The following is a 55,363-nucleotide window of genomic DNA, read 5'->3' on the forward strand; positions in this document are numbered from 1 at the left end:
GTGCGCCGCCCGAATCATTCAGCCCAATCACCGGTGCGCCGACCTTCATCGCCTGATCCATGATCTTGGCGATCTTGCGCGCGTGGGCGCCTGAAAGCGCGCCACCGAAAACGGTGAAATCCTGTGAAAAGACAAAGACCAGACGGCCATTGATCGTGCCGTGGCCGGTGACGACACCGTCGCCGGGAATGCGGTTTTCGGTCATGCCGAAATCCACACAATCATGTTCGACAAACATGTCCCATTCTTCGAAGGAGCCTTCATCGAGCAGCACATCAAGGCGTTCACGTGCGGTGAGCTTGCCTTTCTTGTGCTGATTATCAATGCGGCGCTGGCCACCGCCCATGGCAGCTTCGGCGCGCTTCGCTTCGAGTTTGGCGACAATATCCTGCATGTTGCGTCTTCCTTGCTGTGATCGGCCATTGGGCACATTTCGGGCCAATGTGCGCGTCTCGAGAATGAAATAGCATTATTCGGTACTGGAATGCCAATTATTTTTGCTGTTCTGACAGAGGTCGAGAATAGCGCGTAAACACCTGATTTCCCTAACGTCATCGCGATATATGTGAATGGGCTGGACTAAAGTCTAGAGTTGCAGGCAGCAGCACCCCCGCACGGGATCATTTCGCCACCTCAGACGTTGAGATAGTGGTGCATACTGCTACGGTCCCTGATCCGGGACAGCCAGAGTGCGTATACTTCATACCTGTCGTCACCCCTAAGCGTTTGAGCCCATGTTGAAATTCAGCCCCCGCAATCCGGAAAAAACCGGCGATGATCGCCCTGCCAGCTCCCTTTGGGGCTATGTCTGGCGGATGAGTGGCTGGCATCAGGTGGTGGTGTGCAGCCTTGCCGTCATTGTCGCAGCCCTTGGCATTGCGCCGATCGAGCTGCAGCGCCGGATTGTGGATAACGCGATTACACCGCAGGATTATGATCTTCTGATCACGTTGGCGGCGGTTTATCTTGGCCTGATTGTCGTGCATGGCGGGATTAAATATGTGCTGCGGATTTATGAAGGGTGGCTCAGTGAAAGTGCGATCCAGTATAACCGCAAGCATCTGACGCGTTTGCGCGCCCATAATCAGGCCGGCAGCGACGATGAAAGCAACGGGCGGGCGGTTTCGATCATCGGATCGGAGATCGAGAAGCTTGGCGGGTTTGTCGGCGATGGCCTGTCACAGCCGGTGGTCAATAGCGGCATGCTGATCTTTGGCCTGGGCTATATGATCAGTGTCGAGCCGATGATTGGCCTGATCGGGGTGATCGCGCTGATCCCGCAGGTGGCCCTCGTGCCGGTGATCCAGAAACGCATCAATGCCCTGATCGAAGAGCGTGTGGACAAGATGCGCGAGGTCAGCGACGAGTTGGCAGACCTTTCATCGGATAAATCCGACGACGAACAGCTCAGCCCGATCAATCGCGGCATTACCGGGCTGTTTGACAACCGCATGCAATTGTTCGTTCTGAAATTCGGCATGAAGGCGTTGATCAATCTGCTCAATGCCTTCGCGCCGCTTTGCGTGCTGTTTGTCGGTGGCTATCTGGTGATCCAGGGCCAGACATCGGTCGGTATCATTGTGGCCTTCATTTCCGGGTTTGATCGCATGTCATCGCCCATGCGCGAATTGCTGTCCTATTACCGGGTGGCCGCACAGGCCGCAGTGCAGCACAAAATGATCGCGCGCTGGATGCAGTAAGGGGATTTAGAAGGGGTGTGGCAGCCTTGATAAGCTGCCCCTACTCGGCGACAGACTTGTCTGGGGCATGCAGGGCGTTGCGGCCACACAGTTCACGGTCAATCGTGTTGCAATCATTGCAGTCACCCTCGACATAGAAGCAATAGCGGTTGCGGCCGCAATTCTTGGCACGATAAAGCGCCTTGTCAGCATCGCGATAGATGGATTCTGCGTTGCCGGTCTGATCCGTGCAGGTCGAGATGCCGATGCAGATCCCGACATGCACTTCGTTGCCATCAATGATCCGCGGGCGTGAGACTTCCTCGATAATCCGCTGGGCGGGAATGGCCGCATCGCGGACATCTTCCATCAGCGGCAGAACCACGGCGAATTCATCACCGCCAAGGCGGGCGACAACATCAGCCTCGCGGCAATTGCGCTTGATGATTTCAGCAACCTCCATCAGAAGCTTGTCGCCGACCGGGTGACCAAAGCTGTCATTGACGGCCTTGAAATAATCGAGATCCAGCAACAGAAGACCGATGTTCTTTTCGAAGCGCTTGTTGATCTGAATGATCTGGGACAGCATCGAGTTGAACTGATGACGGTTGGAGAGACCGGTCAGCTGATCGGTCTGGGCCAGACGGCGAATTTCGGCCTCGACCGTTTTGGACGGCGTGATATCGGCATGGGTGCCCGACATGCGCAGCGGCTTGCCGTCTTCGTCCCATTCAACGACCTTGCCACGATCAAGCACCCAGACCCAGCTGCCATCCTTGTGGCGCATGCGGCATTCGCACTGATAGTGATCGGTCTCGCCGTTGAAGGTGCTTTGCAGAAGCGCCCCGGATTTTTCGAAATCCTCGGGATGGCAATGGGCCATCCAGGTTTCGATGCTGACGGGGGCAAGCTCTTCGAGCGTGTAGCCGATGATTTCCGCCCAGCGTTCGTTAAAGCGGGTTTCGCCGGTCTGAATGTTCCATTCCCAGGTCCCGGCATTGGTGCCCCAGATGATCTCATTCAGGCGCTGGCGTTCCTCGCCGAGCTTGCAGTTGGCATCCTTGAGCATGGTTTCATAATGCTCACGCTCAGTAATATCGACATTGGTGGTGTGAATATATTTGCGTTCATGAAGTTCGATCACGCCGGCATGGACCTGAATCTTGCGGACATCGCCATTGCCAAGACGGTGGCGCACAACGAACGACAAGGTGCCGTGCTCGAATACTTCGGCGACATGTTTATGCAATGAAGGCGCGCCATCGACATCAAGTTCAGGAATGGTCCGCCCGACCAGACCGCCTTCGCCAAAGCCATACAGCATTTCTGCAGCATAGCTGGCATCAACGATGCGGCCATCATCCGGATCGACCAGAATATTGACGGCCGTGGTGTTGCTAAACATCTGACGATAGAGCAATTCACGCTCACGGAACGCGACTTCGGCCTGTTTGACATCATTGATATCGGCAAAGGACACAATGACGCCGTCAAGCGTTCCGCTGTCAGCGGAATGCAGGGGTTCGGCATTCACACGGATCCAAGCAAATTCGCCGTTGGGCCGATTGACGCCCAGAACCACGCCATATTCGCGTTCGCCCGTGACAAGCACCGTGCTGCCCGGCAATTCTTCGCGCGTAAGCGGCGTGCCATCTTCGCGCACAAAACCCCAGCCGTCGGGCACGATAACCTTGCCGGTCAGCTCATCTGCGCTCAGACCGAGAATCTCAAGCGCGGTATCATTGAACTCGACAGTCGCGCCAGTCGCATCATGCACAACAACGCCTTCGGCAAGGGAATCAAGCAGTCGTTTGTGCAGATTGTCGCTGGCGGCCAACACATCGCTGATACCATTTCCCGCAACCAGGCTTGGCGCGCCATCGCGTCCGGTCATGCAGCCAGATGTGATAACATCATCCGACGGGGTTGCCCGAATGACCGAGCAATCTTCAACCAGCACCCAATGACCATCCTTATGGCGCAGACGGAGCATGTTACGTCGTTTTGTGCCTTCAGGGACGGCGTCCTTTGCGGGGAAATCGAACTTCGCAACGTCTTCGGGATGCAGCAGCGGTACCCAGCCTTGTGCCGGGTCAAAATCGCCCGCGGCCAGATCATAGCCCAACAGGCCAAGCATGCCACAGCCCACGAAGTTACGCGACGGCGAATTCCTGGAAAACTCATACAGAATCGATACGGGCACCGTTTCCGGCGCCGCGTTCATTCCTGCCTGTTTGGTCAAGTTTACCGCCAAATTCATCCTGTCGCCGAAACGGCGTCCCCTGAGTGAAACCGGTCATTCTGTCCAACCCACTGCGCGTCCCGGTTGCTTTTGCGAAATGCGATATACATATTCCGCTATTTCAAAAGTTCCGCGCAGGCTCAGACCCTGACTGACCAATTTGCAATCACGATACCAAAGTATAGGCCAATATTTATACCTATTGCTGGTTGATGAAAAGCAGATTTGCGGGCTTGCCGTCAACAAATTTGGGTGGGACTTGCTAACATATTGAATTGGAATACAACCGGTTCAATCCCTTCGATAGTCGAACATGCTGCCATGCCAAAAACCCATGCAAAACGACCATAAAAAAAGGAGCAGAAACCTGCTCCTTTGGGTGGGGTCACCTTTTTGGGCCGTGATTTGCGAATCAGCCAAGCAGTTCGAGATAGCGTCCCGCAGCCAGAAGTTCTGCCCGGTGGCGATCGCGGCGTGCGATGGCCTCGTCATCCTCGCCCCATTTTTCCATGGCGTATTCTTCATCAAGCTGGGCGGCGTCAAACGCGGTCTTGGCATCAATCTGTTTGTTCATGACGGCCAGACCAATGATCACGGAGCCCGACACCGTGGTCAGGCTGTGAAGAGCGGTCAGGTAATAGTCATCAAGACTTTCGACATGATCCTGCAGACGGATCAGCGCATGATCATCCTGGGAAACCGGCATCACGCCCTCGGTCACATTCAGGGCCACACCGAGATCATTCTTGGACCAATCCAGCAGCGGCTGCCATGCCTTGGCCTGGCGTTCGATCAGATCTTCGGGGTAGGACGCGCGATAGCACAGCAGGTCTGAGCGGCCATAACCGGTCAGCTCGGCAATCACTGCATCGCGGTTCGGGCGCACCCGGTCAATCGCGGTCGCCGCCAGCTGCATAATCGGCATGGTGGATGGCTGGATCTTTTCGCCCTGCGCATCCCATTCCGAGGCAATTTCACGTGCCAGCACTTCGGACGGCAGCAGGAAATCGGCCTTGGCCGGGGTTTTCACCGCACGGCCATCCAGAAGCACGCGCCAGCCCGCCCCGCTGTCGTCAACAGCGGCATCGGCCTTTTTGTAGAAACGGTTGATTGATTGTGTAAGCATGACCGCCATATGCCCAAAAGCAGCGATTTGCGCAAGGGGTTTGCCACACAATTTGCCAGATAACGCGTGTGAAATGAGCGATTATCAAGAATTCCTGTATAATTTTTGATCAAATTGCCCCATTGACCAAATAATAAACACCACTACTCTGCTCGGTGAAGGTTACAAAACCGCGACAAAGCGGGCGCATTGGCGAGATGGCATAACCATTGCTAAGTGCGCATTGGATTTTTATCAGGTGGCTGGATTGTATCATCGATCCGCATTCAGGAGGCTTCTTTAGACATGACCACGCTTACGAACCGACTTTTGGGCGCCGCCATCGGTGCGGCAGTTGCACTGGGCGCGCATGGCGCGCTGGCTGACATGGCAATCAAATTCTCGCTCGACTGGAAATTCGAAGGTCCGGCAGCGCCGTATCTTCTGGCCAAGAAGAACGGCTATTTCGAAGATGAAGGCCTTGATGTCACCATTGACTCGGGCAACGGTTCGGTCGGTGCGATCACCCGCGTTGCCAGCGGTGCGTATGACGTATCGCTTGCCGACATCAACTCGCTGGTCGAGTTCAACGCATCCAACCCGGATCGTGCCATGAAGTCGATCTTCATGGTGTATGACCGCCCGCCGTTCGCGCTGTTCATGAAAAAAGATTCAGGCATCACCAAACCGGAAGACCTTGTGGGCAAGACCCTTGGCGCGCCGGTATTTGATGCATCGCGCAAACTGTATCCGGCATTTGCATCGGCCACCGGCCTTGATCTGGATGCTGTGACCTGGGAAAGCATGGACCCGCCGCTACGTGAGCCGATGCTGGTCCGTGGTGATGTGGATGCGATTTCCGGTCACTATTTCACCTCGATCCTGAACCTGCAGGCGCAGGGTCTTGCCAAGGATGACCTGACCGTCTTCATGTATAAAGACTTTGGCATGGACTTCTATGGCAACGGCATCCTGGCATCGCCGGACATGATGGAAAACCATCCGGAAGAGCTTAAAGGCTTCCTGCGCGGTGTGGTCAAAGGTTGGGCCGCTGCGATTGCCGATCCGGCAGCCGCCATCGAAGCACTTAAAGAAGCGGACCCGCTGATCAATCCGGACCTTGAAGAGCAGCGCCTGCAGATGGCGATTGATGAAAACGTCATCACCCCGGCAACCCTTGAAGAAGGCATGGGCCTTGTCAAAGCGGACCGTATGGCCAAGGCCATCGATCAGGTTGCCCTGGCATTCGGTTTCGAGAACAAGCCGTCTGTTGATGACATCTATACCGATGCTTTCATGCCCTCAGCTGAAGACCGCATGCTGAAGTAATCACCAATTGAGACGGGGCAGTCAGATAGTCTGGCTGCCCCGTTTTTTTCATCTGCCCGTGCAAACGGATAACGAATAAAGATACAGGGTCCGACCCCGCGGTCAGGACCAAGGCCAAGCAGGGGGAATAACTGCAGTGTCCAATAGCTTCGTCGAACTCAATGACGTCAAGCTTCGCTATAGTGAAGGCGATGATCTGGCGCTTGAAACCACCAACATGAAGATCGACAAGGGTGAGTTCATCGCCGTTGTGGGTCCGTCGGGCTGCGGCAAGTCATCCTTGCTGAAACTGGTTTCCGGCCTGATGCCGCCGTCTGCGGGCAGCGTCATTGTTGATGGCAAGGAAGTTTCCGGCCCGCTCAAGATCGTTGGCATGGCGTTTCAGAACCCGACCCTTCTGCCGTGGCGCACGACCCTTGATAACGTCCTGCTGCCGATGGAGATCGTCAAACCGCACCGCCACCGCCTGCGCAAGCATCGCGCGGAATATGAAGAGCGCGCGCGCAAGCTTTTGGCGACGGTTGGGCTTGAAGGCCATGAAAACAAATACCCCTGGGAGCTTTCCGGTGGCATGCAGCAGCGCGCATCGTTGTGCCGGTCGCTGATCCATGAGCCGGATCTTCTGATGCTTGATGAGCCGTTCGGCGCACTTGATGCCTTTACCCGCGAAGAACTGTGGGACATCTTGCAGAACCTTTGGATGATCAAGCCGTTCACGGTTATTCTGGTCACCCATGATTTGCGTGAGGCGGCCTATCTTGCCGACACCATCTATGTGATGTCCAAACGCCCGGGTAAAATCCTTGTCGAGCGTGAAAACACCCTGCCCCGTCCGCGGGACCAGGAAACGACCTTTACCCAGCCTTTCACCGATCTTGTCCACGAATTGCGCGGTCACATTCGTGACGTGCGAGAATCATAAATACCAAGGAGCAGTGATAATGATCGATAGAGATCGTGCAAGCGCTCCGTCGAGTAGGAAGCGACCCGCAGGCGATATATTGCATCGGCAAGGGTTGCTGACGCCCTTCGAAGGGGGGCTTGCGCGACCGGAACGGCGCATTCTCTCGGCCCCCGGACTGCGTCGCATTCCGCTTCCGATACCAAGCATCGCTACGCGAGCCGCTCCTAGCCGGGAACCGAGAGAATGCGTCTCTAACGTTCATTATCACTGCTCCTTGGTATGAGGCAGGAAAAGTCATGAAAAAGAAATTGAACCTTAGCAAAGCAACACCGTGGCTCAGCGCCATCGGGCTTTTCGTTCTGTGGGAACTGATTGTGCGGATTTTCAACATTCCGCCCTATGTCCTGCCGACCCCGTCTGAAAGCATCATTGTCGGCTGGCAGTTCCATGAAGCGATCTGGATGCATGCCTATCACACGCTTTATACAACACTTGCGGGCTTTGCCATTGCCGTGGTGTTTGGTGTGGTGCTTGGCGCGCTGGTCGGATCAAGCCGGGCGATCTATGACGCGGCCAATCCGCTTCTGGTCGGGTTTAACTCGGTCCCGAAAGTCGCCCTTGTCCCGGTTCTGGTCATGTGGTTTGGCATCGGCACGGTACCGGCGATAATCACCGCCTTCCTGATTTCGTTCTTCCCGATTGTGGTCAATGTTGCCACCGGCCTCGCCACGCTTGAGCCGGAGCTGCGCGATGTTTTGCGGTCCCTTGGCGCGACCCGACGTGACATCCTGATCAAGGTCGGCTTCCCACGTGCAATGCCGTATTTCTTTGCATCGCTTAAAGTCGCGATCACGCTGGCCTTTGTGGGTTCGGTCATTTCCGAAACCGTGGCGTCGAATGTCGGTGTTGGCTATCTGATGCTTTCGGCCTCGTCGAAATTCAACATGCCGCTGGTCTTTGCCGGATTGCTGGTGATCGCGGTGATGGGGATTGCGATGTATGAGATCTTTAACGTGATCGAGCGCCGCTCCACCCGATGGGCCAACCGCGGCAATCAGACCAACTGATCCCGGGCGCACCCAAAATCATTAGACAAATTGAAGGCCGGGATTTCCCCGGCCTTCTGTCGTCATACTATTCGCACTGATCAACTGAGATGTTCGTCAAAGAAGGCCATGGTACGTTCCCAGGCCAGCATGGCGTCGTCGCTGTCATAGCGGCCACCGGTCGGGTTGGCGAAGGCGTGATCCGCGTCATACCAGAAGAACTCGTAATCCGTCTTACCGGCGACACGCAGCGACTTTTCGAACCCGTCGACCATTTCCTTGTTGATGCTTTTATCCAGGGTGCCGAAATGGCCCATGATCGGCGCATTCAAGGTTGCGACCTGTTCCGGGGTTTTGTTGACATTGCCGTAATAGATCACAGCTGCATCAATATCGGTCGCAAGTGCCGTATTGAGCGACCAGCCACCGCCAAAGCACCAGCCGACCGAGCCGACCTTGCCGGTTGAATCCTTGTGATTTCGAAGAAACTCGACCGAGGACTGCAATTTGCGGGTCGCAACCACCGGATCCATCGACGACATCAGGGAACGCGCCCCATCGGGGGTCGTGGCCGGCGGTTCGCCGTAAAGATCAACCGCGAGGGCAATGTAGCCCTGCTTGGCATATTCAGCCGCCACCGCGCGAATATGGTCATTCAGCCCCCACCATTCATGGATCAGAATAACGGTCGGCGCCGGAAGCGTATGCGGCATGGCAATTTCGGCAACCATTTCATCGCCTTCGGGCGTGGTGATGGTCACTTTATCAAGCCCGTGACCCGCGGCATGGGCCAGCATCGGGTCGGCAAGAATAACGGCCAAAGGCAGGGCAGCAGCCCCTTTCAGAAACAGTCTGCGTTGTTCATCGGTCGCCTTGGGCGGCGGGCCGAGATGTTCGTGGGAGCCACATCCATCTAGCGTACACATGTTCAAGCCTCCTCTTATTCCTGATTTCGGGTTTGTCCCGTATCACCATCATTTGCGCGCGCTGGGGGTGTTGGCAAATGACATTACCGTCATCATACACCTAACTGCCGCGCTTTCACTTTGTTCAAGTTTCTGTACGGTGCCTCTTGTGACAAGGATCATAGCATCGTTTCGTCACGCAACTGCTGCTTGCGCGTCGGCACCGCACCTGTTTTAACAGGGCGCGGCAATGCAAATCACCCACACCAAGCCAGACGGAGACAACATGCGCGATATCGAAACGGTTCTGTTTGATCTTGGGGGTGTGCTTGTTGATTGGAACCCGCGCTATCTATATCGCAAGATGTTCAAGGATGATGCGGAGATGGAGCGGTTTCTGAGCGAGGTCTGCCATCCGCACTGGAATCATCTGCATGATCAGGGGATGCTGAGCTTTGCCAATTCCATCCCCGACCTTCAGCATCGCTACCCACATTACCAGGATCAGATCGCGGCATGGCAGGAACACTGGCCGGAAATGCTGGGCGGGGCGATTGAGCGCACGGTTGCGGTTCTTGATGACCTGAAAAAACGTGAAAAGGTACGCCTGTTTGCCCTGACCAACTGGTCGGCGGAAACCTGGCCGCATGCGTTGGAGCGGTTTGGGTTCCTCGATCATTTTGAAGGCATTCTGGTCTCGGGTCAGGAGAAGCTCGCCAAGCCCGATCCGCGGATTTTTGATCTGGCGATTTCGCGGTTTGAACTGGATCCGCGTGAGACCCTGTTTATCGATGACAGCGAGCGCAATATTCAGCAGGCGCGCGAGCTGGGCTTTATCACCCACTGGTTCCGCGACCCGGTGAAATTGCAGCGTGAACTTATTGAATACCGGCTGTTTTGATTAGCGTTTTTGGCGCAGGTAGTTGCCAAAGCATTCGCCAAAGGCAAATTCCCAGCCCTTGAGGTAGCCTTCGCGCAGGGCCGGTGCGATATCACCGACATTTTCCCATGCCTTGTGCTCAAGGCGGATCACGCAGCGGCCAAAATCGTTCAGATCAAAGGATAGCTCGACCAGGGTGAAATCCCCCTCGCCCCAGCCCGGATGCCAGGTAAAGGACAGATGTTCGCCGGGATGCCAGCTTCTTACACGCCCCCAGGGAATATCATCCTGCCCCTTGACCCGTTCGATGATTTCGCCGCCGACACCGGCATTGAATTCGATCGTCTCACAATCCTTTTTGGAGATCGAATGGGTATCGGTCGGCCACCAGTCGCCAAAGCCCGATGTGAAGGCCTCAAAGGCATCATCGGGATCGACGGCCAGGGTCAATTCAAAGCGGATCGGCGCAAGTTCGGGGTTCTTAAGCGGCGTCACGGTTGATTTCCCAGATTTCATCAAGTGCGGCGGCCAGCTCATCAAAGTGGCTGATGACGGCATGCGCACCGGATTTATGGAGCGTATCGACATCATGATAGCCCCAATCAACCCCGACCGCGATCATGCCAGCTGCACGGCCCATTTCGATATCATAGCTGGTATCGCCAACAATCACCGCATTGGGTGCATCCACGCCGGTTTCCTCGAGGGCTGCGACCAGCATGGCGGGGTTGGGTTTGGACGGATGGTTGTCGCAGGTCTGCAAGGTAACAAACCGGCCTTCAAGTTCATTGCGGGCCAGAACCGCATCAAGACCCCGGCGCGCCTTGCCGGTGGCAACGCCGCTTAGCCATTGGCGGCTATCGAGTTCGGAAAGTACTTCGCGCACGCCCGGAAAAAGCGGCTCGTGGAAATCAGGCGTCTGGCGGAGCGTAAAGAAGGCATTCTTGTAAGCCGCGGTGACCGCTGCGATCACGTCATCATCGACCCGTGCCGGGCTTGCGAGTTTTGTGATCGCCTCTGGCAGGCTCAGACCAATGATGGTGCGCGTGTTTTCCAGGCCCGGGCAATCCAGCCCGTGCTCGGCAAAGGCATGATCCATGCAATGTGCAATGGCGTGCTGGCTATCAACAAGCGTGCCGTCGCAGTCAAAAATCACAAGTCTCAGCGGATCATTGGTCATGTGGGGTCTTTCATACTCGATTTTGGAACGCGGAGACTAATCGAAAGCAGATCAAAGATCGAGTCTCCCTCGGTTGAATTAGATGCCGATTTTTGTGCTTTGCGGGAAGCGCTGGAAACTACAAATGAATTTTGTATTACCTTTTTCTACAACCGTATGCGCGCTATAATTGAATTCTGGCCCACAGAGCACTGGCTGATAATGACAGGCTCTCTGCGACAGGAGGTAGATCATGCTTACACTTCGCGACTGCATCGACTTCAGCGACCTCACCGAGGAGGAAGTGCTTGCTATTGCTGAATGTGAGCATATTCCACTCGTCACCGCCCTTGAGGAGGGTGAGTGCATGGTGCACACAAAACACGGCCGAAAACAGCTTGCCGTGATGATCAAGGGCCAGGCCGACATCTGTGAACGCATGGGCAACAAGGTTCACGCCGAACAGCTGAACCGGGTCTATGACACGTTCATCAAGCGTTTCGACAAAGAAAAAACCTAGTTCTGTTTCAACGCCGTTTGATCACGAGGACGAAAAAGCCGACGCACTGCGTCGGCTTTTCGGTTTTTGGTCCTATCTGGCGCCAAGCTATCTCTTGCGCGAACGCGACGGCTTTGCCTTTGGCTTGGGCTTTTCTTCCTTTTCACGGTGAATTTCCGGTGTCAGGAATTTCGTCGGCGTTTTCGGATCGAAATTAAGCTTTTTGAGCGTTTCGGCAAAATGTTCAGGCACAGGCGCCTCGATCACGACGCGCTGTCCGGTGACCGGGTGCGGGAAATCAATCGCACGCGCGTGCAGATGCATCTTGTTGGACAGGCCATCGAGAAAGGCCTTTGCCCCGCCATATTTGCCATCCCCCAGGATCGGGCATTCAATCGCCTCGCAATGGACGCGCAGCTGGTGGGTACGACCGGTCAGCGGTGACAGGGCAAGCCAAGCGGCCTTGCGCCCGGCGCGATGGAGCTGACGGAAGACGGACTGTGCCGACTTTCCGAGCTTCTCGTCGATTACCATTTTCTCCCCACCCTTGCCGGAAATCTTGGCAAGCGGTGCGTCAATCATGCCTTCGCGCTCGGCCGGCGCGCCGGTGACAATCGCCCAGTAAAGCTTGCGGGTGGATTTGTCCTTGAATGCCTTGGTCAGGGCATGGGCCGCCGATGCCGAACGGGCGAGCAGCAAGACACCACTGGTATCCTTATCGAGACGGTGAACCAGCTTCGGGCGTTCCTTGCTATCAAGCTTGAGCGCATCAAGCATGCCATCGACATGGACATTGGTGTTGGTTCCGCCCTGCACGGCAAGACCGGCGGGCTTGTTGATCGCAAGGACCAGCTCGTCATAGAAAATGACGGAATCGCGAAGGGCTTGCAGCTCTGCCTCGGAGGCATCCGACTTGGCAGGGCCCGATTGTTTGCGTTGCTGGACTTCGGCCGGGTTATAGCCCGAACCATCTTCGGACCACGGACCGGTGCCACCGCCCGACATGACCGGTACGGGAGGCACGCGGATTTCCTGGCCCGGTTCGACACGCTGATTGGCCTTGGCGCGTTTACCATCGACACGGATCTGACCGCCACGCAGGAATTTCTGGACCTGACCGAATGTGAATTCGGGACAGTTGCGCTTGAACCAGCGATCAAGCCGAATGTCGGCTTCGTCTGCCTTGACCTTGCGCAGAGTGACACCACTCATTGCAGAATACCCCTTACCAGCGCGATAGCGCCAAACAATGCCGAAATGCCGACCACCACGGAAATACCAACATAGAGGGCCGAAAGCCCCATATTGCCCCGTTCATACAAGGTCGCAACATCCAGCGAGAACGTCGAAAAAGTCGTAAACGCCCCCAGAAAACCGGTCACGAGGAGTGCGCGCGTTTCCAGCCCCATGGAAAGTTTCAGGGCGGAAACCTCGATCAGCACCCCCATCAGGAATGAGCCCACGACATTGACCGTCAGCGTTCCCCAGGGAAATCCAGTACCCATCACCGAGCCCATCATGACGGACACACTGTGACGCGCAACGGCACCAATGGCGCCGCCCAAGGCAATGGATGCGATTAACAACGGTGAAAATTGCATGGCGCGGAACCTATTCCCTCAGTCCTGAAATGTCACGTGTGAATACGGCATGGGGCCATGGCAATAACGAAGAGCGATGTCATTATCCCTGCCCGCCAGAATACCCCCAGCATAACCCATTGGCATCAAACACCAAGGGCCTCAGATGATCAATGGTATTGGTGCTGGCTTCGTCCCGCTCAGGACCGCTTAAGATCCCTGGCCCATAGGGGTTTCGACATCCGCAAGCCAGGCACGGGTGCGTTTTTCGTTTTGCCCGACATCGTCGACACCATAGACGGATTTGGCAAACAGACAGAATGACACGTTATCGCCAGCATCCGCGCCCGCGCCGGTTTCGGGCAGGATCAACTCGATCTCGACCCAGTCGGGGAACCGAAACACAGGTGTCCGGGCCAGGAAATAAAGACGGCCGGCTTCGCCGCCGGCAACATCGGTCATCAATTCCATGCCGTGATCGGGGGCCGTTTCAATCAGCACTTCGGTCAGGGTCGCGACCGATGTGTTGAAACACGGGCTTTGCATGGCGCGATCGGTTTGTGGCAATCGATCCGCCGGACAGGCGAGGAAGAAATTGCGTGTTTCGGGAAGATCGGCATCCCGCCCGAAACTGACATTGGGCGGATCACCAGCCGGTAACATATGATCAAGCAGCCCGGTAAAGCGGACCGTTACAAATATCCCTGCCAGTACCAGCAGTCCCCAGATTGCAAACATCGCCAGCCGTTTCAATGATACCACCTGCCTTGCCTGCACCGGTCAGACGCGGTGTCTGCCAGTGTGTCTGAGACACCATAGACCAAACAGGACAGAATCAAAATGCCCGACCGGAGCACAGTCGGGCATTTCGGGATACAAACCCGTTAATCAGCGAACCAAGGGGGGGGGGGATACGGAAATTCGCCAATCACCGGGATTGTATTGAGGGAACTTTTGAGGCCTTAGGCCGCAACCGGCAGCGGGGCCGCGTCCACATTTGCCAGGGCACGCGCCATGGCTTCTTCGGCGTTGACCGCAAAGCCCGATGCCTCGACAACTTCGACATCGGTGATGCCGACAAAACCGAGCACCTGCTTCAGATACGGGGTCGCAAAGTCGGCCGGGCTGTTGACCGGAACGCCCCCGGTGGCGGCAACGATATAGGCCTTTTTGCCCGCAAGCAGACCAACCGGTCCGTTTTCGGTGTATTTGAAGGTCACGCCGACACGGGCAATCAGATCGACCCAGGCCTTCAGCGTTGACGGGATAGAGAAGTTGTACATCGGCGCACCGATGACAACGATGTCGGCGTTCTGAAGTTCCGCCACCATCTTGTCAGACGCGGCAATGATGTCTTTCTGGGCGCTTGAGCGTTCTTCAGCCGGGGTATAATAGGCGCCGACGGTCTCACCGGTGAGTGCTGAGATAACGGCGTCGTTGGTATCGCGTTCAGCAACGTGGGCCGACGGATCGGCAGCAACAATGCGATCAATCAGTTTCGATGCGATCTGACGGGAGTTCGAATTCTCACCGTTCACAGATGCACTGACATGCAGAATGTTGGTCATGGGTCTTCTCCAAGTCCGGGTTTGTTTGTTGCCCCGAACTTACGCCTGTCCAACGGTTCTGTTTATCCCGAAACTTTTCATCAGATTGTTTCCAATCTGCAACCTATATCAAAAACAATTAAATTTCAGTTGCGCGATACGAAACAAACTTACCGTTCAGATGCGGTGCGCCCACCCTATTACTCGCCGCGTTTTTTCTGCCGCTCGGCGCGCAGACGGTCGAAATAGTCCACCCGCTTTTTAAGGTCCCGCTCAAAGCCGCGCTCGACCGGTTCATAGAAGTTTTGCCGCCGCATGCCTTCTGGGAAATAGTTCTGCCCGGAAAAGCCATCTTCCTGATCATGGTCATAGGCATAGCCACTGCCATAACCGATATCGGCCATCAGCTTGGTCGGGGCATTAAGAATATGGGCGGGCGGCATCAGGGAACCGGTATCACGCGCGATCTTGAGCGACTTTTTATAAGCCGCATAACCGGCATTGGATTTTGGCGCAAGCGCCAGATAAATCACCGCCTGGGCCAGGGCCAACTCGCCTTCGGGGCTGCCCAGCCGTTCGTAAGACTCCCAGGCGCCGATGCAGAATTGCTGTGCCTGCGGATCGGCAAGGCCGATATCCTCAACCGCCATGCGGGTCAGACGACGGGCGACGAATTTCGGGTCCTCCCCCCCGGCCAGCATGCGGTTAAACCAATAAAGTGCTGCGTCCGGGTCAGAGCCGCGAATGGATTTATGCAGCGCGCTGATCAGGTTGTAGTGGCTGTCATCGCCCTTGTCATAGATCGGCATGCGCTTTTGCACGGTGCGCGCAAGTTCTGCGACACCAAGCGGGCCATCATCACTGGGCGGCAGGGAAAAGAGTTCCTCGGCCAGATTAAGGCAATAGCGCCCGTCACCATCGGCCATGGCACGCAGGGTTTCGCGGGCCTCGGGCGTTACCGGTAGGTCAAAGCCCATTTCCTTTTCCGCACGCACCAGAAGTTCCTCAAGGCCCTGATCATCAAGGCGCTTGAGCACCAATACCTGACAGCGTGACAACAACGCGGCGTTCAGTTCAAAGGACGGGTTTTCTGTGGTGGCGCCAATCAGTGTGATGGTGCCGTCTTCGACATAGGGCAGGAAGCTGTCCTGCTGCGCCTTGTTAAACCGGTGAATCTCGTCAATGAACAACAGCGTCGCCCCGCCGGTGGAGCGGCGCGCACGCGCGCGTTCAAACACCTTGCGCAGATCAGCCACCCCGGAAAAGATCGCTGAAAGCGGTTCAAACGCCATATCGGCGACATCGGCCATCAGGCGCGCCAGTGTCGTCTTGCCACAGCCCGGCGGCCCCCACAGCACGACCGAGGGCACCCGGCCGGTCTTGATCATGCGGGTGATCGGCCCGTCATCGCCAAACAGATGATCCTGCCCGACAACTTCTTCAAGTTTGGCGGGGCGCAGTCTGTCGGCCAACGGGCGCGTGACCTGACTTTCAAACAGGGAAACCATGCAGCGATATCGTCATATTGTGAGGATTGGGGCGGCGTTTGGGAAACGTAACACGCAGATGACATTCATGACAGACGAAACATCGTCCATTGACGCCCTGAAAGGCGCGGCATAGCTTTCTGGCTTATTCCCGCCCAAACAACAAAAAGAACCTGTTTGTGACGCCCGTTCCTGCCTGCCTGAACTGCCTTTATTGCCGGGGCCTGCCATGACATCGCACGGCACACCGGCCAAGCTTCCCATCGTGATCGGGTTGGGCACGGGTCAGACCCTTGCATTTGGCACCACGCTTTACCTGCCGGCCATTCTGGCAGAGCCAATGGCGATTGAGCTTGGCATTCCGCCGGGTTGGGCGTTCGGGGCGTTTTCACTGGCATTGGTTTTTGCCGCCCTTCTTGGCCCCAAGGCCGGTGCGCGGATTGATCAGTTTGGTGGACGCACCGTGCTGGCGGTATCCAGCCTGATCTTTGCCGCTGGGCTTGCCCTATTGGGTACGGCCGATAGCCTGACCGTGATGTGTGTGGCGTGGTGTGTGATCGGGGTTGGCATGTCGATGGGGCTTTATGAGTCGGCCTTTGCCACGCTTAGCTGGATTTATGGTCATGATGCGCGGGGACCGATTACCGGCATCACCCTCATTGCCGGATTTGCCAGTACGATCTGCTGGCCGATTACCGCCGGGATCGAGGGCGCATTTGACTGGCGCACGGCGTGTTATTTCTGGGCGGTGATGCATATCGTCCTGGGTTTGCCGCTTAATCTGTTTCTGATCCCGCGCACCCGTTCTGACGAGTACGGCGCGGCCAAGGATGATCCAGCCAAAACGGCCCCTGCCCCGACCAAGCTTTCGCGCCAGGATATCTTCAACATGCCAATGGTCCTGCTGGCCATCGTGTTTGCCGCCAGCTGGTTTACCGCAACCGCCATGGCGGCACATTTGCCCCGCCTGCTGGAGATTTCAGGCATGGATGCGGCAGGTGCGCTGATCGCGGCATCGCTGGTTGGTCCGGCACAGGTTGCCGGGCGGCTGGCCGAGTTCGGGTTGCTTAAAAAGATGCATCCGCTGAGTTCATCCAGGCTTTCGGCGCTCACCCATCCGGTGGGGGCGGTGTTGCTTTTGGTCTTTGGCGGACCTGTCGGGATGCTGTTTACCAGCCTGCACGGGATCGGCAACGGCATCCTGACCATCGCCAAGGGCACATTGCCACTGGCGACCTTTGGTCCGGCCGGCTATGGCGCACGCCAGGGCTATATCATGGCGCCATCGCGCTTTGCGCAGGCCGCGGCCCCGTTCGTCTTCGGGCTTCTGATCGATGATTACGGGCAATATGCGATCTTGCTGACCATCGGGTTGGGGCTTGTGACCTTTGTCGCGCTGATGATGCTCCGTCATCGGCCACATGAAACGAATGATGCCGCCTGAGCTATAACGGAAAAGGCGCGCCACCATTCGGGGCGCGCCTTTTAGTTTTGAGCTGATATAGCCGATGGTTACAAGGTGAAATCACCCGTCAGGACCTTGCCATCACGTTTGACGGCAATCGTCCAGTCGCGGCTGCGTTCGCCCGCCCGGATGACTTCCTTGAAGCGTGCGACCGAGGTAATCGGCTCACCATTGACCTCGACGATATAGTCGCCGGCCTTAAGCCGTGTCCGGCGCGCCAGACTGTCACGGGCGACGGCGAGGATCATCACCCCTTCGCTGAGCGTATCGATGCCCAGTTCATCAGCCAGTGCCGGGTTCATATTGGCGATCTTGGTGCCGCTGAACGGATTGCGGCCATCAATGATGCTTTCATCGCGCGCGGGCAGTTCCGGGGCGACTTCAAGCGGCATGGCCAGAACGGTTTCCGAACCGCGGCGCAGAACAGATAGATTGGCCTCACCATCGAGTTCAAGCGTCGCGATGCGGAATTTAAGCTCGTTCGGGTTATCGACCGCAAGGCCATTGACCGCCACGACCACGTCACCAGATTGCAGGCCGCCGCGTGCGGCCGGGCTGCCGTCGCGGACCTTGTTGATCAGAACGCCATGCGGGCGATCAAGCTCAAGCGAGGATGCCAGATCGGCGGTCACCGCCTGCCCCGCAGCCCCCAGCCACGGACGACGCAGATCGCCACTGATCAGACCACGCATGACCACCTTGACCATATTGGCTGGCACGGCAAAGCCAATACCGTTCGATCCTCCCGACTTGGTAAAGATCGCGGAGTTCACGCCAATCAGATTGCCATCAATATCAACCAGTGCGCCGCCAGAGTTGCCCGGGTTAATCGCTGCATCGGTCTGAATGAAGGATTGGTAGTCCTGACCGGTGACGCCAGCACGCGCAAGGGCCGAGACAATGCCGCTGGTCACGGTCTGACCCACGCCAAACGGGTTGCCGATGGCAAGGACAAGGTCGCCGACCTCAACCGCATCAGAGTCGCCAAACGGGATGGCGGGCAATTCGTTATCAACATCACGCAGTTGCAGGACAGCAAGGTCGGTGCGTTCGTCCGATCCGACCAGATCGGCATCAAATTCGCGGTTGTCATGCAAGACGACGCGGATCTCACTAGCGCCATCAATGACGTGGTGGTTGGTCACCACGGTGCCATCGCCCGAAACAATCACACCGGAACCGAGCGACCGTTCAACCCGCTGACGCGGGGCGCCAAACGCCCCGCTGAAACGATCGCCAAAGAACTGCTTGAAGAACGGGTCATTGAAGAACGGGGTGCGCTGGCGTTGCTCGACCACCTTCTTGGTGTAGATGTTTACGACCGCCGGTGCGGTTTGCTTGACCAATGGCGAAAGCGACATCTTGATTTCCGTCTGGCTCGACGGCAAACGCCGATCCAGGGTGGTTTCATCGCTTTGGGCATGGGCCAGATTGCCAGTCCCGGACATCGCCGCCATCCCGATCACGGCAAAGGCGACAATCTTTGAAATCCATTTTGCCTGCACGTCACACTCTCTCTTTTTTATCTTGCGGCGACCGGTGTCGACCCGGTCATGATTTCATATCAATTAGGGAAATCAGAACTGCCGCGCAACCTTGGCGGAAATATGAACTTTTTGACATTTAGGCAAAAGAAAACGGGCGACGCCAGATGGCATCGCCCGTTTCTGTTTCTTAAAGGCCGAAACGTTGCTTATTCAGCAACTGCTTCTTCGCCTTCGCCCTCTGCTTCGAGGCGAGCGCGGTCTTCCGCGCCTTTTGCTTCGACGTTGCGATCGACAAGTTCAATCACAGCAACCGGAGCCGCATCGCCATAACGGAAGCCAGCCTTGAGAACGCGGGTGTAACCACCGGAACGCTCTTTGTAGCGGTCAGCGATTTCGCCGAACAGCTTGGCTACGACTTTGTCGTCACGCAGGATCGAAATGGCCTGACGGCGTGCATGCAGGTCGCCCCGCTTGCCCAGCGTAATCAGTTTTTCGACATACGGGCGAAGATCCTTGGCCTTCGGAAGAGTGGTTTTGATCTGCTCGTGGGTGAGCAGCGAAACTGCCATGTTGGCAAACATCGCCTTACGATGGGACGAAGTACGATTAAGCTTACGGCCTTGCATACCGTGACGCATGGTAACTCTCCTTAATAGCCTGGCTTCGCTCACGAAACCGATTGTAAAACCGCGCCGCCACCCTGATCACCGATCATCCGGTGTCAGGTTATGCACGTGCGGTGTGGGCAACGCGCCCGCCGGATGCCCAAACAACTGGGTTCTCCGGTTTGGAACAAGAATGTTCCGATATCGGCCCGAAGGCCGAAGACCCGTTCTTAGAACGGATCTTCGAACTTGCGAGCAAGTTCTTCGATGTTTTCCGGCGGCCAACCGCCGACTTCCATACCGAGATGCAGACCCATCTGAGCCAGAACATCCTTGATTTCGTTCAGCGACTTACGGCCGAAGTTCGGCGTACGGAGCATTTCTGCTTCGGTCTTCTGAACAAGATCACCGATATAGATGATGTTGTCGTTCTTCAGGCAGTTTGCCGAGCGGACCGACAGTTCAAGCTCGTCAACCTTACGAAGAAGGTTACGGTTGAACGGCAGTTCGTCTTCTTTCTTCTCTTCGACAACCGCTTCCGGCTCTTCGAAGTTGACGAACAGCGACAGCTGGTCCTGGAGGATACGGGCTGCAAGTGCAACCGAATCTTCCGGGGTCAGCGCACCGTTGGTTTCAACGGTCAGCGACAGCTTGTCAAAGTCGGTATCCTGACCAACACGGGTGTTTTCCACCTTGTAGGCCACTTTACGGATCGGGCTGAAGATCGCATCGATCGGAATAAGGCCGATCGGCGCATCCGAAGAGCTGTGCGCGCTGGCTGCAACATAGCCTTTACCGTTATCAACGGTGAATTCGATGTTGAGCGTAGCACCATCATCAAGATGGCAAAGCTCGAGATCCGGGTTAAGGATTTCGATATCCGCACCGGTTTCGATCTGACCTGCGGTGACGGCACCCGGGCCGGTCGCCTTCAGAGCCATTTTCTTCGGACCTTCAGCATGCATACGCACGCCCATGGTCTTGATGTTCAGGATGATGTCGGTGACATCTTCACGCACACCCGGGATCGACGAAAATTCGTGCAATACACCGTCGATCTGGATCGCAGTAACTGCCGAACCCTGGAGCGACGACAGCAGAATGCGACGCAGCGCGTTACCCAGGGTCTGACCAAAACCGCGCTCCAGCGGTTCTGCCACGATCGTACCAATACGGCTGGCATCAGTACCCGGAGTAACATCAAGCTTCGTCGGCTTAATCAGTTCCTGCCAGTTCTTTTGAATCACGAGACCCACCTTCGCAACTGGAGCCTATGGAAATGAGGGCAAACATATTGCCCCCACGAGAAACGCGAAGAGGCCCGGTCATCCCGGGCCCAAACGCGGGGTCGTCCGCAAGGATCGACGCGATTAGACGCGACGACGTTTACGCGGACGGCAACCGTTATGCGGAATCGGCGTTACGTCTTTGATCGACGTAATGGTGAAACCGACAGCCTGAAGCGCACGCAGTGCAGATTCACGTCCCGAACCCGGGCCTTTAACCTGTACTTCGAGGGTTTTCATGCCGTGTTCAGCAGCTTTTTTACCTGCGTCTTCGGCAGCCATCTGTGCAGCATACGGAGTCGATTTACGCGAACCGCGGAAACCCATACCACCAGCGGTCGACCAGGAAATGGTGTTCCCCTGAACGTCGGTGATGGTGATCATGGTGTTGTTGAAGGTCGCGTTTACATGCGCGATACCGTTCGTAATGTTCTTGCGCTCGCGGCGACGCACGCGAGTCTGAGGAGCTTTCGCCATTGTCGTTCCCCTACCTTACTTCTTCTTGCCAGCAATCGGCTTAGCCGGGCCCTTACGGGTGCGAGCGTTGGTGTGGGTACGCTGACCGCGTACCGGGAGACCGCGACGATGACGCAGGCCGCGATAGCTGCCCAGGTCCATCAGACGTTTAATGTTCATTGCGGTTTCACGACGGAGGTCGCCTTCGACGGTGTAATCAGCGTCGATAACTTCACGAACCTTCAGAACCTGGTCATCAGAGAGCTGATGAACGCGGGTTGCGGATTCGATTCCGACCTTTGCGCAAATTTCTTTAGCTTTCGCCGGGCCAATGCCCGTGATGTAGGTAAGCGCAATCACGACACGCTTCGCGGTCGGGATGTTTACGCCAGCAATACGAGCCACTATGTGAACTCCTGTTTCCTGTTAACAAACCCAAGGGCAGATCCGGTAGGGTAGGACGCTGCAAAAGCGGGCCAGCATTACTGCCAACCCGCCAGCAAAAAAACGCCCTGCCCGGGAAATTACCCCAGGATGGCTTCAATCTCGCGCGTAACTTCGTCGATTTCGGCCATCCCGTCAACTGTTTTCAGCTTACCGACCTTTTCATAGTAAGGAATGATCGGTGCTGTCTGCTTGTGATAAGCTTCCAGTCGCGAGGTGACCGTCTCGGCGGTATCGTCCGCACGGCGTTTAAATTCGGTGCTGCCACATGCGTCACAGACACCTTCCTTGGCAGGTTTCTGGAACTCGTCATGATAGCCCTGCCCGCATTTCGCACAGGTATAGCGACCGACAACACGGGCCACCAACGCTGCGTCATCGACACGCAGTTCAATCACGTAATCAAGTGCCAGTCCCTTGGATTCCAGCATGTCGTCCAGAGCTTCTGCCTGGGCGGTCGTGCGTGGGAACCCGTCCAGAATGAAACCACCCTTGGTGTCATCCTGGTCAAGTCTTTCAGAAATCAGACCGATCATCAGATCGTCAGATACGAGCTGACCCGCATCCATGACTTCTTTTGCCTTCTGCCCCAGTTCCGTGCCGGCAGCAACCGCTGCGCGGAGCATGTCGCCCGTCGAGAGCTGGATCATGCCGCGTCCTGTTTCAAGACGCTTGGCCTGGGTACCTTTCCCTGCGCCGGGAGGGCCAAGAAGGATAATGTTCATCGTCTTCCCCCTGAATGCGGTGGTCGCTCGTTAGCGGCGGCGACCACGCAGTTTGGATTTCTTGATCAGGCCTTCATACTGATGAGCCAGCATATGAGACTGAATCTGCGCAACGGTATCCATGGTTACCGTGACAACGATCAGGAGGCTAGTCCCACCAAAGTAGAAGGGAACAGACCATTCCGCGATCAGAAGTTCCGGCAGGATACAGACAAATGCGAGATAAGCTGCACCGATAACCGTCAGACGGGTCAGAATGAAATCCAGATAGTTGGCTGTATTTTTACCCGGACGGATGCCCGGAATAAAGCCACCATGTTTCTTCAGGTTGTCTGCCGTATCTTCCGGGTTGAAGACAACCGCGGTGTAGAAGAAGGCAAAGAAGACAATCAGGCCGATATAAAGCGCAATATAGAGCGGCTGGCCACGACCCAGCAGTGCGGTCGCAGTGGTCAACCATGCCGGGGCATCAACACCGGTGGTGAACTGGGCGACCGACAGCGGCATGAGCAGCAGCGAGCTTGCGAAGATCGGCGGAATAACACCGGCGGTGTTGATCTTGAGCGGCAGGTGCGAGCTCTGACCTTCCATGACCTTCATGCCGACCTGGCGTTTCGGGTACTGGATCAGAACACGGCGCTGTGCACGTTCAACAAAGACGATGAAGGCAATAACGGCGATCGCCAGAACGATGATTGCAACGATAACCAGGGCCGAAATCGCACCGGTACGACCCAGTTCAAGGGTGCCTGCAATCGCGCTTGGCAGGCCGGCAACAATACCGGCAAAGATGATCAGCGAAATACCGTTACCGATGCCACGCTGGGTGATCTGTTCACCAAGCCACATCAGGAACATGGTGCCACCAACCAGGGTGATCACGGCAGTAATGCGGAAGAACATGCCCGGATCCGGAACCGCAGCACCGGTTGAACCGGTCATGCTTTCAAGACCAACAGCAATGCCCCACGCCTGCACGGTCGCAATCAGCACCGTCAGATAGCGGGTATATTGATTAATCTTTTTACGACCCTGCTCGCCTTCTTTCTTGAGCTGCTCAAGGGTTGGCGAAACGGTTGTCATCAACTGAATAATAATCGAGGCCGAGATGTACGGCATGATATTGAGCGCGAAGATCGTCATACGACCCAGCGCACCACCGGCGAACATGTCAAACATGCCCAGAACGCCGCCCGCATTCTGACGGAAAATGTCAGCAAGAATGGACGGATCGACACCCGGAACCGGAATATAGGTTCCAAGACGGTAAACAATAAGCGCGCCCAAAGTGAACCAGATACGCTTTTTAAGCTCGGTCGACTTTGAAAAAGCGGACCAATTCAGGTTCGCGGCAAGCTGCTCGGCGGCCGATGCCATGCACTCATCTCCCAATACACATAAACTGGAGGGTCCGGTCCCGTCTAATGGAACCGGACCCTCTCGAAGTCAATCTAGGCTTATTCTGCGGATTCTGCAGCAGCGACCGGTGCAAGAACCTTGACCGAACCACCGGCTTTCTCAACAGCTTCGACAGCTGCTTTGGAAGCACCGGAGATCTCGATGTTCAGTTTCGCTTTCAGTTCGCCTTTAGCAAGAAGACGCAGACCGTCTTTCTGCGGACGGGCCAGACCTTTTTCCGCAAGAACAGCGACAGTGACATTCGCACCATCTTCAAGAACACCGTTATCAACGGCGGTCTGAAGGGTACCAAGGTTCACAACACCGAACTGTTTCTTGAACGGGTTTTTGAAGCCGCGTTTCGGAAGACGGCGATAGACCGGCATCTGCCCGCCTTCGAAGCCATTGATGGCTACACCTGAACGGGACTTCTGACCCTTCTGACCTGCGCCAGAAGTTTTGCCTTTTCCCGAACCGATGCCGCGACCGACGCGGGTGCGCGCCTTGCGGGCACCCGGGTTATCGGCGAGTTCGTTGAGTTTCATCGTTCAACACCTTTTCGATCTGGGGTCAATCAAGCCTCGTCCACACGGACGAGGTGCTTGACCTTTGCGATCATACCGCGAACAGCCGGAGTATCTTCCAGCTCACGAGTCCGGTGCAGTTTGTTCAGGCCAAGACCAACAAGGGTCTGGCGCTGATCAGCCGGACGTCCGATCGGCGAACCCGTCTGGGTAACGCGAACGGTCGCTTTTTTCTTAGCAGCCATATCGAATTACTCCTTTTCGAGAACGGCGGCAGCAGCCGAACCGCTATCGCGACGGGCAACGACGTCACCGACTTTCAGGCCACGCTTAGCAGCGACCTGACGCGGGGAAGCACCGTTGACCAGAGCGTCAAGGGTTGCGCGGATCACGTTGTGCGGGTTGTTCGTACCGGTGCATTTGGACACAACGTCCTGAACGCCCATGGTTTCGAAAACCGCACGCATCGCACCGCCTGCGATGATACCGGTACCAGCCGGAGCGGAGCGAAGGATAACCTTGCCTGCGCCGAAATGGCCCTGCGTATCATGGTGAAGGGTACGGCCTTCACGCAGCGGAACGCGGATCATGTTACGTTTAGCAGCTTCGGTTGCCTTACGGATCGCTTCCGGAACCTCACGGGCTTTACCCGTGCCGTATCCGACGCGACCGCGCTGGTCACCGACAACTACCATTGCGGAGAAAGCAAAGCGACGGCCGCCCTTAACGACTTTCGCGACGCGGTTGATACCAACCAGCTTGTCGACGAGTTCGTTTTCTTCACGGGCTTTCGGCGCCTGCTGCTGTTGATTCTGGTTACGTGCCATGGTCGTGCTCCTTAGAAGTCCAGACCGCCCTCACGGGCGGCATCGGCCAGAGCTTTCACCCGGCCATGGAACAGATACCCGCCACGATCGAAAACGACCGTTTTCACACCAGCTTTGACTGCGCGTTCGGCAATTGCCTTGCCAACGAGTGCAGCGGCGTCGGCATTGCTGCCTTTCGCCTTCAGATCTTTCTCGGCGGTCGAAGCAGCCACCAGGGTGGTGCCTTTTACGTCGTCGATGATCTGAGCATAGATGTGGGCGTTCGAACGGTGCACGCTGAGGCGCGGGCGACCGGCCGCTTTCTGGCGGATCGCAAAACGAACGCGACGCTTGCGGCGTTCGAAAAGGCTTCTCACGTTTTTCATCGTGCCTGTCCTTACTTCTTCTTGCCTTCTTTGCGCAAGATATACTCGCCTTCGTAGCGGACACCTTTACCTTTGTAAGGCTCCGGACCGCGCCAGCCGCGTGCATTTGCAGCGAACTGACCGACGACTTGTTTATCTGCGCCAGAAATGGCGACGAGGGTCGGCTTTTCAGCAACGACGGTAAGACCCTCAGGGATCTCCATTTCTACGTCGTGTGAGAAGCCAAGCTGCAGAACAAGTTTCTTGCCCTGAACCTGTGCACGGTAACCAACACCGGTGATTTCCAGCTTCTTGGTGAACCCTTCCGAAACCCCGGTGACGAGGTTCGCGATGTTTGCACGGGTGGTACCCCAGAGGGCACGGGCGCGCTTGCCATCGTTTTTCGGTTTCACGACGATCTGGTTATCTTCGTGGGTGACGGATACGTCAGCACTGTTCAGCGGAAGGTTAAGCTCACCGAGCTTGCCTTTTGCACTGATCTGCTCTTCGGTCAAGGTGATGGTAACGCCGCTAGGCACGACCACCGGATTTTTTCCTACTCGCGACATCGTTGGCCCTCCTTAGAATACCTTGCAGAGGATTTCGCCGCCGACATTCTGCTCGCGAGCCTCCTGATCCGAAAGAACTCCTCGCGGAGTGGACAGGACTGCGATGCCCAGACCGTTATATACCTTCGGAAGATCTTTGATCTTCGAGTATACACGACGACCCGGGGTCGAGACGCGGTCGATCTGCTTGATCACGGCATCGCCCTCAAAATATTTGAGTTCGATGGTGATTTCGCTGACGCCCTTGCGAATTTCATTAATGTTGTAACCGCGGATATAACCTTCGCGCTGGAGAACATCCAGCACACCGGTACGCAGTTTCGAAGCCGGCGAAACGACGCTGGATTTACCAACGCGCTGGCCGTTACGGATACGCGTAAGCATATCCCCGACTGGATCAGTCATCGACATGTGATGTCCTCCTTACCAGCTCGACTTCACCATGCCCGGGATCTGACCACGCGAAGCAAGTTCACGAAGCGCGATACGGGACAGGCGGAATTTGCGATAGACACCACGCGGACGACCAGATACCTGGCAGCGAATACGCTGACGGATACGGGCCGAGTTACGCGGCAGCTGGGCGAGTTTCATCACAGCAACGATACGATCCTCAGGGGTCGTCTCGCGATTTGCGATAACCGCTTTAAGGGCGGCACGCTTGGCAGCATATTTTTTTGCCAGGCGTTCACGTTTGAGTTCACGCTCTACAGCGCTTTTCTTGGCCATGGGCCAACCTCCGTTAGTTTCCGAACGGAAGATCAAAACCCTTAAGAAGGGCAAGAGCTTCATCGTCGGACTTAGCCGTGGTACAAATGATGATATCCATCCCGCGGACGGAGTCGACTTTGTCGTACTCTACCTCAGGAAAGACGAACTGTTCTTTCAAGCCCATGGCGAAGTTGCCACGACCATCGAAAGATTTTTTGTTCAGGCCGCGAAAGTCACGAACGCGCGGAAGCGCGATGGTGACCAGGCGGTCCAGGAACTCAAACATACGGTCGCGACGCAGGGTCACTTTACAACCGATGTTCATACCTTCACGCAGCTTGAAAGCCGCAACTGACTTTTTCGCTTTGGTGAAGACAGGCTTCTGACCGGTGATGGCAGCGAGATCCGCAGCCGCACCTTCCAGCTTTTTACGATCCTGGGTGGCGTCGCCGACACCCATGTTGATCACGATTTTCTCGAGGCGCGGAATCTCCATGGTGTTCTCGTAGGAGAACTCCTTCAGGAGTGCGTCACGCACCACTTCTTTGTAATGTTCGCGCAGGCGCGTCATTTTTCCGTCCCTCAGTTGTCGATGACTTCGCCGCTGAGCTTCGCTACGCGAACCTTGCGACCATCATCGAGGGTCTTGAAACCGACGCGGGTCGGCTTGTTTTCTTTCGGGTCGACAATCGCGACGTTGGAAACGGCAATTTTTGCTTCCTTTTCGACGATGCCACCAGCATCAGCACCGGTCGGGCGCTGGTGACGTTTCACCAGGTTGATGCCCGAAACCAGAACTTTGTTCTCGGTCGGGAAAGCGGCGAGAACTTCGCCGGTCTTCCCTTTGTCTTTACCCGTCAGAACAACGACGCGATCGCCCTTTTTAATCTTGGCAGCCATTACAGCACCTCCGGAGCGAGCGAAATGATCTTCATGTAACCCTTCGAACGAAGTTCACGGGTTACCGGGCCAAAAATACGCGTGCCGATCGGCTCGCCATTCGCATTAATGAGAACGGCAGCGTTACGGTCAAAGCGGATCGCCGAGCCATCGGCACGACGAATTTCCTTTGCGGTGCGAACGATGACAGCTTTGTGAACTGCACCCTTCTTAACGCGGCCGCGCGGAATGGCTTCCTTGACGGAAACCACGATAACATCACCAACGTGAGCGGTTTTGCGCTTCGAGCCGCCCAGCACCTTGATGCACTGGACGCGGCGAGCGCCGCTGTTGTCGGCGACGTCCAGATTGGACTGCATCTGGATCATGGGTTTACCCCTTGACTATGATTGGGCTGAGGACTCACTCCTCGACCACTACTTCCCAAGACTTCAACTTCGAGATCGGCTTGCATTCGCGAATGCGAACTACGTCACCCGTTTTGAAGCGGTTCTCTTCATCGTGCGCGTGGAATTTCTTCGACTTACGCACGTACTTTTTATACAGCGGGTGCATGACCTGGCGCTCCACTCGGACCACCACGGTCTTGTCGTTTTTGGTCGAAACGACTGTCCCCTGCAATACACGCCTCGGCATGTGTATATACTCCTCTGCGTGTCCAGTTAGGCCGCGGTTGCACCCTTCTCGTTACCGAGAAGGGTTTTAATGCGGGCAATATCACGACGGACCTGGCGGACCCGCGCAGTGTTCTCGAACTGCCCGGAAGCCTGCTGGAATCGCATGTTGAACGATTCTTTACGCAGGTCCAGAAGCAGCTGCTTCAGTTCGTCAGCGCTTTTAGCGCGGAGATCAGCAATTTTCATCACTAATTACTCCCCTTCACCAAGACGGGTGACAAACTTGGTCTTGATCGGCAGTTTTGCCGACGCCAGCTCGAAAGCACGGCGTGCAAGATCCAACGGAACACCGTCGAGTTCAAACATGATCCGACCCGGTTTAACGCGTGCCGCCCAATATTCAGGCGAGCCTTTACCTTTACCCTGACGGACTTCGGCAGGCTTCTGCGAGACCGGGAGATCCGGGAAAACGCGAATCCACACACGACCTTGACGGCGGATGTGGCGGGTGATCGCACGGCGTGCCGCTTCGATCTGACGCGCCGTTATACGCTCAGGCTCCATGGCTTTCAAGCCATAAGCGCCGAAATTAAGATCCGTACCACCCTTGGCTTCACCTTTAAGGCGGCCTTTGTGGGCTTTACGGAACTTTGTGCGTTTCGGAGAAAGCATATCTGGATCTCCTTACTTACGGCCTGAACCAGTCGACTCGAGCGCTTTACGCTCGGAAGCCAACGGATCGTGAGCCATGATTTCGCCCTTGAAGATCCAGACCTTCAGACCGCAAACACCATAGGTGGTGTGTGCTTCCGAAGTGCCATAATCAACGTCCGCACGCAGTGTATGCAGCGGAACGCGACCTTCACGGTACCATTCAGTACGAGCGATTTCAGCGCCACCAAGACGACCAGCAGCATTGATACGAATGCCACCGGCACCGAGACGCATTGCGTTCTGAACCGAGCGCTTCATAGCGCGACGGAACGAAACACGGCGCTCAAGCTGCTGGGCGATGTTGTCAGCGACCAGCTTGGCATCAAGTTCCGGCTTGCGGATCTCGATGATGTTAACCTGCACTTCGGCATTCGCCAGTTTCTGCAGATCATTCTTGAGCTTCTCGATGTCCTGGCCTTTCTTCCCGATCACAACGCCCGGACGAGCGGTGTGGATCGAGATACGGGCTTTCTTCGCCGGACGTTCGATAATCACCTTCGAAACACCAGCCTGCTTGAGGCGGCCGAAGATGAAATTGCGGATCGCGAGATCTTCGTGAAGAAGACCAGCGAAATCGGACTTGTTGGCGTACCAGCGGGAATCCCAGGTACGGTTAATGCCAACGCGCAGACCGATTGGATTAATTTTCTGACCCATTACTCGGCCTCCTCACGTTCGCAAACGACGATGCGCATGTTGGAGAACGGCTTCAGAAGTTTACCAACACGACCGCGTGCACGGGCGCGCCAGCGCTTCATTACGAAGGCCTTACCAACAGATGCCTCTTTAACGTAGAGACGGTCGACATCGAGCTGATGGTTGTTTTCGGCATTAGCAATTGCCGATTCCAGCAGCTTTTTGACGTCCTGCGAAATGCGTTTATTGGAGAAGGTCAGCTCTGCCAAAGCAGCTTCTGCCTTCTTACCACGAATCGACTCGGCGACGAGGTTGAGCTTACGCGGGGAAATGCGTACTGCCCGGAGCGAAGCCGCAGCCTCGTTATCCGCCAGCCGACGGATGTCAGCTTTCTTACCCATCGTTACTTCCTCTTCGCCTTTTTGTCGGCCGCGTGACCATAGTAGGTACGGGTCGGCGAGAATTCACCGAACTTGTGACCAATCATGTCTTCGGTCACCAGCACCGGCAGGAATTTCTGGCCATTGTAAACCCCAAAGGTGAGGCCTACGAATTGCGGCAAAATCGTCGAGCGCCGCGACCAGGTCTTAATTACCTCATTCCGGCCTGAGGCACGGACAGTATCGGCTTTCTTAAGAAGGTATCCGTCAACAAACGGACCCTTCCAAACGGAACGCGCCATAGTCTAGCCTCCTCCGTTAGCTCTTGTGACGACGGCGCATGATGAGCGCGTCGGTCTTTTTGTTCGAGCGGGTACGTTTGCCCTTGGTCGGCTTGCCCCACGGCGTAACCGGATGGCGACCACCCGACGTACGGCCTTCACCACCACCATGCGGGTGATCGATCGGGTTCATGGCAACGCCACGAACCGAAGGACGCTTGCCAAGCCAGCGATTACGGCCGGCTTTACCAAGGTTCGAGTTCTGATGGTCCGGGTTGGACACGGCACCGATGGTAGCCATGCATTCACCACGAACCAAACGTACCTCACCGGAGGACAGCTTAAGCTGGGCGTAACCCTGGTCCTTACCAACAAGCTGTACATACGAGCCTGCTGAACGTGCGACCTGACCACCTTTACCGGCTTTCAGTTCGACGTTGTGGACAATGGTACCGACCGGAATGTTCTTCAGCGGTGCGGCGTTACCCGGCTTAATGTCTACGCGGTCAGCGGCAACAACGTTGTCGCCAACAGCAAGACGCTGCGGTGCGAGGATGTAGGCCAATTCGTCGTCAGAATAACGAACCAGTGCGATAAACGCGGTACGGTTCGGATCATATTCCAAACGCTCGACGGTACCGACGACATCAAACTTGGTACGTTTGAAGTCAATCATACGGTAACGACGTTTGTGACCACCACCAATACGGCGGGCGGTGATACGACCAGTGTTGTTACGGCCACCTTTCTTGCGAAGACCTTCGGTCAACGCTTTGATCGGCTTGCCCTTGTGGAGATCGGAACGATCCACGAGAACCAGCTGACGGCGACCAGGAGAGGTTGGTTTAAACTTCTTCAAAGCCATTGTCTTAGATTCCCGTAGTCACATCGATGGACTGGCCCTCTTCGAGGGTCACCATCGCTTTCTTGAAATCGCTCCGACGACCGGAAATACCGCGAAAACGCTTGGTTTTTCCTTTTACCACAGAGGTATTGACCGTCTTGACCTTCACCCCGAACAGACCTTCCACAGCAGCCTTGATCTCCGGCTTGGTGGCGTCGATCGCGACTTTGAATGCAACAGCGTTGTGTTCAGAAATCAACGTCGACTTTTCAGTGATATGCGGGGCGCGGATGACTTCGTACATCCGCTCTTTGCTGATGATCGTCATTTGAGACGTGCCTCCAACGCTTCGACCGCACCCTTGGTCAGCACCAGGGTGTCACGGCGCAGGATGTCATAGACGTTAGCACCAATCTGCGGAAGTACATCAACCTGCGGGATGTTGCGCGCTGCGCGTGCAAAGCCCTCGTTGACCTGCGAACCGTCGATGATCAGTGCAGACTTCCAGCCGAGCTTGTTGAAAGCTGCGACCAGATTCTTGGTTTTGGCGTCCGAGAATTCCGCATTATCAAGAACGATAAGCTTACCGTCTTTTGCCTTGGCCGACAGAGCGGTTTTCAGCGCGAGTTTACGGAACTTCTTGGTCAGATCGTGTGCGTGGTCGCGAACGCGCGGACCGTGCACGGTACCACCACCACGGAACTGTGCGGCTTTACGGGAACCGTGACGTGCACCGCCACTACCCTTCTGACGCACGAATTTTTTCGTGGTTGCGGAAATTTCCGACTTTTCCTTTACCTTGTGGGTACCGGCACGGCGTTTTGCCAGCTGCCAGTTCACCATGCGGTGCAGGACGTCGCGACGTACTTCAAGACCGAAGATGTCTTCTGCAAGATCAATCTTGCCGGACTTGGAAGCGTCAAGTTTGAGAATGTCGAGCTTCATGATGCTTATTCCTTATCCTCGGCGACAGCTTCTTCAGCGGCCGGGGCAGCACCCTTGAGCGCGGCCGGGAACGGCAGACCTTCCGGTGCAGCACGCTTCACGGCATCCTTGACAAGGACATAGGCACCCTTGTGACCCGGAACGGCACCATGCACCAGGATCAGGCCTTTGTCGGCATCCGAGGATACGACTTTAAGGGACTGAACGGTAACACGTGCGGCACCAAGGTGACCTGCCATCTTCTTACCTTTGAAGACGCGGCCCGGGTCCTGGCACTGACCGGTGGAACCATGCGAACGGTGCGAAATCGACACACCGTGCGACGCACGCAGACCACCGAAGTTATGACGCTTCATCGCACCGGCAAAACCTTTACCGATGGACGTGCCGATTACGTCAACGTACTGGCCTTCGATGAAGTGGGTCGCAGAAAGTTCTGCACCAACTTCGATCAGACCGTCGTCGCTGACGCGGAATTCAGCAAGTTTGGCTTTCGGCTCAACCTTGGCTTTGGCGAAGTGACCACGCATCGGCTTGGATACGTTTTTCACTTTCGCTTTGCCATAACCAAGCTGAACAGCGACGTAGCCGTCGGTGTCGTTGGTACGGTTGGCGACAACCTGAAGATCTTCGACCTTCAGAACGGTTACAGGAAGGTGGGAACCGTCATCGTTAAAGATGCGGGTCATACCGACCTTCTGGGTAATAAGTCCACTACGCATTGCGGCTTACTCCCGATTAAAGTTTGATCTCGACATCGACGCCGGACGCAAGGTCGAGCTTCATAAGAGCATCGACGGTTTGCGGGGTCGGGTCGACAATGTCGAGAAGACGCTTGTGCGTACGGATTTCGAGCTGTTCGCGTGATTTCTTGTTCACGTGCGGAGACCGCAGAACAGTATACTTTTCAATGCGGGTCGGCAGCGGAATCGGGCCGCGGACCTCTGCGCCAGTGCGCTTCGCCGTATTGACGATCTCACGCGTGGACTGATCCAGCACGCGATGGTCAAACGCCTTGAGGCGAATGCGAATGTTCTGACTATCCATGTAATTATGTACCGGAGCCCTCAAAAGGACACCGGCCCCTCAACTGGAGTTGACGATTGCCGCAAAAGTGTTGCGGGCGGCCTAAATAGCCGCCCGCTTCACAAAGATCAAGAGAAAAATTATTCGATGATCTTGGCAACAACGCCCGCGCCGACGGTACGACCGCCTTCACGGATTGCGAAACGCAGACCTTCGTCCATTGCGATCGGTGCAATGAGGGTTGCGGTCATCTGAACGTTGTCGCCCGGCATAACCATTTCCGTGCCTGCCGGCAGCTCGATCGAACCGGTTACGTCAGTCGTACGGAAGTAGAACTGCGGACGGTAGTTCGAGAAGAACGGCGTATGACGGCCACCTTCATCCTTGTTCAGGATGTAGGCTTCTGCTTCGAATTTGGTGTGCGGGGTGATCGAGCCAACGTGTGCCAGAACCTGGCCACGCTCGACGTCTTCACGCTTGGTACCACGCAGCAGCGCGCCAATGTTGTCGCCAGCTTCGCCCTGGTCGAGCAGCTTGCGGAACATTTCAACGCCGGTAACGGTGGTTTTAACGGTGTCTTTGATGCCGACGATTTCGATTTCTTCGCCAACTTTGACAACACCGGTTTCAACACGACCGGTCACAACCGTACCACGACCCGAGATCGAGAACACGTCTTCGATCGGCATCAGGAACGGCTTGTCTTTCGGACGGTCCGGAGCCGGGATGAAGTCGTCAACCGCTTTCATCAGCTCGAGGATCGCGTTCTTGCCGATTTCGTCATCGCGACCTTCCAGAGCAGCAAGAGCCGAGCCCTTGATGATCGGAATATCGTCGCCCGGGAAGTCGTAGGACGACAGAAGTTCGCGGATTTCCATTTCGACGAGCTCGAGAAGCTCTTCGTCATCGACCTGGTCAACTTTGTTCATGAAGACGACGAGAGCCGGAACGCCAACCTGACGCGCAAGCAGGATGTGCTCACGGGTCTGCGGCATCGGGCCGTCAGCAGCCGAAACGACGAGGATACCGCCGTCCATCTGTGCCGCACCAGTGATCATGTTTTTAACATAGTCAGCGTGGCCCGGGCAGTCGACGTGTGCGTAGTGACGGTTCTCGGTCTCATACTCAACGTGCGCGGTCGAGATCGTGATACCACGAGCTTTCTCTTCCGGTGCTTTGTCGATGTCGCTGTAGTCCTGGAACGAACCACCACCGGCTTCTGCCAGAACTTTGGTGATTGCTGCGGTCAGCGTGGTTTTACCGTGGTCAACGTGGCCGACGGTGCCTACGTTAACGTGCGGTTTTGTACGCTCAAACTTTTCTTTAGCCATTTCTAACTCCGTTTATTCTGGCTGGGCCTTAGCCGGCCGACTTGGCTTTGACTTCGTCCGCAACTGCCTGCGGGACGTCTGAATAGTGATCGAACTGCATCACGAACTGGGCACGGCCCTGGGACATGGAGCGCAGGTTGTTGACGTAACCGAACATGTTGGCCAGCGGTACGAACGCGTTAACAACGCGTGCAATACCACGGGAGTCCATGTCACGGACCTGGCCACGACGGCTGTTCAGGTCGCCAATGATGTCGCCCATGTATTCTTCCGGGGTCACAACCTCGACCTTCATGATCGGCTCGAGCAGCTTCGGAGAAGCTTTCGACAGACCTTCTTTGAATGCTGCGCGAGCAGCGATTTCGAAGGCCATGACGCTCGAGTCAACGTCGTGGTATGCACCATCGGTCAGCTTGATCGAGAAATCGGTTACAGGGAAGCCTGCGATCACGCCGCTCTGCAGCGAGCTTTCCAAGCCTTTCTGTACGCCCGGGATGTATTCCTTCGGAACGTTACCGCCAACAACGGTATCGGAGAAGGAGAAGCCCGAACCCGGTTCACCCGGGGTGAAGGTGAGCTTGATACGTGCAAACTGACCCGAACCACCCGACTGTTTTTTGTGGGTGTAGTCGATATCGACTTCTTTCGAGATGGTTTCACGATAAGCAACCTGCGGCGCGCCGATGTTTGCTTCGACTTTGAATTCACGCTTCATACGATCGACAAGAATGTCGAGGTGAAGCTCGCCCATACCGGAAATGATGGTCTGGCCGGATTCGTGGTCGGATTTAACACGGAACGACGGATCTTCCTGAGCAAGACGTGCCAGGGCGAGACCCATTTTTTCCTGGTCGGCTTTCGATTTCGGCTCAACAGCGATTTCGATAACCGGATCCGGGAATTCCATGCGCTCGAGGATGATCGGCTTGGCCGGGTCACAAAGGGTATCACCAGTGGTGGTGTCCTTCATGCCAACCAGAGCAACGATGTCGCCCGAGCAAGCGTATTTGATTTCTTCGCGGTTGTTCGAATGCATGAGAAGCATACGGCCAATACGTTCTTTTTTCTCCTTAACGGAGTTCAGAACGTAGGAACCAGCTTCGAGAACACCTGAATAAATACGTGCGAAGGTCAGCGAACCGACAAACGGGTCACTCATGATCTTGAACGCAAGTGCCGAGAACGGTGCTTCGTCGGTCAGCGGGCGCGAATCCGGCTCATCTTCGGTGTTCGGCTTGACGCCACGAACATCTTCGATGTCGTCCGGTGCCGGCATGTAGTCGACAACAGCATCGAGAAGCGGCTGAACGCCTTTGTTCTTGAACGCGGTACCCAGAAGGACCGGAACAAGTTCGCCAGCAATCGTGCCCTTACGGATGCACTCTTTGAGCTTCTCTTCGCTCGGCTGCTCACCTTCGAGGTAAGCTTCCATAGCTTCTTCGTCGCATTCGACTGCCTGCTCGATCAGGGCTTCGCGGTATTCTGCGGCCTGGTCAGCAAGGGAATCACGAATGTCGCGATATTCGAACTCTGCACCGAGGCTTTCGTCTTTCCAGACGATTTCCTGGTTCTTCACGAGGTCGACAACACCTTCGAAATCACCTTCGGCACCGATCGGCAGCTGCATGACAGCGGCATTGGCACCAAGGCGTTCCTTGATCATTTCGACGCAACGGAAGAAGTCCGCACCGGTACGGTCCATTTTGTTGACGAAGCACATACGCGGAACGTTGTACTTGTCAGCCTGGCGCCACACGGTTTCGGTCTGCGGCTCAACACCGGAAACGGCGTCGAAGACTGCGCAAGCACCATCGAGGACACGGAGCGAACGTTCAACTTCAATGGTGAAGTCAACGTGGCCCGGGGTATCGATGATGTTGACCCGGTGGTCGTTCCAGAAGCAGGTCGTCGCAGCAGACGTAATCGTAATGCCACGTTCCTGTTCCTGTTCCATCCAGTCCATGGTCGCGGCGCCGTCGTGGACTTCGCCGATCTTGTAGGACTTACCGGTGTAGAAAAGGATTCGCTCGGTGGTCGTCGTTTTACCAGCATCAATGTGGGCCATGATGCCGATGTTACGATACCGAGAGATCGGAGTGCGTTTTACCATAATCGACTCTTGATCTTGAGGTCTGGGTTACCAGCGATAATGAGCGAAAGCCTTGTTGGCTTCGGCCATACGGTGGGTGTCTTCACGTTTCTTGACGGCCGAGCCACGGTTGTTGGCTGCGTCCATCAGTTCACCGGCGAGACGACCAACCATGGTGGTTTCGGAACGCTTGCGAGCAGCGTCAACCAGCCAACGAATGGCCAGCGCCTGACGACGCTCGGTACGAACTTCAACCGGAACCTGGTAGGTAGCACCACCAACACGGCGCGAGCGAACTTCGACGTTCGGCTTCACGTTATCCATGGCTTCGTGGAACTGGGCAACCGGGTCTGCACCCTTGCCTTCCATGACTTCCAGTGCACCATAAACGATCTTTTCTGCGGCGGATTTTTTACCGTCGAGCATCAGACCGTTCATGAACTTGGTCAGAACCTTATCGCCATATTTGGCGTCAGGCAGAACTTCGCGCTTTTCAGCAGCGTGACGACGTGACATCTGAGCTGCTCCTTATTTCGGACGCTTGGCGCCGTATTTCGAACGACGCTGTTTACGGTCTTTGACACCCTGCGTATCGAGGGTACCGCGAATGATGTGGTAACGCACACCCGGCAAATCCTTTACACGGCCGCCGCGGATCATCACGACGGAGTGTTCTTGCAGGTTGTGGCCTTCACCCGGAATGTAAGAAGTTACTTCGTAGCCGTTGGTCAAACGGACACGAGCAACCTTACGAAGTGCCGAGTTCGGCTTCTTAGGGGTGGTGGTGTAGACACGGGTGCAAACGCCGCGTTTCTGCGGGCATGCTTCCAGTGCCGGAACCATATCGCGCTGGGTGCGCGGAGTCCGCGACTTGCGGATCAACTGGTTAATAGTGGGCATTAACTTTCCCTTTTACTTCAACGGACGCCACGAGGGCGCTGCTCATATCGACGCACGACGAGCGACCACGCGTCTTTGCACTTTGTACAAAAACACGCGCGGACGCCCATAAAAGCAGGAGTTCCTGCCTCGACGGCCGTCAGAGTCGCACTCAAGCGATGGGGGGCGAAAACCGCCCGCTACCGCACAAAACGGCACCGGCACAGCTACACCCCCCTAGATTCGGTGGGCGCATACTAGTGACGGCCCCCTTTTGCGTCAAGCAAAACCCTCTGGGCCTTCGAGTTGGCGCTTCAAACGCCGAAACGAGCCGGTGCGTCGATAAGAGTCCGGCTCGTTCCTGATTCTTTTAAATGTCTGGCGCGACGAACTTATTCGCCTGCCGGCAGTGAAGCGGTGTCGGCATCGGCCTGCGGACCGAAGTTGTCCCCGATTTCCTCTTCTGCCTCGATCTGTACCGATTTGTCGCGTTCGGCAGCCAGTGCACGGAAGCGGTTCATCACCGCACCGGTACCAGCCGGGATCAAACGACCCACGATGACGTTCTCTTTCAGACCGATAAGGGTATCGGTTTTGCCCGAAACAGCTGCTTCGGTAAGAACGCGCGTGGTTTCCTGGAACGACGCGGCCGAAATGAAGGAGTGCGTCTGGAGCGAGGCTTTGGTGATCCCCTGGAGGACCGGTGCGCCTTCGGCCAGTTCGCCGCCTTCTTTAAGAGCACGTTCGTTTTCGGTATCAAAATCAACGCGGTCAATGATTTCGCCAACCAGAAGCGTGGTGTCACCCGGTTTGGTGATTTCCACTTTCTGCAGCATCTGACGTACGATGACTTCGATGTGCTTGTCGTTAATCTTCACGCCCTGCAGACGGTAGACTTCCTGAATCTCGTTGACCAGGTAATCTGCCAGTGCCGGGACGCCCATAACACGCAGAATATCGTGCGGAACCGGTGAACCATCGAGAAGCTGATCGCCCTGTTCGACGAAGTCCCCTTCCTGAACGGCAAGGTGCTTGCCTTTCGGAATCAGGTATTCAACCGGTTCGGTCAGACCCGAGTCTTCGAGCGGATGAACCACGACGCGCCGCTTGTTCTTGTAGTCCTTGCCAAATTCGACGCGACCCGGAATGTCCGAGATGATCGCGTGTTCTTTCGGTTTACGGGCTTCGAACAGCTCGGCAACACGCGGCAGACCACCGGTAATGTCACGGGTTTTCGAACCTTCACGCGGGATACGTGCAAGCACGTCACCAGCCGCGACCTTCTGACCGTTCTCGACCGAGAGAATAGCATCAACTGACAGGAAGTAACGGGCTTCAAGGCCGTTATCCAGGTTGATGACTTCGCCGGCCTCATTGCGCAGGGTAACGCGCGGCTTGAGGTCGGATGCCTTGGGCATACTCTTCCAGTCGATAACCGTTTTCGAGGCGATACCGGTCGCTTCGTCATAGACTTCGCGAATGGTTACGTTCTCGAGAAGGTCGACATAGTTCACGTAACCTTCTTTCTCGGTGATGATCGGCAGGGTGTACGGATCCCATTCAGCCAGTTTCTGGCCACGGGTAACCTGGTCACCTTCATCGGTAAGAAGTTTCGCACCGTACGGAACGCGGTATTTCGCACGTTCACGACCGGTTTTGTCGATCAGCATGATTTCGAGGTTACGCGCCATGACGATGTTCACGCCCGACGAGTTCTCGACAACCGCGCGGTTCTTGAGCTTCACGGTCGCGTCGAAGTTGGCTTCGACACCGGAAACTTCTGCACCACGCTGCGCGGCACCACCAATGTGGAACGTACGCATGGTCAGCTGGGTACCCGGTTCACCGATCGACTGTGCGGCGATAACACCGACAGCTTCACCGATATTGACCGTGGTACCACGTGCCAGGTCACGACCATAGCAATGGCCGCAAACACCGGTTTCGGCGTCACAGGTCAGAACCGAGCGGATACGCGCCATTTCGACGCCTGCCTTTTCGATGAGATCAAGGTGATCTTCTTCTACCATCTCGTTCTTCGGCACGATGACTTCGCCGGTCGACGGATTGACAATCTCGTCGGCGGTGAAGCGACCGAGGATACGATCAGACAGGGTTTCGATGACCTCACCGGAATCGACGACGGCTGCGATGTCGAGGCCACGGTCGGTACCGCAATCATGCTGGGTGATGATGCAGTCCTGGGCCACGTCAACGAGACGACGGGTAAGGTAACCCGAGTTCGCCGTTTTCAGTGCGGTATCAGCAAGACCTTTACGAGCACCGTGAGTGGAGTTGAAGTACTCCTGCACGGTCAGGCCTTCTTTAAAGTTCGAAATAATCGGCGTCTCAATGATCGAGCCATCCGGTTTCGCCATCAGGCCACGCATAGCAGCCAGCTGACGCATCTGGGCGGCAGAACCACGGGCACCGGAGTGCGCCATCATGTAAACCGAGTTCACATTGTCACCTTCTGCCGTCGCCGAGATGACTTTCATCATCGCTTCGGAAACGTCGTCGGTGCACTGTGCCCAGGCGTCAACAACCTTGTTGTATTTCTCACCACGGGTGATGAGACCGTCCTGGTACTGCTGCTCGTATTCCTTGACCTTTTCATGGGTCGTGCCAACCAGGGTTTCCTTGGCTTCCGGAATGATCATGTCATCCTTACCAAACGAAATACCGGCTTTACATGCCCAGTTGAAACCAAGGCCCATCATGCGGTCAGCAAAGATAACGGTCTCTTTCTGGCCACAGTGACGATAGACGACGTCGATAACGTTCGAGACGTCTTTCTTGGTGAGCAGCTTGTTGATGGTCGAGAACGGAATGCGCGGATGACGCGGCAGAAGTTCCGACAGCAACATGCGGCCCGGGGTCGTGGCAACACGAACGGTGATCGGTTCGTTGTTTTCATCAACCGTGTGGTAACGGGCATTGACCTTGGAGTGCAGGTTTACGACACCTTCATCCAGAGCCTGCTCAATCTCGGCGATGTTGACAAACGACATGCCCTCGCCCGGCTGACCTTCACGCTCCATGGAGATGTAGTACAGACCAAGGACAATATCCTGCGACGGCACAATGATCGGTTTACCCGATGCCGGGGACAGGATGTTGTTGGTCGACATCATCAGGGTACGTGCTTCAAGCTGAGCTTCAAGCGACAGCGGTACGTGAACAGCCATCTGGTCACCGTCGAAGTCCGCGTTAAACGCAGTACAAACGAGCGGATGCAGCTGGATGGCCTTACCTTCGATCAGGGTAGGCTCGAAGGCCTGAATGCCAAGACGGTGCAGCGTCGGTGCACGGTTGAGCATGACCGGGTGTTCACGGATAACCTGCTCGAGGATATCCCAAACTTCGGCGCGCTCTTTTTCCACCATGCGCTTTGCAGCTTTAATGGTGGTGGCCATCCCGTACAGTTCCAGCTTCGCGTAAACGAACGGCTTGAACAGCTCGAGGGCCATTTTCTTCGGCAGACCGCACTGGTGCAGTTTCAGGTTCGGACCCACGGTAATAACCGAACGACCGGAATAGTCGACGCGTTTACCCAGAAGGTTCTGACGGAAACGACCCTGCTTACCTTTAAGCATGTCCGACATCGATTTGAGCGGACGCTTGTTGGCACCGGTGATCGGACGACCGCGACGTCCGTTGTCAAACAGCGCATCAACCGATTCCTGAAGCATACGTTTTTCGTTACGCACGATGATATCAGGCGCACGAAGCTCGATCAGGCGCTTCAGACGGTTGTTACGGTTGATCACACGACGATACAGATCGTTCAGATCCGAGGTCGCGAAACGACCGCCATCCAGCGGAACCAGCGGGCGCAGTTCCGGCGGAATGACCGGGATCACTTCAAGGATCATCCATTCCGGGCGTGCGCCGGATTCCTGGAAGGCCTCAATCAGCTTGAGACGCTTGACCAGCTTCTTGCGCTTGGCTTCGGAATTGGTTTCCTTGAGGTCGAGTTTCGCGGTTTCGCGTTCTTCATCAAGGTCGATCGCCGAAAGCATATCGCGGATGGCTTCTGCACCGATGCCGGCGCGGAAGCTGTCTTCGCCATATTCTTCCTGGGCGGTCATATACTGGTCTTCGGACAGGAGCTCACCCATCTTGAGCGGGGTCAGGCCCGGTTCGATGACCACATAGTTTTCGAAGTACAGAATGCGCTCAAGATCCTTGAGCGTCATGTCCAGCAGCAGACCCAGACGGCTCGGCAGCGACTTCATGAACCAGATATGGGCAACAGGTGCCGCCAGTTCGATATGGCCCATACGTTCACGACGTACTTTGGCCAGAGTCACTTCGACGCCGCACTTCTCACAGATAATGCCGCGATACTTCATACGCTTGTACTTGCCGCACAAGCATTCGTAATCCTTCACCGGACCAAAAATGCGCGCACAGAACAGGCCGTCGCGCTCCGGTTTGAAGGTCCGGTAGTTGATGGTTTCCGGTTTCTTGATTTCGCCGAACGACCAGGAGCGGATACGCTCCGGGCTGGCAATCTGAATCCGGATCTGATCGAAGCTCTGGGTGCCCTGCGGCTGCCCGAAGATCTTCATCAACTCGTTCATAAAGGCTCTCCCGCTATGCCCGGTCTCGCCGGGTTTCGCCAATTTCAGGCCGAAAGATGCATATGGCGACCGGGATGCCCGGATGGGCACCCCTGTCAGCCAAACACTTAGTACTCGTTTTGCTCAAGCTCGACATTGAGGCCAAGCGAACGGAGTTCTTTAACGAGAACGTTAAAGGATTCCGGAATGCCAGCTTCAAACGTGTCTTCGCCGCGAACAATGGCTTCGTAGACCTTGGTACGGCCCGAAACGTCGTCCGACTTGACCGTGAGCATTTCCTGAAGGGTGTATGCAGCACCGTAAGCTTCGAGTGCCCACACTTCCATCTCCCCGAAACGCTGGCCACCGAACTGCGCCTTACCACCCAGCGGCTGCTGGGTAACAAGAGAGTACGGACCAATCGAACGTGCGTGGATCTTGTCGTCGACCAAGTGGTGCAGTTTGAGCATGTAGATATAGCCCACTGTCACCTTGCGATGGAATTTCTCACCGGTACGACCGTCATAGAGGTCGACCTGGCCAGAACCATCAAGGCCTGCTTTTTCAAGCATACGAACAACATCCGGCTCACGGGCGCCGTCGAAGACCGGGGTGGCCATCGGGACGCCGCGACGCAGGTTGTTACCAAGTTCAATGACATCGCCATCAGAAAGTTCTTTGATGCCAGCAACATATTCGTCGCCTTCATAGACATCATTGAGCTTGCTGCGCAGGTCATCCATCTCGCCACGACCATCGGCAACAGCATCGACGAGATCGCCGATCTGTTCACCCAGACCACGTGATGCCCAACCAAGGTGGGTTTCAAGGATCTGGCCGACGTTCATACGCGACGGAACACCCAGCGGGTTCAAAACGATATCGACCGGCGTACCATCATCAAGGTGCGGCATGTCTTCGACCGGCATAATGCGCGATACGACACCCTTGTTCCCGTGACGGCCGGCCATTTTATCACCCGGCTGCATTTTACGTTTAACTGCGACAAAGACTTTGACCATCTTCATCACGCCCGGCGGCAGTTCGTCGCCGGCCTGCAGTTTGTCGACCTTGTCATCGAAGCGGGCCTGAAGAACAGCAATCGATTCCTCGAACTGCTTTTTCAGAGCTTCGATGTCGGACATGACATTGTCATCTGCAACAGCGATCTGACGCCAAAGACCACGGGCAACACCCGACAGGCTTTCTTCGGTCAGTTCACCGCTCAGGCCCTTTGGACCATCAACCAGTTTCTGACCAACCAGAAGGTTCTGCAGACGACCATAGAAGTTACGCTCAAGGATCGCGCGTTCGTCATCGCGGTCCTGTGCGAGACGTTCGATCTCGGCGCGTTCGATGGCCAGAGCACGTTCGTCCTTGTCAACGCCACGACGTGAGAACACGCGGACTTCAACAATGGTACCGAACTGTCCCGGCGGGACACGCAGCGAGGTATCGCGAACGTCAGATGCTTTTTCACCGAAGATGGCGCGCAGAAGTTTTTCTTCCGGCGTCATCGGGCTTTCGCCCTTCGGCGTTACCTTACCGACAAGGATATCGCCCGGCTTGATTTCCGCACCGATGTAGACAATGCCCGCCTCGTCGAGGTTTTTGAGCGCTTCTTCACCGACATTCGGAATATCACGGGTGATTTCTTCCTGACCAAGCTTGGTATCGCGGGCCATGACTTCGAATTCCTCGATGTGGATCGAGGTGTAAACGTCATCACGGGCAATACGTTCGGACAGAAGGATAGAATCCTCGAAGTTGTAACCGTTCCACGGCATGAACGCGACGAGCACGTTACGGCCGAGAGCCAGTTCACCCATATCGGTACACGGACCATCCGAGATGATGTCACCCTTTTCGACGACATCGCCAACTTTCACCAGCGGACGCTGGTTGATGCAGCTGCCCTGGTTGGAACGCTGATATTTCAGCAGGGTGTAGATATCGACACCCGATTCCGAAGCGGCAATGTCACCGGTTGCGCGGATAACCATACGGGTCGCGTCAACGGATTCAACAACACCATCACGGCGTGCGATCAGGGTTGCCCCCGAATCACGTGCCACCGGAACTTCCATACCGGTCCCGACATACGGTGCTTCAGAGCGGATCAGCGGAACCGCCTGACGCTGCATGTTCGAGCCCATCAGTGCGCGGTTCGCGTCATCGTTCTCAAGGAACGGAATGAGCGCGGATGCGACCGATACCAGCTGCTTCGGCGAGACGTCCATCAGGTCGATCTCTTCGGAGCGGGCCATGTAGTGGTCACCGGCTTTACGGGTGTTGATCAGTTCGTTGGTGAAGCTGAAGTCATCGTTAAGCGGTTCGTTTGCCTGTGCGATAACATAACGGCCTTCTTCGATCGCCGAGAGATAAATAACCTCTGCGGTGACGTTGCCGTCGACAACCTTACGATACGGGCTTTCGATGAAGCCGTACTGGTTGACGCGGGCAAAGGTCGCCAGCGAGTTGATCAGACCAATGTTCGGACCTTCCGGCGTTTCAACCGGGCAGATACGACCATAGTGGGTCGGATGAACGTCACGAACTTCAAAGCCGGCACGCTCACGGGTCAAACCACCCGGGCCAAGCGCCGAAAGACGACGTTTGTGGGTAATTTCCGAAAGCGGGTTGGTCTGGTCCATGAACTGCGACAGCTGCGAAGAGCCGAAGAATTCACGCACAGCAGCCGCAACCGGCTTGGCATTGATCAGGTCATGCGGCATGACGTTGTCGATCTCGACCGAGCTCATACGCTCGCGGATCGCACGTTCCATACGCAGCAGACCAACGCGGAACTGGTTTTCCATCAGCTCGCCAACCGAACGCAGACGACGGTTACCGAGGTGGTCAATATCGTCAATCTCGCCACGACCGTCTTTCAGGTCGATCAGAACACGGACGACTTCCAGAATGTCTTCGCGACGCAGGATACGAACGGTGTCTTCGCATTCCAGGTTCAGACGCGCATTCATCTTCACGCGACCAACCGCGGAAAGATCGTAACGCTCTGAATCGAAGAACAGGCCCTTGAACATGGCTTCCGCACCCTCGAGGGTCGGCGGTTCGCCCGGGCGCATCACGCGATAGATGTCCACAAGGGCTTCTTCGCGGTTGCTGTTCTTGTCCAGCGCCATGGTGTTACGCAGATACGGACCAACCTGGTTGTGGTCGATCATCAGCAGACGAACGGAATCAACACCCCATTCTTTAAGCTGCTCGAACACTTCCTCGGTCAGTTCGTGACCAGCTTCTGCCAGGATCTCGCCGGTTTCGCCGTCGATGAGGTCATCGGCCATGAACCAGCCATTAAGCTGGTCTTCAGGTACGAGGATCTCGGTGACGCCTTTTTCGGTGATCTTGTTGGCGGAACGCTTGGTGATCTTCGAGCCGGCAGCAGCAACAACTTCGCCGCTTTTGGCGTCAATCAGATCAAAGACAAGTTTCTGGCCGATGTAACGGTCTGCGGTGAAATCGGTAACCCAACCATCCTTGGTGCGGCGATATTCAGCCGACTCATAGTAATAGTTGAGGATTTCTTCCGGGGTCAGACCTTCGATTTCCGACGGATCGACAGAGCGGCCTTCTTCGGCACGCTGTGCACGCAGTTCCTGGGACTCTGCATTTTCCAGAGCCATCAGCAGCGTGGTCGCCGGCAGTTTGCGGCGACGGTCGATACGGACATACAGAATGTCTTTTGCATCGAATTCGAAATCGAGCCAGGAACCACGATACGGAATGACACGTGCGGCAAACAGATATTTGCCCGAGCTGTGGCTCTTGCCCTTGTCATGATCGAAGAAGACACCCGGCGAGCGGTGCATCTGGGAAACAATCACACGCTCGGTGCCGTTCACGATAAAGGTACCGTGTTCGGTCATGAGCGGCATGTCGCCCATATAGACGTCCTGCTCTTTGATATCGCGGATCGAGCGTGCGCCCGTGTCCTCGTCGATATCCCAGACAACCAGGCGCAGAGTTACACGCAGCGGTGCGGCAAAGGTCATGCCACGCTGGCGACACTCTTCGGTATCGTATTTGGGCTGCTCAAGCTCATACGAAACGAATTCAAGAGTTGCGCGTTCCGAAAAATCTTTAATCGGAAAGACGCTCTTGAATACTTCCTGAAGACCTGCATCGTCCCGCTGCTCCTGCGAGATTCCGGTCTGCAAAAACTTATCGTAGGAATTCTTTTGAACCTCGATGAGGTTCGGGAGCGGAGCGACTTCGCTGATCCGTCCAAAGCTTTTGCGGATGCGCTTTCGACCAGTAAAGGACTTATCCATCATCGTTCCTTTAATCGCGCCTCCCCACACCGTCCGAACTCGTTCGTCCCTGCTCTGCCACGCATGCGAGTCGCACAAAACGCGTACAGCACAACGACGCCCGAGCCCCGTACGGGGCGGGCGTTCACTTGATTATGACCGTGGATGTTATTTGACATCCAACTTGATTGAGATCACTGATCCCTCGGCTGTCGACGCCGTCAAAGATAACCTCTGACCTAAACGGCCTTACGTTATGTACGATTACCTTTGGCAGCGTCAACCGTTAAATTCCTGTTCGCGCCGCTGCACCCACCTGACCCGATTGCCGGGAAGCACAGAGACGGAAGGGTCGGCGCCCAGAGGACGCCGACCCAGACCTTGGCAAGAAGCCGTCGATTACTTGAGTTCGACGGTTGCGCCGGCTTCTTCCAGCTTCTTCTTGATTTCTTCGGCTTCGTCCTTAGCAGCGCCTTCTTTGACGGCTTTCGGAGCGCCTTCAACCAGTTCCTTGGCTTCTTTGAGGCCAAGACCGGTGATGCCGCGGACTTCTTTGATGACGTTGATTTTCTTGTCACCAGCAGAGGTCAGAACGACGTCGAATTCGGTTTTTTCTTCAGCAGCTTCGCCACCGGCAGCAGCGCCACCAGCAGCAGCAACAGCTACCGGAGCAGCGGCGGAAACGCCCCACTCTTCTTCGAGAAGTTTGGAAAGTTCTGCAGCTTCAAGAACGGTGAGCTTGGAAAGCTCTTCAACGAGTGCCTTAAGATCGGCCATTTTACTATACTCCTAGGCTTGAACTTAGATATCTGGGATATCTGATTAGTTTGGTTTACGCGGCTTCGCCTTTGTCGGCATATGCCTTCAGCACCTGGGCGATCTGGCCCGCCGGCTTGGAGGTCAGCGTAGCGATACGCTGTGCCGGGGTCTGGATCATACCCACCAGCTTGCCACGAAGTTCGTCCAGCGACGGCAGTTCTGCCAGAGCTTTAACGCCCTTCTCATCCAGAACCTGTTCGCCGATAGCACCAGCGACAAGCACGAGCTTCTCGTTGGATTTTGCGAACTTCGAAGCTACTTTCGCGACCGAAGCCGGATCGGCGGAATAGCCAATCGCGGTCGGGCCGGTGAAGTAGTCAGCAAGACCAGCAAATTTGGTGCCTTCCAGAGCAAGTCGCGTAAGCCGGTTTTTGGTGACCTTGAAGCCCGCACCAGCTTCACGCATCTGCGCACGAAGAGCGGTAATTTCAGCAACCGTCAGACCCTTATACTGGGTGATGACGACGCCTTCCGCACCTTCGAACACTTCGCGCATTTCTGCTACGAACTGTTGTTTTTCATCGCGGTTCACTTTTAGTCTCCGACATTGCTTATTGCCCTGAACCCCACAAGGAGGTTCACAGACGCGACCAGTCCTTTCGAACCGGTCTGTTACGCCCGTCCGTTTGCCAGATGTTCAAGCCTTGTGTGAATCCCCGATGGGGAAAACCTAAGAACCGGAACCTCTGCCTATGCAGGGAATTAAGAGTGGCAAATCCCACTCACCTGCAGTCTGGGACAGACAGGTAGAGAGGGCATGACGCCCTCTCCGGTCCTGACCGATCCGAAAACCGGTCAGAATTCGAAAATTCTTACTTCGACGCGATGTCCGCAATCGACAGCTTGACGCCAGCACCCATGGTGGAGCTCAGCGCTGCACGCTCAAGGTAGGTACCTTTTGCGCCAATCGGTTTTGCTTTAACGATCGCGTTTACGAATGCTTTTGCATTCTCAAGGATCTGTTCTTCACTGAACGATGCCTTGCCGATACCTGCATGAACGATACCGTTTTTCTCGGCGCGGAACTGGACCTGGCCAGCTTTGGCGTCGGAAACGGCGGTCGCAACATCCATGGTGACAGTGCCGAGTTTCGGGTTCGGCATCAGGCCGCGCGGGCCGAGTACCTTACCGAGACGGCCGACAACAGCCATCATGTCCGGGGTTGCAATAACGCGATCATAGTTCAGATCGCCTTTCTGCATTGCTTCCATCAGGTCTTCGGCGCCAACAGCGTCTGCACCAGCTTTCTGGGCTTCTTCTGCTTTTGCGTCTTTTGCGAAGACAGCAACGCGCATGGTTTTACCGGTACCATGCGGCAGGGAAACAACACCACGGACCATCTGGTCAGCGTGACGCGGATCAACACCAAGGTTCATGGCCATTTCGATGGTTTCATCGAATTTGGCTTTTGCACCTTCTTTGACGAGCTTCACAGCAGCTGCGAGTTCGTACTGGGTGTTACGGTCGATGCCCTCATAGGCCTGGGCAAGGCGTTTACCAGTCTTGGCCATCGTCTTACTCCACAACCTCGAGACCCATCGCACGGGCAGAGCCCTCGATCATTGCCATCGCGCCATCAACGTCAAATGCGTTGAGGTCAGCCATTTTGGCTTCTGCGATTTCTTTGACCTGTGCTTTGGTTACCTTACCAACATAGCCTTTACCGGTGGTACCGGAACCCTTGGCAATGCCTGCTGCCTTTTTCAGGAAGTAGGATGCCGGCGGGGTTTTGGTGATGAAGGAGAAGGAACGGTCGGAATAAACGGTGATGACGACCGGAATCGGCATACCAGGTTCCATCTGCTGGGTCGATGCGTTGAACGCCTTGCAGAATTCCATGATATTCACGCCGCGCTGACCAAGAGCCGGGCCGACAGGCGGCGACGGATTGGCTTTGCCGGCGGGAATCTGCAGCTTAAGATAGCCGTCGATTTTCTTCGCCATTAGAGTACCTCTTACAGAAGCGCGCGGTCCGGCCATGGCTGACCTCCCGCGCCTTGATTGCTGCCTGCGTATACAGGCAGCGACTTAAATTTTCAAGATCGTTTTTTAAAGCTTCTCGACCTGGGTGTATTCCAGCTCGACCGGAGTTGAACGACCGAAGATCGAAACAGACACCTTCAAGCGTGCACGTTCTTCATCAATCCCTTCGACGATACCGTTAAACGATGCAAACGGACCGTCGGAAACGCGAACTTCCTCGCCGATATCGAATGCGATGGTCGGCTTCGGACGATCAACACCTTCCTGCACCTGATGCAGAATGTGCTGAGCTTCCTTTTCGGAAATCGGCATCGGCTTGCCACGGCTACCGAGGAAATCTGTAACCTTGGCGGTATTCTTGACCAGATGCCAGCTTTCGTCGGTGAGATCCATCTTCAGCAGGACATAGCCCGGGAAAAACTTCCGCTCGGCATTGACCTTGGTGCCGCGACGCATCTCGACAGTTTCTTCCGTCGGAACCAGGACCTCTTCGATTTCGCCCTCAAGACCTTTCTTGATGGACTGCTCACGGATCGACTGGGCGACCTTTTTCTCAAAACCGGAGTGAACGTGCAAAACGTACCAGCGATGCGCCATGACTTAACCCCCAACACCAAAGACCAGCTTAACACCCCATGCGAGGAGCTGATCGACAACAAAGAAGAAAACAGACGCAAGAGCAACCATTACGAATACCATAATGGTCGAAACAGTCGTTTCCTTACGGGACGGCCACGAGACTTTTTTCGCCTCGGTGCGGACCTGCTGTACGAATTGTGCTGGCGACGTTTTAGCCATTGTCGGGGTTACACCGCTTTCTAATGCTTTATTTCACAACCCGGAAAAAGTGGCAGGAGAGGAGGGACTCGAACCCCCGACACTCGGTTTTGGAGACCGATGCTCTACCAACTGAGCTACACTCCTACAAGGCATCAGAAAGTTGAAAAGCTTATCTTCTTTCTGACTAAATCCCGCCCGGGTGGCGGGGTGTGCGGGCGGGTTATAGCCGCCCGCACATCCAAGATCAAGCACTCAATCGTGCAAAATCTCAAAAATTATTCGATGATTTTCGCAACAACGCCCGCGCCGACGGTACGACCGCCTTCACGGATTGCGAAACGCAGACCTTCGTCCATTGCGATCGGTGCAATGAGGGTTGCGGTCATCTGAACGTTGTCGCCCGGCATAACCATTTCCGTGCCTGCCGGCAGCTCGATCGAACCGGTTACGTCAGTCGTACGGAAGTAGAACTGTGGACGGTAGTTCGAGAAGAACGGCGTATGACGGCCACCTTCATCCTTGTTCAGGATGTAGGCTTCTGCTTCGAATTTGGTGTGCGGGGTGATCGAGCCAACGTGTGCCAGAACCTGGCCACGCTCGACGTCTTCACGCTTGGTACCACGCAGCAGCGCGCCAATGTTGTCGCCAGCTTCGCCCTGGTCGAGCAGCTTGCGGAACATTTCAACGCCGGTAACGGTGGTTTTAACGGTGTCTTTGATGCCGACGATTTCGATTTCTTCGCCAACTTTAACAACACCGGTTTCAACACGACCGGTCACAACCGTACCACGACCCGAGATCGAGAACACGTCTTCGATCGGCATCAGGAACGGCTTGTCTTTCGGACGATCCGGAGCCGGGATGAAGTCGTCAACCGCTTTCATCAGCTCGAGGATCGCGTTCTTGCCGATTTCGTCATCGCGACCTTCCAGAGCAGCAAGAGCCGAGCCCTTGATGATCGGAATATCGTCGCCCGGGAAGTCGTAGGACGACAGAAGTTCGCGGATTTCCATTTCGACGAGCTCGAGAAGCTCTTCGTCATCGACCTGGTCAACTTTGTTCATGAAGACAACCAGGGCCGGAACGCCAACCTGACGCGCGAGCAGGATGTGCTCACGGGTCTGCGGCATCGGGCCGTCAGCAGCCGAAACGACGAGGATACCGCCGTCCATCTGTGCCGCACCAGTGATCATGTTTTTAACATAGTCAGCGTGGCCTGGGCAGTCGACGTGTGCGTAGTGACGGTTCTCGGTCTCATACTCAACGTGCGCGGTCGAGATCGTGATACCACGAGCTTTCTCTTCCGGTGCTTTGTCGATGTCGCTGTAGTCCTGGAACGAACCACCACCGGCTTCTGCCAGAACTTTGGTGATTGCTGCGGTCAGCGTGGTTTTACCGTGGTCAACGTGGCCGACGGTGCCTACGTTAACGTGCGGTTTTGTACGCTCAAACTTTTCCTTGGCCATTGCCCTCAGATCCTAATTATCCGAACCAAAAAAACACGTAGAAACCCACCGCACGAGCCGACGGGTTGCATCATAATAATATTGGAGCGGGTGAAGGGAATCGAACCCTCGTCGTAAGCTTGGAAGGCTTCTGCTCTACCATTGAGCTACACCCGCATATTTCTAGTGCGAGCTCTCGCGAGGGCGAGAGAATGGTGGAGGGGGCAGGATTCGAACCTGCGTAGACTAAGTCGGCGGATTTACAGTCCGCTGCATTTGACCGCTCTGCCACCCCTCCATCAGGGTCGTAACGCCATCCGGGTTTGACCCCGGCCTCGTTGCGGCGAGGGAGGGAATACGGCGAAGGCCCCTCCCCTGTCAACAGCAAAAAAAGCACGAAATCGTATTTCCTTTCCTATATGTTCCCCAAGTTTCGCAGATCAGGCGAAGCAAACTGCATTAGGTCCCCTACGTATTCCCCAAGGCCCGGAGGTTTCCGCCATTATGTCGCGTCGCAATAAATCCCGTTCAGGAAATCGTCATCACGGCGATGGTGCGCCCGATGCGCTCCCGCAAGGCGATGAAAACCGCGAAGGCAATTCGCGCCGCGGACGAAAACGCGGTCGTGACAGCGGGGGATCGGGGGGCAATTCGCGCCTGATTCTTTTCGGGCGTCACCCGGTGATGATGGCAATTGCCAATCCGCAGCGCACGATTCACAAAATCTGGGCCACCGAAAACACCCGCGATGAGGTCATGGCTGCCCTCGCCGATGCCGAGCGCAGCGACATCGCGGTAGATTCGGCCGGACGTACCGACCTTGATGAAATGCTGCCACCAGGCACGGTGCATCAGGGCATGGCGATGCATTGCGCCCCCCTGCCCCAGCTGTCGGTCGAGGAACTGATTGCCGATCATCGCGATTCAGAGCAATGCACGGTCTTGATCCTTGATCAGGTGACCGACCCGCACAATGTCGGCGCGATCCTGCGCAGTGCGGCCGCCTTAGGCGCATCCGCCGTCATTGTGCCGGATCGTCACGCCCCGCCGGAAACCGGTGTTCTGGCCAAATCGGCCAGTGGTGCGCTTGAAACCGTGCCCTATATTCATGCCGGGAACCTCAACCAGACGCTTGATAAGCTTAAAGGCGCGCATTTCTGGCTGGCGGGGATGGACGGTTATGCCACCCAGACACTGGCCGAAGCCAAGCTTGGCGGGCGTGTGGGCATTGTCATGGGATCGGAGGGCGAAGGATTGCGGCGTTTGACGCGCGAAAGCTGTGATTTTCTGGTCAAGCTTCCGATGTCGGATCGCATCGAAAGCCTCAATGTTTCCAACGCGGCTGCGGTCGCGCTTTACGAGCTCTATCGCAAGTAGGTCACAGCCCGCAAACACGGGCGTTTAAGGGGTTTTCACGGGATGTAAATTTCCCTGCTGCAAACTCTTGCATTCATGGGCAGCCCGGATTATGTTTCGCGCCGCTCACGCCGGCATAGCTATAATTGGTAGAGCAGCTGATTTGTAATCAGAAGGTTGGGAGTTCGAGTCTCTCTGCCGGCACCATTAAAGAAACCCCCGCAGCCCATGGCTTGCGGGGGTTTCTTTTGGTTGGTTGGCAATCTCTGCCCTACCCGTCGCGGCGCGACGAGGCATAGCGTTCCGACAGCTCGTAATAGTCGTCAAAGCCGATGCGTTGGCGCAGGTCCGCCCAGCCCATCAGTTTGTCGTCACGCGGCTGGCCGTGCTTCATGGTTTGCAGGCATTCGACCATGGCCTTCATCGCCGCTGCCATCAGAGACAGCGGATAGGCCGCGATCTGATAACCGATTTCCTTGAGTTCTTCGGGTGAGAGGTCCGGGGTTTCGCCGCCCTCGACGATGTTGGCCATCTTGGGGCCGGGAAGCTCGGCACACAGTTTGCGCATTTCATCGACCGATTTCGGGGCTTCGACAAACAGGATGTCGGCACCGAGTTCCTTGAACTTTGCCGCACGGTCAATTGCCTCGGACAACCCGTGTTGATGCCGTGCATCGGTGCGCGCCAGGATCAGGATATCTGCGCCGGCTTCGCGGGCATCGACCGCGGCCTTGATGCGATCAAAGGCCTCGTCACGGCCAACGACTTCCTTGCCCTTGGTATGGCCGCAGCGTTTGGGGGCCAGTTGATCCTCGATCATGACAGCCGCACAGCCCGCCTTGGCAAAGCCGGTGACGGTGCGCCGGACATTCATGGCGTTGCCATAGCCGGTATCGCCATCGCCGATCACGGGGATGGACACCGCATCGGTAATGTTGCGGGCCTGATCCAGGACCTCGCCATAGGACATCAGGCCGAGATCAGGTTCGCCAATGCGCGCGGCAGAGGTGGCAAAGCCCGACATGAAGGTCAGGCCGAATCCCTCCTGCTCGATCAGTTTGGCGGAAAGCGCATCAAAGCAGCAGGGCATGGTAATCAGATCCCCCGTGGCAAGCAGCGCACGCAGGGTATCGGCAGGTGATTTTGCTTTGGTCATCGGTCTTTACAGCTTGAAGGGAATATAAAGGGCGAGATCGTGCCACAGATACAAAATCGCGGCACAGACAAACATTAGGGTCAGGAACGGCGCGACACCCCGGGCCACCTCACCCAGCCGGGCCTTGGCGACCGACTGAATGACATAGAGGTTAAGCCCGACAGGCGGCGTGATCAGGGCACACTCGACCATGATCACCATATAGACGCCAAACCAGATCGGATCGAATCCGAGGGCAAGGGCCGCTGGCAACAATACCGGCGTCATGATGAGCACCATGGAAAGCGCTTCGAACACCAATCCCATCACCAGAAGCACGGCGGTCACGATCAGGATAAAGCCAAGTTCGGTATCAACCCCTTGCGTGATCATCACCGAGATATCCTGTGGGATGCGATACAGCGTGATCGCCTTGCCGAATACCTTGGCTCCGGCAATGATCAGAATGATCGCAACCGTGGTCGCCATACTGTCAAACACCGCTTTTTTCAGCGCGTCCCATGTCAGAACCCGCATGATCGGGCCGGTGATGAGAAGCGCTGCGGCAAAGCCGATGGCAGCGGCCTCGGTCGGGGTGAAGGCGCCGGAATAGATGCCGGAAATAATCAAAACCGCCAGCACGACCGACGGCAGGGCCCGGATGGTGGCGCGCTTGCGTTCCGCCCAGCCCTTTTTGGGTTCCAGCTCCTGCCCGCCCATGCGGGCATAGATCATCGAAAAGATGATAAAGAACAGCAAAAGCGCGATCCCGGGGCCAATCCCGGCCAGGAACAGCGCGATCACGGACTCTTCGGTGACAAAGCCATAAATGATCATCGGGATCGACGGCGGGATCAAAATCCCAAGCGTGCCGCCTGCAGCCAGCAAGCCATAAACGAACCGCTTGTTATAGCCACGATTGATCATTTCCGGGATGGCCACCGTGCCAATGGTCGCGGCGGTTGCGACCGAGGATCCGGAAATGGCGGCAAACACACCACATGACAGGATGGTCGCCACCGCAAGCCCGCCCGGCCAATGGCCGACCCAGGCACTGACCGCAGCAAACAGGTCATTGCCGACACCGGCGCGCAACAGGATGTTGGACATCAAAAGGAACAGCGGCACGGCCAGCAGGATAAAGCCATCGAGCGTGGACAG

General features: G+C 56.0%; 62 protein-coding genes and 4 tRNA genes (2 of these 66 cut by a window edge). 9 read left to right on the plus strand and 57 right to left on the minus strand.

Translation table 11 applies throughout. The annotated features are described in order from the left end of the window. Nucleotides 1–394 carry the beginning of an acyl-CoA carboxylase subunit beta gene (locus ACXAIA_RS04615; protein WP_475348328.1) on the minus strand. It extends 1,139 nt beyond the left edge of the window, so only the first 394 of its 1,533 coding nucleotides appear in the window; the start codon lies at nt 392–394; the stop codon falls past the left edge of the window. Between the two features lie 340 nt (nt 395–734). Here ACXAIA_RS04615 and ACXAIA_RS04620 point away from each other — a divergent pair, with 340 nt between their 5' ends. Continuing rightward, nucleotides 735–1,700 carry an ABC transporter ATP-binding protein gene (locus ACXAIA_RS04620; RefSeq protein ID WP_475348329.1) on the plus strand — a complete coding sequence of 322 codons (966 nt, stop codon included), beginning with the start codon at nt 735–737 and terminating at the stop codon, nt 1,698–1,700. Nucleotides 1,701–1,740: 40 nt separating this feature from the next. Here ACXAIA_RS04620 and ACXAIA_RS04625 read toward each other — a convergent pair whose 3' ends face one another. Both ACXAIA_RS04625 and ACXAIA_RS04630 read right to left on the minus strand, forming a co-directional pair. Then, nucleotides 1,741–3,903 (minus strand): diguanylate cyclase, encoded by a 2,163-nt coding sequence (locus tag ACXAIA_RS04625; RefSeq protein WP_475348330.1) that lies wholly within the window; start codon nt 3,901–3,903, stop codon nt 1,741–1,743. 430 nt (nt 3,904–4,333) lie between these two features. After that, entirely contained in the window at nt 4,334–5,047 is a 714-nt protein-coding gene (locus ACXAIA_RS04630; RefSeq protein ID WP_475348331.1) for an ATP12 family chaperone protein, read from the minus strand. A 285-nt stretch (nt 5,048–5,332) separates the two neighbouring features. On the opposite strand from ACXAIA_RS04630, the gene ACXAIA_RS04635 reads away from it, so the two are divergent. The 3 genes from ACXAIA_RS04635 (at nt 5,333) to ACXAIA_RS04645 (ending at nt 8,326) form a co-directional block, all read left to right on the plus strand. Next, nucleotides 5,333–6,355 carry an ABC transporter substrate-binding protein gene (locus ACXAIA_RS04635; protein ID WP_475348332.1) on the plus strand — a complete coding sequence of 341 codons (1,023 nt, stop codon included), beginning with the start codon at nt 5,333–5,335 and terminating at the stop codon, nt 6,353–6,355. Between the two features lie 136 nt (nt 6,356–6,491). Next, nucleotides 6,492–7,277: an ABC transporter ATP-binding protein gene (locus ACXAIA_RS04640; RefSeq protein ID WP_475348333.1), complete on the plus strand. Its 786-nt coding sequence runs from the start codon at nt 6,492–6,494 to the stop codon at nt 7,275–7,277. Between the two features lie 278 nt (nt 7,278–7,555). Beyond that, complete coding sequence (locus ACXAIA_RS04645) at nt 7,556–8,326, plus strand: ABC transporter permease (RefSeq protein ID WP_475346489.1); 771 nt, start codon at nt 7,556–7,558, stop codon at nt 8,324–8,326. A gap of 80 nt (nt 8,327–8,406) precedes the next feature. On the opposite strand, the gene ACXAIA_RS04650 is transcribed toward ACXAIA_RS04645, so the two are convergent. Continuing rightward, complete coding sequence (locus ACXAIA_RS04650) at nt 8,407–9,231, minus strand: dienelactone hydrolase family protein (protein WP_475348334.1); 825 nt, start codon at nt 9,229–9,231, stop codon at nt 8,407–8,409. A gap of 229 nt (nt 9,232–9,460) precedes the next feature. Here ACXAIA_RS04650 and ACXAIA_RS04655 point away from each other — a divergent pair, with 229 nt between their 5' ends. Further along, nucleotides 9,461–10,111, plus strand: coding sequence for an HAD family hydrolase (locus ACXAIA_RS04655; RefSeq protein ID WP_475348335.1), 651 nt, complete (start codon nt 9,461–9,463; stop codon nt 10,109–10,111). Here the strand turns inward: ACXAIA_RS04655 and ACXAIA_RS04660 are convergent, their stop codons facing one another. Further along, nucleotides 10,112–10,585: an SRPBCC domain-containing protein gene (locus ACXAIA_RS04660; RefSeq protein ID WP_475348336.1), complete on the minus strand. Its 474-nt coding sequence runs from the start codon at nt 10,583–10,585 to the stop codon at nt 10,112–10,114. Then, nucleotides 10,572–11,270, minus strand: a complete 699-nt coding sequence (locus ACXAIA_RS04665; RefSeq protein ID WP_475348337.1) for an HAD-IA family hydrolase — start codon at nt 11,268–11,270, stop codon at nt 10,572–10,574. Before ACXAIA_RS04665 ends, ACXAIA_RS04660 begins: the two co-directional genes overlap by 14 nt. A gap of 232 nt (nt 11,271–11,502) precedes the next feature. Between ACXAIA_RS04665 and ACXAIA_RS04670 the strand changes: the two genes are divergently transcribed. Next, complete coding sequence (locus tag ACXAIA_RS04670) at nt 11,503–11,769, plus strand: hypothetical protein (protein WP_475346494.1); 267 nt, start codon at nt 11,503–11,505, stop codon at nt 11,767–11,769. A gap of 87 nt (nt 11,770–11,856) precedes the next feature. On the opposite strand, the gene ACXAIA_RS04675 is transcribed toward ACXAIA_RS04670, so the two are convergent. From ACXAIA_RS04675 to ACXAIA_RS04695, 5 genes are all read right to left on the minus strand, one after another. Then, nucleotides 11,857–12,960 carry an RluA family pseudouridine synthase gene (locus ACXAIA_RS04675; protein WP_475346495.1) on the minus strand — a complete coding sequence of 368 codons (1,104 nt, stop codon included), beginning with the start codon at nt 12,958–12,960 and terminating at the stop codon, nt 11,857–11,859. Further along, nucleotides 12,957–13,349: a fluoride efflux transporter CrcB gene (gene crcB / locus ACXAIA_RS04680; protein ID WP_475348338.1), complete on the minus strand. Its 393-nt coding sequence runs from the start codon at nt 13,347–13,349 to the stop codon at nt 12,957–12,959. Before crcB ends, ACXAIA_RS04675 begins: the two co-directional genes overlap by 4 nt. 189 nt (nt 13,350–13,538) lie before the next feature. Next, nucleotides 13,539–14,066, minus strand: coding sequence for a DUF1499 domain-containing protein (locus ACXAIA_RS04685; protein WP_475348339.1), 528 nt, complete (start codon nt 14,064–14,066; stop codon nt 13,539–13,541). A 224-nt stretch (nt 14,067–14,290) separates the two neighbouring features. Next, nucleotides 14,291–14,896 carry an FMN-dependent NADH-azoreductase gene (locus tag ACXAIA_RS04690; RefSeq protein WP_475348340.1) on the minus strand — a complete coding sequence of 202 codons (606 nt, stop codon included), beginning with the start codon at nt 14,894–14,896 and terminating at the stop codon, nt 14,291–14,293. 179 nt (nt 14,897–15,075) lie between these two features. Beyond that, nucleotides 15,076–16,383 (minus strand): replication-associated recombination protein A, encoded by a 1,308-nt coding sequence (locus ACXAIA_RS04695; RefSeq protein ID WP_475348341.1) that lies wholly within the window; start codon nt 16,381–16,383, stop codon nt 15,076–15,078. A gap of 208 nt (nt 16,384–16,591) precedes the next feature. On the opposite strand from ACXAIA_RS04695, the gene ACXAIA_RS04700 reads away from it, so the two are divergent. Then, nucleotides 16,592–17,806, plus strand: a complete 1,215-nt coding sequence (locus ACXAIA_RS04700; RefSeq protein ID WP_475348342.1) for an MFS transporter — start codon at nt 16,592–16,594, stop codon at nt 17,804–17,806. Nucleotides 17,807–17,874: 68 nt separating this feature from the next. Here the strand turns inward: ACXAIA_RS04700 and ACXAIA_RS04705 are convergent, their stop codons facing one another. The 44 genes from ACXAIA_RS04705 to ACXAIA_RS04920 all read right to left on the minus strand — a co-directional run bounded on the left by ACXAIA_RS04705 (nt 17,875) and on the right by ACXAIA_RS04920 (nt 52,009). Further along, a complete protein-coding gene (locus ACXAIA_RS04705; RefSeq protein ID WP_475348343.1) occupies nt 17,875–19,332 on the minus strand; it encodes a DegQ family serine endoprotease in 1,458 nt (485 codons plus the stop codon). A gap of 188 nt (nt 19,333–19,520) precedes the next feature. Beyond that, entirely contained in the window at nt 19,521–19,952 is a 432-nt protein-coding gene (gene rplQ / locus ACXAIA_RS04710; protein WP_297119626.1) for a 50S ribosomal protein L17, read from the minus strand. A gap of 197 nt (nt 19,953–20,149) precedes the next feature. After that, nucleotides 20,150–21,166 carry a DNA-directed RNA polymerase subunit alpha gene (locus ACXAIA_RS04715; RefSeq protein WP_297119629.1) on the minus strand — a complete coding sequence of 339 codons (1,017 nt, stop codon included), beginning with the start codon at nt 21,164–21,166 and terminating at the stop codon, nt 20,150–20,152. A 123-nt stretch (nt 21,167–21,289) separates the two neighbouring features. Then, complete coding sequence (rpsK, locus tag ACXAIA_RS04720) at nt 21,290–21,682, minus strand: 30S ribosomal protein S11 (RefSeq protein ID WP_044828432.1); 393 nt, start codon at nt 21,680–21,682, stop codon at nt 21,290–21,292. A gap of 15 nt (nt 21,683–21,697) precedes the next feature. Then, complete coding sequence (rpsM, locus tag ACXAIA_RS04725; protein WP_008892195.1) at nt 21,698–22,066, minus strand: 30S ribosomal protein S13; 369 nt, start codon at nt 22,064–22,066, stop codon at nt 21,698–21,700. A 119-nt stretch (nt 22,067–22,185) separates the two neighbouring features. Beyond that, nucleotides 22,186–22,830 carry an adenylate kinase gene (locus tag ACXAIA_RS04730; protein ID WP_475346507.1) on the minus strand — a complete coding sequence of 215 codons (645 nt, stop codon included), beginning with the start codon at nt 22,828–22,830 and terminating at the stop codon, nt 22,186–22,188. A gap of 30 nt (nt 22,831–22,860) precedes the next feature. Continuing rightward, nucleotides 22,861–24,207: a preprotein translocase subunit SecY gene (secY, locus tag ACXAIA_RS04735; RefSeq protein ID WP_475346508.1), complete on the minus strand. Its 1,347-nt coding sequence runs from the start codon at nt 24,205–24,207 to the stop codon at nt 22,861–22,863. Between the two features lie 80 nt (nt 24,208–24,287). Continuing rightward, nucleotides 24,288–24,773 carry a 50S ribosomal protein L15 gene (rplO, locus tag ACXAIA_RS04740; protein WP_475348344.1) on the minus strand — a complete coding sequence of 162 codons (486 nt, stop codon included), beginning with the start codon at nt 24,771–24,773 and terminating at the stop codon, nt 24,288–24,290. A gap of 29 nt (nt 24,774–24,802) precedes the next feature. Then, entirely contained in the window at nt 24,803–24,997 is a 195-nt protein-coding gene (rpmD, locus tag ACXAIA_RS04745; RefSeq protein ID WP_007091489.1) for a 50S ribosomal protein L30, read from the minus strand. A 6-nt stretch (nt 24,998–25,003) separates the two neighbouring features. Then, nucleotides 25,004–25,579, minus strand: a complete 576-nt coding sequence (gene rpsE / locus ACXAIA_RS04750) for a 30S ribosomal protein S5 (RefSeq protein WP_297119639.1) — start codon at nt 25,577–25,579, stop codon at nt 25,004–25,006. An 11-nt stretch (nt 25,580–25,590) separates the two neighbouring features. Further along, nucleotides 25,591–25,944 (minus strand): 50S ribosomal protein L18, encoded by a 354-nt coding sequence (rplR, locus tag ACXAIA_RS04755; RefSeq protein ID WP_213472376.1) that lies wholly within the window; start codon nt 25,942–25,944, stop codon nt 25,591–25,593. A gap of 11 nt (nt 25,945–25,955) precedes the next feature. Further along, on the minus strand, nt 25,956–26,492 hold the full coding sequence (gene rplF / locus ACXAIA_RS04760) for a 50S ribosomal protein L6 (RefSeq protein WP_475348345.1): 537 nt from the start codon (nt 26,490–26,492) through the stop codon (nt 25,956–25,958). A gap of 12 nt (nt 26,493–26,504) precedes the next feature. Then, nucleotides 26,505–26,903 carry a 30S ribosomal protein S8 gene (gene rpsH / locus ACXAIA_RS04765; protein ID WP_062953735.1) on the minus strand — a complete coding sequence of 133 codons (399 nt, stop codon included), beginning with the start codon at nt 26,901–26,903 and terminating at the stop codon, nt 26,505–26,507. A 12-nt stretch (nt 26,904–26,915) separates the two neighbouring features. Beyond that, entirely contained in the window at nt 26,916–27,221 is a 306-nt protein-coding gene (gene rpsN, locus ACXAIA_RS04770) for a 30S ribosomal protein S14 (RefSeq protein ID WP_033067178.1), read from the minus strand. Nucleotides 27,222–27,234: 13 nt separating this feature from the next. After that, nucleotides 27,235–27,774 carry a 50S ribosomal protein L5 gene (gene rplE / locus ACXAIA_RS04775; RefSeq protein ID WP_475346511.1) on the minus strand — a complete coding sequence of 180 codons (540 nt, stop codon included), beginning with the start codon at nt 27,772–27,774 and terminating at the stop codon, nt 27,235–27,237. An 11-nt stretch (nt 27,775–27,785) separates the two neighbouring features. Beyond that, the gene (rplX, locus tag ACXAIA_RS04780) at nt 27,786–28,103 is read right to left on the minus strand and encodes a 50S ribosomal protein L24 (RefSeq protein ID WP_008892185.1); all 318 of its coding nucleotides are present in this window, start codon (nt 28,101–28,103) and stop codon (nt 27,786–27,788) included. Beyond that, nucleotides 28,103–28,471 carry a 50S ribosomal protein L14 gene (gene rplN / locus ACXAIA_RS04785; RefSeq protein WP_033067181.1) on the minus strand — a complete coding sequence of 123 codons (369 nt, stop codon included), beginning with the start codon at nt 28,469–28,471 and terminating at the stop codon, nt 28,103–28,105. Before rplN ends, rplX begins: the two co-directional genes overlap by 1 nt. A 34-nt stretch (nt 28,472–28,505) precedes the next feature. Then, nucleotides 28,506–28,739, minus strand: a complete 234-nt coding sequence (gene rpsQ / locus ACXAIA_RS04790) for a 30S ribosomal protein S17 (protein ID WP_008892183.1) — start codon at nt 28,737–28,739, stop codon at nt 28,506–28,508. Between the two features lie 26 nt (nt 28,740–28,765). Beyond that, complete coding sequence (rpmC, locus tag ACXAIA_RS04795; protein WP_008892182.1) at nt 28,766–28,966, minus strand: 50S ribosomal protein L29; 201 nt, start codon at nt 28,964–28,966, stop codon at nt 28,766–28,768. 6 nt (nt 28,967–28,972) lie between these two features. Next, entirely contained in the window at nt 28,973–29,392 is a 420-nt protein-coding gene (gene rplP, locus ACXAIA_RS04800) for a 50S ribosomal protein L16 (RefSeq protein ID WP_033067183.1), read from the minus strand. A gap of 12 nt (nt 29,393–29,404) precedes the next feature. Beyond that, nucleotides 29,405–30,091: a 30S ribosomal protein S3 gene (gene rpsC, locus ACXAIA_RS04805; RefSeq protein ID WP_475348346.1), complete on the minus strand. Its 687-nt coding sequence runs from the start codon at nt 30,089–30,091 to the stop codon at nt 29,405–29,407. Then, entirely contained in the window at nt 30,091–30,471 is a 381-nt protein-coding gene (gene rplV / locus ACXAIA_RS04810) for a 50S ribosomal protein L22 (protein ID WP_475346512.1), read from the minus strand. The genes rpsC and rplV overlap by 1 nt, the downstream gene beginning before the upstream one ends. Nucleotides 30,472–30,473: 2 nt before the next feature. Continuing rightward, complete coding sequence (rpsS, locus tag ACXAIA_RS04815; RefSeq protein WP_008892178.1) at nt 30,474–30,752, minus strand: 30S ribosomal protein S19; 279 nt, start codon at nt 30,750–30,752, stop codon at nt 30,474–30,476. Between the two features lie 16 nt (nt 30,753–30,768). After that, nucleotides 30,769–31,596: a 50S ribosomal protein L2 gene (gene rplB / locus ACXAIA_RS04820; protein ID WP_033067186.1), complete on the minus strand. Its 828-nt coding sequence runs from the start codon at nt 31,594–31,596 to the stop codon at nt 30,769–30,771. A gap of 4 nt (nt 31,597–31,600) precedes the next feature. Continuing rightward, nucleotides 31,601–31,903 carry a 50S ribosomal protein L23 gene (locus ACXAIA_RS04825; RefSeq protein WP_062953730.1) on the minus strand — a complete coding sequence of 101 codons (303 nt, stop codon included), beginning with the start codon at nt 31,901–31,903 and terminating at the stop codon, nt 31,601–31,603. Next, the gene (rplD, locus tag ACXAIA_RS04830) at nt 31,900–32,520 is read right to left on the minus strand and encodes a 50S ribosomal protein L4 (RefSeq protein ID WP_475346513.1); all 621 of its coding nucleotides are present in this window, start codon (nt 32,518–32,520) and stop codon (nt 31,900–31,902) included. Before rplD ends, ACXAIA_RS04825 begins: the two co-directional genes overlap by 4 nt. Before the next feature lie 5 nt (nt 32,521–32,525). Further along, entirely contained in the window at nt 32,526–33,242 is a 717-nt protein-coding gene (gene rplC / locus ACXAIA_RS04835) for a 50S ribosomal protein L3 (RefSeq protein WP_475348347.1), read from the minus strand. Between the two features lie 16 nt (nt 33,243–33,258). Beyond that, nucleotides 33,259–33,567, minus strand: a complete 309-nt coding sequence (gene rpsJ, locus ACXAIA_RS04840) for a 30S ribosomal protein S10 (protein WP_008892173.1) — start codon at nt 33,565–33,567, stop codon at nt 33,259–33,261. A 119-nt stretch (nt 33,568–33,686) separates the two neighbouring features. Continuing rightward, nucleotides 33,687–34,877 (minus strand): elongation factor Tu, encoded by a 1,191-nt coding sequence (tuf, locus tag ACXAIA_RS04845; protein WP_475348348.1) that lies wholly within the window; start codon nt 34,875–34,877, stop codon nt 33,687–33,689. A gap of 28 nt (nt 34,878–34,905) precedes the next feature. Next, nucleotides 34,906–36,987 carry an elongation factor G gene (gene fusA, locus ACXAIA_RS04850; protein ID WP_475348349.1) on the minus strand — a complete coding sequence of 694 codons (2,082 nt, stop codon included), beginning with the start codon at nt 36,985–36,987 and terminating at the stop codon, nt 34,906–34,908. A gap of 27 nt (nt 36,988–37,014) precedes the next feature. Then, nucleotides 37,015–37,482 (minus strand): 30S ribosomal protein S7, encoded by a 468-nt coding sequence (gene rpsG / locus ACXAIA_RS04855; protein WP_062955413.1) that lies wholly within the window; start codon nt 37,480–37,482, stop codon nt 37,015–37,017. A gap of 12 nt (nt 37,483–37,494) precedes the next feature. Further along, nucleotides 37,495–37,866 (minus strand): 30S ribosomal protein S12, encoded by a 372-nt coding sequence (gene rpsL / locus ACXAIA_RS04860; RefSeq protein ID WP_007092427.1) that lies wholly within the window; start codon nt 37,864–37,866, stop codon nt 37,495–37,497. A gap of 371 nt (nt 37,867–38,237) precedes the next feature. Continuing rightward, nucleotides 38,238–42,431 carry a DNA-directed RNA polymerase subunit beta' gene (gene rpoC, locus ACXAIA_RS04865; RefSeq protein WP_475348350.1) on the minus strand — a complete coding sequence of 1,398 codons (4,194 nt, stop codon included), beginning with the start codon at nt 42,429–42,431 and terminating at the stop codon, nt 38,238–38,240. 107 nt (nt 42,432–42,538) lie between these two features. Further along, nucleotides 42,539–46,705 (minus strand): DNA-directed RNA polymerase subunit beta, encoded by a 4,167-nt coding sequence (gene rpoB / locus ACXAIA_RS04870; RefSeq protein WP_475348351.1) that lies wholly within the window; start codon nt 46,703–46,705, stop codon nt 42,539–42,541. Nucleotides 46,706–47,083: 378 nt separating this feature from the next. Beyond that, nucleotides 47,084–47,461, minus strand: coding sequence for a 50S ribosomal protein L7/L12 (gene rplL, locus ACXAIA_RS04875; protein ID WP_475348352.1), 378 nt, complete (start codon nt 47,459–47,461; stop codon nt 47,084–47,086). Between the two features lie 55 nt (nt 47,462–47,516). Further along, on the minus strand, nt 47,517–48,035 hold the full coding sequence (rplJ, locus tag ACXAIA_RS04880; RefSeq protein WP_475348353.1) for a 50S ribosomal protein L10: 519 nt from the start codon (nt 48,033–48,035) through the stop codon (nt 47,517–47,519). Between the two features lie 280 nt (nt 48,036–48,315). Beyond that, on the minus strand, nt 48,316–49,014 hold the full coding sequence (rplA, locus tag ACXAIA_RS04885) for a 50S ribosomal protein L1 (RefSeq protein WP_475348354.1): 699 nt from the start codon (nt 49,012–49,014) through the stop codon (nt 48,316–48,318). A 4-nt stretch (nt 49,015–49,018) separates the two neighbouring features. Further along, nucleotides 49,019–49,447, minus strand: coding sequence for a 50S ribosomal protein L11 (rplK, locus tag ACXAIA_RS04890; protein ID WP_475348355.1), 429 nt, complete (start codon nt 49,445–49,447; stop codon nt 49,019–49,021). Nucleotides 49,448–49,552: 105 nt separating this feature from the next. Then, entirely contained in the window at nt 49,553–50,083 is a 531-nt protein-coding gene (gene nusG, locus ACXAIA_RS04895; protein ID WP_475348356.1) for a transcription termination/antitermination protein NusG, read from the minus strand. A 3-nt stretch (nt 50,084–50,086) separates the two neighbouring features. Beyond that, nucleotides 50,087–50,284, minus strand: a complete 198-nt coding sequence (gene secE, locus ACXAIA_RS04900; protein WP_022734396.1) for a preprotein translocase subunit SecE — start codon at nt 50,282–50,284, stop codon at nt 50,087–50,089. Nucleotides 50,285–50,334: 50 nt separating this feature from the next. Continuing rightward, nucleotides 50,335–50,410 (minus strand) — tRNA-Trp (locus ACXAIA_RS04905). 131 nt (nt 50,411–50,541) lie between these two features. Beyond that, on the minus strand, nt 50,542–51,732 hold the full coding sequence (tuf, locus tag ACXAIA_RS04910; RefSeq protein WP_475348348.1) for an elongation factor Tu: 1,191 nt from the start codon (nt 51,730–51,732) through the stop codon (nt 50,542–50,544). Nucleotides 51,733–51,814: 82 nt separating this feature from the next. After that, nucleotides 51,815–51,888, minus strand: a tRNA-Gly gene (locus ACXAIA_RS04915). A gap of 36 nt (nt 51,889–51,924) precedes the next feature. Next, nucleotides 51,925–52,009 (minus strand) — tRNA-Tyr (locus tag ACXAIA_RS04920). Between the two features lie 206 nt (nt 52,010–52,215). Here ACXAIA_RS04920 and rlmB point away from each other — a divergent pair. Both rlmB and ACXAIA_RS04930 read left to right on the plus strand, forming a co-directional pair. Beyond that, nucleotides 52,216–53,088, plus strand: coding sequence for a 23S rRNA (guanosine(2251)-2'-O)-methyltransferase RlmB (gene rlmB / locus ACXAIA_RS04925; RefSeq protein WP_475348357.1), 873 nt, complete (start codon nt 52,216–52,218; stop codon nt 53,086–53,088). 109 nt (nt 53,089–53,197) lie between these two features. Beyond that, nucleotides 53,198–53,274, plus strand: a tRNA-Thr gene (locus ACXAIA_RS04930). 64 nt (nt 53,275–53,338) lie between these two features. Here ACXAIA_RS04930 and ACXAIA_RS04935 read toward each other — a convergent pair. Continuing rightward, nucleotides 53,339–54,223 (minus strand): isocitrate lyase/PEP mutase family protein, encoded by an 885-nt coding sequence (locus tag ACXAIA_RS04935; protein WP_475348358.1) that lies wholly within the window; start codon nt 54,221–54,223, stop codon nt 53,339–53,341. A 6-nt stretch (nt 54,224–54,229) separates the two neighbouring features. After that, nucleotides 54,230–55,363 carry the 3' portion of a TRAP transporter large permease gene (locus ACXAIA_RS04940; protein WP_475348359.1) on the minus strand. Its footprint extends 138 nt past the window's final position, so only the last 1,134 of its 1,272 coding nucleotides appear in the window; its start codon lies beyond the right edge, outside the window; its stop codon occupies nt 54,230–54,232.

Source organism: Thalassospira sp. ABL2_045, assembly GCF_056161285.1.

Excerpts from the sequence above, each read along its gene's own strand:
- ACXAIA_RS04620 (WP_475348329.1), top strand. The coding sequence starts at position 735 with ATGTTGAAATTCAGCCCCCGCAATCCGGAAAAAACCGGCGATGATCGC.
- ACXAIA_RS04625 (WP_475348330.1), bottom strand. The coding sequence starts at position 3,903 with ATGAACGCGGCGCCGGAAACGGTGCCCGTATCGATTCTGTATGAGTTT.
- ACXAIA_RS04630 (WP_475348331.1), bottom strand. The coding sequence starts at position 5,047 with ATGCTTACACAATCAATCAACCGTTTCTACAAAAAGGCCGATGCCGCT.
- ACXAIA_RS04635 (WP_475348332.1), top strand. The coding sequence starts at position 5,333 with ATGACCACGCTTACGAACCGACTTTTGGGCGCCGCCATCGGTGCGGCA.
- ACXAIA_RS04645 (WP_475346489.1), top strand. The coding sequence starts at position 7,556 with ATGAAAAAGAAATTGAACCTTAGCAAAGCAACACCGTGGCTCAGCGCC.
- ACXAIA_RS04650 (WP_475348334.1), bottom strand. The coding sequence starts at position 9,231 with ATGTGTACGCTAGATGGATGTGGCTCCCACGAACATCTCGGCCCGCCG.
- ACXAIA_RS04655 (WP_475348335.1), top strand. The coding sequence starts at position 9,461 with ATGCAAATCACCCACACCAAGCCAGACGGAGACAACATGCGCGATATC.
- ACXAIA_RS04665 (WP_475348337.1), bottom strand. The coding sequence starts at position 11,270 with ATGACCAATGATCCGCTGAGACTTGTGATTTTTGACTGCGACGGCACG.
- ACXAIA_RS04670 (WP_475346494.1), top strand. The coding sequence starts at position 11,503 with ATGCTTACACTTCGCGACTGCATCGACTTCAGCGACCTCACCGAGGAG.
- ACXAIA_RS04675 (WP_475346495.1), bottom strand. The coding sequence starts at position 12,960 with ATGAGTGGTGTCACTCTGCGCAAGGTCAAGGCAGACGAAGCCGACATT.
- crcB (WP_475348338.1), bottom strand. The coding sequence starts at position 13,349 with ATGCAATTTTCACCGTTGTTAATCGCATCCATTGCCTTGGGCGGCGCC.
- ACXAIA_RS04685 (WP_475348339.1), bottom strand. The coding sequence starts at position 14,066 with ATGTTTGCAATCTGGGGACTGCTGGTACTGGCAGGGATATTTGTAACG.
- ACXAIA_RS04690 (WP_475348340.1), bottom strand. The coding sequence starts at position 14,896 with ATGACCAACATTCTGCATGTCAGTGCATCTGTGAACGGTGAGAATTCG.
- ACXAIA_RS04695 (WP_475348341.1), bottom strand. The coding sequence starts at position 16,383 with ATGGTTTCCCTGTTTGAAAGTCAGGTCACGCGCCCGTTGGCCGACAGA.
- ACXAIA_RS04700 (WP_475348342.1), top strand. The coding sequence starts at position 16,592 with ATGACATCGCACGGCACACCGGCCAAGCTTCCCATCGTGATCGGGTTG.
- rplQ (WP_297119626.1), bottom strand. The coding sequence starts at position 19,952 with ATGCGTCACGGTATGCAAGGCCGTAAGCTTAATCGTACTTCGTCCCAT.
- rpsK (WP_044828432.1), bottom strand. The coding sequence starts at position 21,682 with ATGGCGAAAGCTCCTCAGACTCGCGTGCGTCGCCGCGAGCGCAAGAAC.
- ACXAIA_RS04730 (WP_475346507.1), bottom strand. The coding sequence starts at position 22,830 with ATGAACATTATCCTTCTTGGCCCTCCCGGCGCAGGGAAAGGTACCCAG.
- secY (WP_475346508.1), bottom strand. The coding sequence starts at position 24,207 with ATGGCATCGGCCGCCGAGCAGCTTGCCGCGAACCTGAATTGGTCCGCT.
- rplO (WP_475348344.1), bottom strand. The coding sequence starts at position 24,773 with ATGAAACTCAACGAACTCGCCGATAACCCGGGTGCCCGCAAGGCGCGC.
- rpmD (WP_007091489.1), bottom strand. The coding sequence starts at position 24,997 with ATGGCTGCTAAGAAAAAAGCGACCGTTCGCGTTACCCAGACGGGTTCG.
- rpsE (WP_297119639.1), bottom strand. The coding sequence starts at position 25,579 with ATGGCACGTAACCAGAATCAACAGCAGCAGGCGCCGAAAGCCCGTGAA.
- rplR (WP_213472376.1), bottom strand. The coding sequence starts at position 25,944 with ATGAAAAACGTGAGAAGCCTTTTCGAACGCCGCAAGCGTCGCGTTCGT.
- rplF (WP_475348345.1), bottom strand. The coding sequence starts at position 26,492 with ATGTCGCGAGTAGGAAAAAATCCGGTGGTCGTGCCTAGCGGCGTTACC.
- rpsH (WP_062953735.1), bottom strand. The coding sequence starts at position 26,903 with ATGTCGATGACTGATCCAGTCGGGGATATGCTTACGCGTATCCGTAAC.
- rpsN (WP_033067178.1), bottom strand. The coding sequence starts at position 27,221 with ATGGCCAAGAAAAGCGCTGTAGAGCGTGAACTCAAACGTGAACGCCTG.
- rplE (WP_475346511.1), bottom strand. The coding sequence starts at position 27,774 with ATGACGCGCCTGCGCGAACATTACAAAGAAGTGGTGCGTGACGCACTC.
- rplX (WP_008892185.1), bottom strand. The coding sequence starts at position 28,103 with ATGGCTGCCAAGATTAAAAAGGGCGATCGCGTCGTTGTTCTGACGGGT.
- rplN (WP_033067181.1), bottom strand. The coding sequence starts at position 28,471 with ATGATCCAGATGCAGTCCAATCTGGACGTCGCCGACAACAGCGGCGCT.
- rpsQ (WP_008892183.1), bottom strand. The coding sequence starts at position 28,739 with ATGCCGAGGCGTGTATTGCAGGGGACAGTCGTTTCGACCAAAAACGAC.
- rpmC (WP_008892182.1), bottom strand. The coding sequence starts at position 28,966 with ATGAAAATTGCTGATCTCCGCGCTAAAAGCGCTGACGAACTGAAGCAG.
- rplP (WP_033067183.1), bottom strand. The coding sequence starts at position 29,392 with ATGCTTTCTCCGAAACGCACAAAGTTCCGTAAAGCCCACAAAGGCCGC.
- rpsC (WP_475348346.1), bottom strand. The coding sequence starts at position 30,091 with ATGGGTCAGAAAATTAATCCAATCGGTCTGCGCGTTGGCATTAACCGT.
- rplV (WP_475346512.1), bottom strand. The coding sequence starts at position 30,471 with ATGGGTAAGAAAGCTGACATCCGTCGGCTGGCGGATAACGAGGCTGCG.
- rpsS (WP_008892178.1), bottom strand. The coding sequence starts at position 30,752 with ATGGCGCGTTCCGTTTGGAAGGGTCCGTTTGTTGACGGATACCTTCTT.
- rplB (WP_033067186.1), bottom strand. The coding sequence starts at position 31,596 with ATGGCTTTGAAGAAGTTTAAACCAACCTCTCCTGGTCGCCGTCAGCTG.
- ACXAIA_RS04825 (WP_062953730.1), bottom strand. The coding sequence starts at position 31,903 with ATGACGATCATCAGCAAAGAGCGGATGTACGAAGTCATCCGCGCCCCG.
- rplD (WP_475346513.1), bottom strand. The coding sequence starts at position 32,520 with ATGAAGCTCGACATTCTCAAACTTGACGCTTCCAAGTCCGGCAAGATT.
- rplC (WP_475348347.1), bottom strand. The coding sequence starts at position 33,242 with ATGCGTAGTGGACTTATTACCCAGAAGGTCGGTATGACCCGCATCTTT.
- rpsJ (WP_008892173.1), bottom strand. The coding sequence starts at position 33,567 with ATGGATAGTCAGAACATTCGCATTCGCCTCAAGGCGTTTGACCATCGC.
- tuf (WP_475348348.1), bottom strand. The coding sequence starts at position 34,877 with ATGGCTAAAGAAAAGTTTGAGCGTACAAAACCGCACGTTAACGTAGGC.
- fusA (WP_475348349.1), bottom strand. The coding sequence starts at position 36,987 with ATGGTAAAACGCACTCCGATCTCTCGGTATCGTAACATCGGCATCATG.
- rpsG (WP_062955413.1), bottom strand. The coding sequence starts at position 37,482 with ATGTCACGTCGTCACGCTGCTGAAAAGCGCGAAGTTCTGCCTGACGCC.
- rpsL (WP_007092427.1), bottom strand. The coding sequence starts at position 37,866 with ATGCCCACTATTAACCAGTTGATCCGCAAGTCGCGGACTCCGCGCACC.
- rpoC (WP_475348350.1), bottom strand. The coding sequence starts at position 42,431 with ATGAACGAGTTGATGAAGATCTTCGGGCAGCCGCAGGGCACCCAGAGC.
- rpoB (WP_475348351.1), bottom strand. The coding sequence starts at position 46,705 with ATGGATAAGTCCTTTACTGGTCGAAAGCGCATCCGCAAAAGCTTTGGA.
- rplL (WP_475348352.1), bottom strand. The coding sequence starts at position 47,461 with ATGGCCGATCTTAAGGCACTCGTTGAAGAGCTTTCCAAGCTCACCGTT.
- rplA (WP_475348354.1), bottom strand. The coding sequence starts at position 49,014 with ATGGCCAAGACTGGTAAACGCCTTGCCCAGGCCTATGAGGGCATCGAC.
- rplK (WP_475348355.1), bottom strand. The coding sequence starts at position 49,447 with ATGGCGAAGAAAATCGACGGCTATCTTAAGCTGCAGATTCCCGCCGGC.
- nusG (WP_475348356.1), bottom strand. The coding sequence starts at position 50,083 with ATGGCGCATCGCTGGTACGTTTTGCACGTTCACTCCGGTTTTGAGAAA.
- secE (WP_022734396.1), bottom strand. The coding sequence starts at position 50,284 with ATGGCTAAAACGTCGCCAGCACAATTCGTACAGCAGGTCCGCACCGAG.
- tuf (WP_475348348.1), bottom strand. The coding sequence starts at position 51,732 with ATGGCCAAGGAAAAGTTTGAGCGTACAAAACCGCACGTTAACGTAGGC.
- rlmB (WP_475348357.1), top strand. The coding sequence starts at position 52,216 with ATGTCGCGTCGCAATAAATCCCGTTCAGGAAATCGTCATCACGGCGAT.
- ACXAIA_RS04935 (WP_475348358.1), bottom strand. The coding sequence starts at position 54,223 with ATGACCAAAGCAAAATCACCTGCCGATACCCTGCGTGCGCTGCTTGCC.